Annotated in this window: 58 protein-coding genes, 2 tRNA genes and 1 pseudogene (1 of these 61 running past the window's edge); 15 read left to right on the top strand and 46 right to left on the bottom strand. The window is 39.5% G+C overall.

Features of this window, described 5'->3' with window-relative positions:
* From EKC99_RS05040 to EKC99_RS05060, 5 genes and pseudogenes are all read right to left on the bottom strand, one after another.
* Positions 1-154: pseudogene (locus EKC99_RS05040) on the bottom strand (ATP-binding protein); the annotation flags it as partial.
* Positions 151-1,353 carry an IS21-like element IS5376 family transposase gene (gene istA, locus EKC99_RS05045; protein WP_163150845.1) on the bottom strand — a complete coding sequence of 401 codons (1,203 nt, stop codon included), beginning with the start codon at positions 1,351-1,353 and terminating at the stop codon, positions 151-153. The pseudogene EKC99_RS05040 and the gene istA, both read right to left, overlap by 4 nt.
* A 60-nt stretch (positions 1,354-1,413) precedes the next feature.
* The gene (locus tag EKC99_RS05050; protein WP_240468799.1) at positions 1,414-1,728 is read right to left on the bottom strand and encodes an ATP-binding cassette domain-containing protein; all 315 of its coding nucleotides are present in this window, start codon (positions 1,726-1,728) and stop codon (positions 1,414-1,416) included.
* A 4-nt stretch (positions 1,729-1,732) separates the two neighbouring features.
* On the bottom strand, positions 1,733-3,031 hold the full coding sequence (locus EKC99_RS05055) for an ABC transporter permease (RefSeq protein WP_163150847.1): 1,299 nt from the start codon (positions 3,029-3,031) through the stop codon (positions 1,733-1,735).
* Between the two features lie 18 nt (positions 3,032-3,049).
* A complete protein-coding gene (locus EKC99_RS05060) occupies positions 3,050-3,619 on the bottom strand; it encodes an ABC transporter permease (RefSeq protein ID WP_240468800.1) in 570 nt (189 codons plus the stop codon).
* A gap of 127 nt (positions 3,620-3,746) precedes the next feature.
* On the opposite strand from EKC99_RS05060, the gene tnpC reads away from it, so the two are divergent.
* Positions 3,747-5,195, top strand: coding sequence for an IS66 family transposase (tnpC, locus tag EKC99_RS05065; protein ID WP_075039580.1), 1,449 nt, complete (start codon positions 3,747-3,749; stop codon positions 5,193-5,195).
* 69 nt (positions 5,196-5,264) lie between these two features.
* On the opposite strand, the gene EKC99_RS05070 is transcribed toward tnpC, so the two are convergent.
* The 7 genes from EKC99_RS05070 to EKC99_RS05100 form a co-directional block, all read right to left on the bottom strand.
* Positions 5,265-5,789 carry an ABC transporter permease gene (locus EKC99_RS05070; protein ID WP_240468801.1) on the bottom strand — a complete coding sequence of 175 codons (525 nt, stop codon included), beginning with the start codon at positions 5,787-5,789 and terminating at the stop codon, positions 5,265-5,267.
* A 324-nt stretch (positions 5,790-6,113) separates the two neighbouring features.
* On the bottom strand, positions 6,114-6,719 hold the full coding sequence (locus tag EKC99_RS05075) for a hypothetical protein (RefSeq protein ID WP_035064347.1): 606 nt from the start codon (positions 6,717-6,719) through the stop codon (positions 6,114-6,116).
* Positions 6,716-7,342, bottom strand: a complete 627-nt coding sequence (locus EKC99_RS05080; protein ID WP_035064345.1) for an ABC transporter ATP-binding protein — start codon at positions 7,340-7,342, stop codon at positions 6,716-6,718. The genes EKC99_RS05075 and EKC99_RS05080 overlap by 4 nt, the downstream gene beginning before the upstream one ends.
* Positions 7,343-7,357: 15 nt before the next feature.
* Positions 7,358-8,077 carry a DUF2705 family protein gene (locus tag EKC99_RS05085; RefSeq protein ID WP_035064343.1) on the bottom strand — a complete coding sequence of 240 codons (720 nt, stop codon included), beginning with the start codon at positions 8,075-8,077 and terminating at the stop codon, positions 7,358-7,360.
* Positions 8,074-8,811 (bottom strand): WxPxxD family membrane protein, encoded by a 738-nt coding sequence (locus EKC99_RS16045; RefSeq protein ID WP_156185735.1) that lies wholly within the window; start codon positions 8,809-8,811, stop codon positions 8,074-8,076. The genes EKC99_RS05085 and EKC99_RS16045 overlap by 4 nt, the downstream gene beginning before the upstream one ends.
* Positions 8,786-9,556 (bottom strand): DUF2705 family protein, encoded by a 771-nt coding sequence (locus tag EKC99_RS05095; RefSeq protein WP_297989711.1) that lies wholly within the window; start codon positions 9,554-9,556, stop codon positions 8,786-8,788. Before EKC99_RS05095 ends, EKC99_RS16045 begins: the two co-directional genes overlap by 26 nt.
* Before the next feature lie 91 nt (positions 9,557-9,647).
* Positions 9,648-10,073, bottom strand: coding sequence for a DUF2712 domain-containing protein (locus EKC99_RS05100; RefSeq protein ID WP_035064338.1), 426 nt, complete (start codon positions 10,071-10,073; stop codon positions 9,648-9,650).
* 186 nt (positions 10,074-10,259) lie between these two features.
* Here EKC99_RS05100 and EKC99_RS05105 point away from each other — a divergent pair, with 186 nt between their 5' ends.
* From EKC99_RS05105 to EKC99_RS05120, 4 genes are all read left to right on the top strand, one after another.
* On the top strand, positions 10,260-10,430 hold the full coding sequence (locus EKC99_RS05105) for a hypothetical protein (RefSeq protein WP_163150849.1): 171 nt from the start codon (positions 10,260-10,262) through the stop codon (positions 10,428-10,430).
* Positions 10,421-11,359 carry a polyprenyl synthetase family protein gene (locus EKC99_RS05110; RefSeq protein ID WP_012576277.1) on the top strand — a complete coding sequence of 313 codons (939 nt, stop codon included), beginning with the start codon at positions 10,421-10,423 and terminating at the stop codon, positions 11,357-11,359. The genes EKC99_RS05105 and EKC99_RS05110 overlap by 10 nt, the downstream gene beginning before the upstream one ends.
* Positions 11,360-11,444: 85 nt before the next feature.
* The gene (locus tag EKC99_RS05115) at positions 11,445-12,944 is read left to right on the top strand and encodes a sensor histidine kinase (RefSeq protein ID WP_240468802.1); all 1,500 of its coding nucleotides are present in this window, start codon (positions 11,445-11,447) and stop codon (positions 12,942-12,944) included.
* Positions 12,919-13,521 carry a response regulator transcription factor gene (locus EKC99_RS05120; RefSeq protein WP_075039581.1) on the top strand — a complete coding sequence of 201 codons (603 nt, stop codon included), beginning with the start codon at positions 12,919-12,921 and terminating at the stop codon, positions 13,519-13,521. Before EKC99_RS05115 ends, EKC99_RS05120 begins: the two co-directional genes overlap by 26 nt.
* A 42-nt stretch (positions 13,522-13,563) precedes the next feature.
* On the opposite strand, the gene EKC99_RS05125 is transcribed toward EKC99_RS05120, so the two are convergent.
* From EKC99_RS05125 to EKC99_RS05150, 6 genes are all read right to left on the bottom strand, one after another.
* Positions 13,564-14,202: an ATP-binding cassette domain-containing protein gene (locus EKC99_RS05125; protein ID WP_035064329.1), complete on the bottom strand. Its 639-nt coding sequence runs from the start codon at positions 14,200-14,202 to the stop codon at positions 13,564-13,566.
* Positions 14,203-15,663: 1,461 nt separating this feature from the next.
* Positions 15,664-16,068, bottom strand: coding sequence for a hypothetical protein (locus tag EKC99_RS15880; protein WP_240468803.1), 405 nt, complete (start codon positions 16,066-16,068; stop codon positions 15,664-15,666).
* Between the two features lie 423 nt (positions 16,069-16,491).
* Complete coding sequence (locus EKC99_RS05135) at positions 16,492-16,869, bottom strand: hypothetical protein (protein ID WP_012576285.1); 378 nt, start codon at positions 16,867-16,869, stop codon at positions 16,492-16,494.
* A 202-nt stretch (positions 16,870-17,071) separates the two neighbouring features.
* Positions 17,072-19,675 (bottom strand): bifunctional acetaldehyde-CoA/alcohol dehydrogenase, encoded by a 2,604-nt coding sequence (gene adhE, locus EKC99_RS05140; protein WP_009361036.1) that lies wholly within the window; start codon positions 19,673-19,675, stop codon positions 17,072-17,074.
* Between the two features lie 176 nt (positions 19,676-19,851).
* A complete protein-coding gene (locus EKC99_RS05145; RefSeq protein ID WP_009361037.1) occupies positions 19,852-20,079 on the bottom strand; it encodes a hypothetical protein in 228 nt (75 codons plus the stop codon).
* A 90-nt stretch (positions 20,080-20,169) separates the two neighbouring features.
* Positions 20,170-21,462 carry an ATP-binding protein gene (locus EKC99_RS05150; protein ID WP_136260330.1) on the bottom strand — a complete coding sequence of 431 codons (1,293 nt, stop codon included), beginning with the start codon at positions 21,460-21,462 and terminating at the stop codon, positions 20,170-20,172.
* A 140-nt stretch (positions 21,463-21,602) separates the two neighbouring features.
* Here EKC99_RS05150 and EKC99_RS05155 point away from each other — a divergent pair, with 140 nt between their 5' ends.
* The 9 genes from EKC99_RS05155 (at position 21,603) to EKC99_RS05195 (ending at position 32,220) form a co-directional block, all read left to right on the top strand.
* Entirely contained in the window at positions 21,603-23,117 is a 1,515-nt protein-coding gene (locus EKC99_RS05155; RefSeq protein ID WP_035064316.1) for an FAD-dependent oxidoreductase, read from the top strand.
* Positions 23,114-24,583 (top strand): spore germination protein, encoded by a 1,470-nt coding sequence (locus tag EKC99_RS05160; RefSeq protein WP_035064313.1) that lies wholly within the window; start codon positions 23,114-23,116, stop codon positions 24,581-24,583. Before EKC99_RS05155 ends, EKC99_RS05160 begins: the two co-directional genes overlap by 4 nt.
* Before the next feature lie 9 nt (positions 24,584-24,592).
* Complete coding sequence (locus EKC99_RS05165; protein WP_035064311.1) at positions 24,593-25,693, top strand: GerAB/ArcD/ProY family transporter; 1,101 nt, start codon at positions 24,593-24,595, stop codon at positions 25,691-25,693.
* 50 nt (positions 25,694-25,743) lie between these two features.
* Positions 25,744-26,784, top strand: coding sequence for a Ger(x)C family spore germination protein (locus EKC99_RS05170; protein ID WP_240468804.1), 1,041 nt, complete (start codon positions 25,744-25,746; stop codon positions 26,782-26,784).
* Between the two features lie 70 nt (positions 26,785-26,854).
* Positions 26,855-27,910 carry an ABC transporter ATP-binding protein gene (locus EKC99_RS05175; RefSeq protein ID WP_019416480.1) on the top strand — a complete coding sequence of 352 codons (1,056 nt, stop codon included), beginning with the start codon at positions 26,855-26,857 and terminating at the stop codon, positions 27,908-27,910.
* 1 nt (position 27,911) lies between these two features.
* Positions 27,912-28,709: an ABC transporter permease gene (locus tag EKC99_RS05180; protein WP_009361044.1), complete on the top strand. Its 798-nt coding sequence runs from the start codon at positions 27,912-27,914 to the stop codon at positions 28,707-28,709.
* Positions 28,706-29,485: an ABC transporter permease gene (locus EKC99_RS05185; protein WP_240468805.1), complete on the top strand. Its 780-nt coding sequence runs from the start codon at positions 28,706-28,708 to the stop codon at positions 29,483-29,485. The genes EKC99_RS05180 and EKC99_RS05185 overlap by 4 nt, the downstream gene beginning before the upstream one ends.
* The gene (locus tag EKC99_RS05190) at positions 29,482-30,555 is read left to right on the top strand and encodes an ABC transporter substrate-binding protein (RefSeq protein WP_163150854.1); all 1,074 of its coding nucleotides are present in this window, start codon (positions 29,482-29,484) and stop codon (positions 30,553-30,555) included. Before EKC99_RS05185 ends, EKC99_RS05190 begins: the two co-directional genes overlap by 4 nt.
* A 174-nt stretch (positions 30,556-30,729) precedes the next feature.
* Positions 30,730-32,220 carry a peptide MFS transporter gene (locus EKC99_RS05195; RefSeq protein WP_019416483.1) on the top strand — a complete coding sequence of 497 codons (1,491 nt, stop codon included), beginning with the start codon at positions 30,730-30,732 and terminating at the stop codon, positions 32,218-32,220.
* A 23-nt stretch (positions 32,221-32,243) separates the two neighbouring features.
* On the opposite strand, the gene rlmH is transcribed toward EKC99_RS05195, so the two are convergent.
* The 21 genes from rlmH to EKC99_RS05300 all read right to left on the bottom strand — a co-directional run bounded on the left by rlmH (position 32,244) and on the right by EKC99_RS05300 (position 49,921).
* Positions 32,244-32,723 carry a 23S rRNA (pseudouridine(1915)-N(3))-methyltransferase RlmH gene (rlmH, locus tag EKC99_RS05200; RefSeq protein ID WP_205597793.1) on the bottom strand — a complete coding sequence of 160 codons (480 nt, stop codon included), beginning with the start codon at positions 32,721-32,723 and terminating at the stop codon, positions 32,244-32,246.
* Between the two features lie 83 nt (positions 32,724-32,806).
* Positions 32,807-32,962 (bottom strand): CxxH/CxxC protein, encoded by a 156-nt coding sequence (locus tag EKC99_RS05205; protein ID WP_009361064.1) that lies wholly within the window; start codon positions 32,960-32,962, stop codon positions 32,807-32,809.
* A gap of 54 nt (positions 32,963-33,016) precedes the next feature.
* Positions 33,017-34,225, bottom strand: coding sequence for a S1C family serine protease (locus EKC99_RS05210; RefSeq protein WP_019416603.1), 1,209 nt, complete (start codon positions 34,223-34,225; stop codon positions 33,017-33,019).
* Between the two features lie 112 nt (positions 34,226-34,337).
* On the bottom strand, positions 34,338-35,126 hold the full coding sequence (locus tag EKC99_RS05215) for an MBL fold metallo-hydrolase (RefSeq protein ID WP_035067229.1): 789 nt from the start codon (positions 35,124-35,126) through the stop codon (positions 34,338-34,340).
* Positions 35,127-35,131: 5 nt separating this feature from the next.
* Complete coding sequence (locus EKC99_RS05220; protein ID WP_026011475.1) at positions 35,132-35,917, bottom strand: two-component system regulatory protein YycI; 786 nt, start codon at positions 35,915-35,917, stop codon at positions 35,132-35,134.
* Positions 35,904-37,232 carry a YycH family regulatory protein gene (locus EKC99_RS05225; RefSeq protein ID WP_009361068.1) on the bottom strand — a complete coding sequence of 443 codons (1,329 nt, stop codon included), beginning with the start codon at positions 37,230-37,232 and terminating at the stop codon, positions 35,904-35,906. The genes EKC99_RS05220 and EKC99_RS05225 overlap by 14 nt, the downstream gene beginning before the upstream one ends.
* Before the next feature lie 5 nt (positions 37,233-37,237).
* Positions 37,238-39,052, bottom strand: coding sequence for a cell wall metabolism sensor histidine kinase WalK (walK, locus tag EKC99_RS05230; protein ID WP_019416600.1), 1,815 nt, complete (start codon positions 39,050-39,052; stop codon positions 37,238-37,240).
* A 4-nt stretch (positions 39,053-39,056) separates the two neighbouring features.
* Complete coding sequence (gene yycF / locus EKC99_RS05235; protein ID WP_009361070.1) at positions 39,057-39,761, bottom strand: response regulator YycF; 705 nt, start codon at positions 39,759-39,761, stop codon at positions 39,057-39,059.
* Between the two features lie 101 nt (positions 39,762-39,862).
* Positions 39,863-39,935 (bottom strand) — tRNA-Phe (locus tag EKC99_RS05240).
* Between the two features lie 142 nt (positions 39,936-40,077).
* A tRNA-Asp gene (locus tag EKC99_RS05245) sits at positions 40,078-40,153 on the bottom strand.
* A gap of 97 nt (positions 40,154-40,250) precedes the next feature.
* Positions 40,251-41,537, bottom strand: a complete 1,287-nt coding sequence (locus EKC99_RS05250; protein WP_026011474.1) for an adenylosuccinate synthase — start codon at positions 41,535-41,537, stop codon at positions 40,251-40,253.
* Between the two features lie 116 nt (positions 41,538-41,653).
* The gene (dnaB, locus tag EKC99_RS05255; protein WP_009361072.1) at positions 41,654-43,018 is read right to left on the bottom strand and encodes a replicative DNA helicase; all 1,365 of its coding nucleotides are present in this window, start codon (positions 43,016-43,018) and stop codon (positions 41,654-41,656) included.
* Positions 43,019-43,094: 76 nt separating this feature from the next.
* Positions 43,095-43,544: a 50S ribosomal protein L9 gene (gene rplI, locus EKC99_RS05260; protein WP_009361073.1), complete on the bottom strand. Its 450-nt coding sequence runs from the start codon at positions 43,542-43,544 to the stop codon at positions 43,095-43,097.
* Entirely contained in the window at positions 43,541-45,514 is a 1,974-nt protein-coding gene (locus tag EKC99_RS05265) for a DHH family phosphoesterase (RefSeq protein WP_163150857.1), read from the bottom strand. Before EKC99_RS05265 ends, rplI begins: the two co-directional genes overlap by 4 nt.
* 21 nt (positions 45,515-45,535) lie before the next feature.
* Complete coding sequence (locus EKC99_RS05270; protein ID WP_163150859.1) at positions 45,536-46,468, bottom strand: YybS family protein; 933 nt, start codon at positions 46,466-46,468, stop codon at positions 45,536-45,538.
* A 61-nt stretch (positions 46,469-46,529) separates the two neighbouring features.
* Positions 46,530-46,766, bottom strand: coding sequence for a 30S ribosomal protein S18 (gene rpsR, locus EKC99_RS05275; protein ID WP_003397568.1), 237 nt, complete (start codon positions 46,764-46,766; stop codon positions 46,530-46,532).
* A 30-nt stretch (positions 46,767-46,796) separates the two neighbouring features.
* Positions 46,797-47,288 carry a single-stranded DNA-binding protein gene (gene ssb / locus EKC99_RS05280; RefSeq protein ID WP_009361076.1) on the bottom strand — a complete coding sequence of 164 codons (492 nt, stop codon included), beginning with the start codon at positions 47,286-47,288 and terminating at the stop codon, positions 46,797-46,799.
* 26 nt (positions 47,289-47,314) lie between these two features.
* Positions 47,315-47,602 (bottom strand): 30S ribosomal protein S6, encoded by a 288-nt coding sequence (gene rpsF, locus EKC99_RS05285; protein ID WP_009361077.1) that lies wholly within the window; start codon positions 47,600-47,602, stop codon positions 47,315-47,317.
* A gap of 104 nt (positions 47,603-47,706) precedes the next feature.
* Complete coding sequence (ychF, locus tag EKC99_RS05290) at positions 47,707-48,807, bottom strand: redox-regulated ATPase YchF (RefSeq protein WP_009361078.1); 1,101 nt, start codon at positions 48,805-48,807, stop codon at positions 47,707-47,709.
* A 20-nt stretch (positions 48,808-48,827) separates the two neighbouring features.
* Complete coding sequence (locus EKC99_RS05295) at positions 48,828-49,004, bottom strand: DUF951 domain-containing protein (protein ID WP_178378767.1); 177 nt, start codon at positions 49,002-49,004, stop codon at positions 48,828-48,830.
* A gap of 41 nt (positions 49,005-49,045) precedes the next feature.
* Positions 49,046-49,921, bottom strand: coding sequence for a mechanosensitive ion channel family protein (locus EKC99_RS05300; RefSeq protein ID WP_009361080.1), 876 nt, complete (start codon positions 49,919-49,921; stop codon positions 49,046-49,048).
* A 182-nt stretch (positions 49,922-50,103) separates the two neighbouring features.
* Here EKC99_RS05300 and yyaC point away from each other — a divergent pair, with 182 nt between their 5' ends.
* Positions 50,104-50,694, top strand: a complete 591-nt coding sequence (gene yyaC, locus EKC99_RS05305) for a spore protease YyaC (protein WP_163150860.1) — start codon at positions 50,104-50,106, stop codon at positions 50,692-50,694.
* Here the strand turns inward: yyaC and EKC99_RS05310 are convergent.
* From EKC99_RS05310 to mnmE, 7 genes are all read right to left on the bottom strand, one after another.
* The gene (locus EKC99_RS05310; protein WP_163150862.1) at positions 50,686-51,390 is read right to left on the bottom strand and encodes a DUF554 domain-containing protein; all 705 of its coding nucleotides are present in this window, start codon (positions 51,388-51,390) and stop codon (positions 50,686-50,688) included. The genes yyaC and EKC99_RS05310 overlap by 9 nt on opposite strands.
* 13 nt (positions 51,391-51,403) lie before the next feature.
* Positions 51,404-52,267: a ParB/RepB/Spo0J family partition protein gene (locus tag EKC99_RS05315; protein ID WP_163150864.1), complete on the bottom strand. Its 864-nt coding sequence runs from the start codon at positions 52,265-52,267 to the stop codon at positions 51,404-51,406.
* Complete coding sequence (locus tag EKC99_RS05320; protein WP_042534876.1) at positions 52,260-53,021, bottom strand: ParA family protein; 762 nt, start codon at positions 53,019-53,021, stop codon at positions 52,260-52,262. Before EKC99_RS05320 ends, EKC99_RS05315 begins: the two co-directional genes overlap by 8 nt.
* 101 nt (positions 53,022-53,122) lie before the next feature.
* Positions 53,123-53,974 (bottom strand): nucleoid occlusion protein, encoded by an 852-nt coding sequence (noc, locus tag EKC99_RS05325; protein ID WP_042534874.1) that lies wholly within the window; start codon positions 53,972-53,974, stop codon positions 53,123-53,125.
* A 35-nt stretch (positions 53,975-54,009) separates the two neighbouring features.
* Positions 54,010-54,723, bottom strand: coding sequence for a 16S rRNA (guanine(527)-N(7))-methyltransferase RsmG (gene rsmG, locus EKC99_RS05330; protein WP_163150866.1), 714 nt, complete (start codon positions 54,721-54,723; stop codon positions 54,010-54,012).
* A gap of 13 nt (positions 54,724-54,736) precedes the next feature.
* Complete coding sequence (gene mnmG, locus EKC99_RS05335; protein WP_035067251.1) at positions 54,737-56,626, bottom strand: tRNA uridine-5-carboxymethylaminomethyl(34) synthesis enzyme MnmG; 1,890 nt, start codon at positions 56,624-56,626, stop codon at positions 54,737-54,739.
* An 11-nt stretch (positions 56,627-56,637) separates the two neighbouring features.
* A protein-coding gene (gene mnmE, locus EKC99_RS05340) for a tRNA uridine-5-carboxymethylaminomethyl(34) synthesis GTPase MnmE (protein WP_163150868.1) crosses the window boundary here: on the bottom strand, positions 56,638-57,671 show its 3' portion. Its footprint extends 352 nt past the window's final position; 1,034 of the gene's 1,386 nt are visible here — the last part of the coding sequence; the start codon falls outside the window, past its right edge; it ends in the stop codon at positions 56,638-56,640.

The following is a 57,671-nucleotide window of genomic DNA, read 5'->3' on the forward strand; positions in this document are numbered from 1 at the left end:
CCTGTTTTTCGACGATTTCTGCCTCTAATAAGCGGAATAAAAACTCCGAATATGGTATATTATGAGTAGCTGCGTATTCTGCCATGGCGGACCATCGCTCCGCCATGACAGGCAAATGGAGTTGGTGGCAATACTCGTGTATTCGTTCTTTCATGAGCTTTCCCCTCGCAGGAATGCGTCATAAACGGACAATGGACGAGTATCCACTTCCACCGAAACAGGCGAAATGGTGGCGGCCATTTCCGTCTGTTTCTTTTTTATTTTTTCGGCGAATGAAATCACTTTTTTCTGTTGGTTCACGTGAGAAATCTCCTCCCCTCGAAAGTACAATCGAATATCTCCATTTAATCGCTCCTTCACCAGAATTTCTTTGCCCGCATACTCCGACGATAAGAGCCATTGTTCCCCTTTGTAAGAGAAACTGCCATCCCAATGCACCTTCCGATAGGAAAGATAGCTCGTATCGTAATCTTTCAACGGAAGAGGCTTGAGTGACTCCTCGGCCCAACGCTCTTGCGGAGGAATGCCGGTAGTGGCGTTTGGCTTCCGATTCGCCACTTGATCGAGCCAACGATGGAGAAGGAAATTTAATTCCTCGATGCTTTCAAACGCTGTCCCCACATAGAAGTGATCCATGATATACTGAATGGCTCGTTCGACTTTTCCCTTTGTCTGGGCCCGGTAAGGCCGGCATACTTTTGGAATAAATCCATAGTAACTCGCAAATTCGGAAAATCGTTGATTCCATTTCACCACTCCTTGTTCTCGCCCGTCTGTAACGGTCTTCATATTGTCAAATAACACCTTCTTCGGAACCCCGCCAAAGTACTTGAAGCTCTGAATCAGGCATTCCATTAAGTGTTCCTGATCCTGGCTGGTCGTAAATACCGCGTATTTCATCCGCGAATAGCCTAACGTGGCCACAAATAGCGATAACTTGACTTTTTTCCCTTCGATCACGACCTCCCCAACTTCTTTCCAATCGACTTGCATTTGTTCGCCAGGAAGCGTTTCATAACGAACGGTGTATTTCTTTTTCGCCGTCTCTCGGAAAGGTTTCATATAGTCTTTTAAAATCGTCTTTCCTCCCGTATAGCCCTGTTGTCGAATTTCAAAAAACAACTTTTCGCTATTAAACACCCCATCTTCTAACATTCGTTTTTGAAGATACGGCTTAAATGGATCTAACTTGCTTTTTCTTTGTTTTCGCTTGGATTTGGAAGGAGGATTGGGGGAGTGAATATATTTTCGGACGGTTTTCCGATCGATCCCCAATTCCCTCGCAATATCAGAAATACTCATTCCCCTTTCATACATCTCTTTGATCATAAAAAATTCCCCTCTCGTAATCATGAACCATAGCTCCTCTCATTGACACTATGGTTCTATTGTAAGTGGGGAATTTTATTCCGGCTATATTGGGGATTTTATCATCGGCTTTAACAATGCAAAGTGTTGAAAAATAAAACTGACTTTTTTATTGCGAATATCACTTAGCTGTCTGTCATTTAATCTCGTTACATCTTCCCCTTCAAGTCGATATACTCCTTCTGTCGGGACATCCATACATCCGATAATATGTAATAAAGTCGATTTTCCCGATCCAGAAGGTCCCATAATTGCAATAAACTCTCCATGTTCAATTTGTAGACTTACCTGACTTAGCGCCTTCGTCGCGTATTCATCCTTACCGTATATTTTTGTTACATTTTGTAATTCAATGAACATCTATTTATTCCCTCCCTTCCACCAAATTGCGCAATGCTAATTTATTTACGTTCCAAAGTGGAATAAATGAAGATAGCAAAACGATAAAACATGAAACAACCATAATTTTTACGTACAACGACCAAGTGAACGCTTGCAAACGAATGTTATATTCAAAAAATGTATCTTGCCATTCTGTCCAATAACTTAGCACAACACCGATAATGGCTGAAGTCATCACAAGTAAAAACAATTCCATCACAACTATTCGCCCGATATCACGTTTGCTTGCCCCAGTCACCATCATGACCCCAATATCGTATTTACGTGCTTGGATAGAAGATATCGTCACAGAAATTACCCCAATGAGTGTAACAGCAACGAAAAACAAGCCAACCATAAAAGTAAATCGGGCGCTTTGTTTTGTATTATTTTTATACTCTTCCATCTCATTGGAAATTGTTTTTAACGTCGGATAAATACCAAGCTCTTTCCCTTTCTGTTCGATAGTTTTTTCGACAGATGAAAACTCCCGCTTATCAGATAACTGCAAAAATAGGTTGTTTAGCCGCACTGCAACATCCATCGGTCTTCCATCTCTTTCCTCAGGAAAATATGGAGCGACAAAAAAACGATCTAGCTCATTCGCGTGATCAATAAGATAATCATTGGCGGATAACCATTTCGCCCCTTGTTCCAATATCCCAACGACTTCGTATGTAACAAAAAACGCATTCTCTCCTAATCCAGCTAGAGCTTGAAACCGATCTCCAATGTGAAATACATCGCGATAATCATATCCTATTAAAATAGGAATCACATCTTTGTTTGTTTTCTCAAAGTCCTCTTTGCTCAGTTCCCTTCCTTTCATTAATTGAAACTTTGAAAAAAGACGATATATGTCATAGTCGAAATATATCATTTTTGTACGATCTGTATACGATTCCATACGAGTATTTGCATACAATTGTTCATTTTTTCGCATGTATCGTGTTTTATTTGCGAAGTTTTGTGGACTAATCGTCGTTTCTTCAAAAGATCCGTATCCCTTTACATTTGGTATTGTTTTTATAAATTTTTCAAGCTTGCGAAATCTCTCTACAAACCATTGACTATCGTCACCATCTGGAATAAACAATCGAATGGTCGTTTCTTCTTTCATATGTGTAACAGAAAATAGTTGTTTTTGTTGATAACGAATTGTCTCGATTGTGATCAGCGCATGATTGATGACCCAAAACGATACAATGAGTTGAACGATCATTAATGCTATGATCCATTTTCTTTGCCACATGCTTTTCAAATTGAGTAGCATATACTTCATTTTTTATCTCCTCAATTTCTACTTTTTATGTATGACATGAATAGGTTGCACACAAAAAGCACGAAAAGCTGGAACGATAATTGCAGTTAGTGATGAGCAAAAAACAAATCCAATTGCTGCTGAAAAGTGCAACAAAGAAATATGTAATGGGAATCCTACCCATTTTTCAAATATATGCTGAAATAGCCATTGCACACCATACCCAAAAACGACTGCAATACTACATAATACAACCATCTCACTAAAAATCATAAAAACGATGTCGCGATTCGTATATCCGAACGCTTTCCTTATTCCAATTTCATATATTCTCTCTTGTACCCAATAAAACGATAAATTCACAACATTAACTAAAGAAAGTAAGTAAATAAGAACGATAAGCATGAGGCGATCACCAATATCAATTCGGAACGATAACTGTGCTTCGTATGGAAAAGAATCAATGCTTGCTTGTGGAAATAACTTCTCTGCTTGCATACGAATGGATGTTTCATCCTTGTATGTATCTTTTTTCGTATTATAGAGTGTCAGCGTGATTTGCTGCTGACTTAATAATTTACTAATAACACTCGGCGGTAATGACTTCATTGGGATAAGAACTTGTGAATCCAATAATCTCGAATTGTAACTATTCAGCCACATCATAAAGTGAGCTGAATATTTTTTGCTTTTCCTGTCTATGATGTGAATATTGATAGACAAGGAGGTGAATCACATGTTGACGGTACAACAAGCTGTATTTACAGTTGAGGGCTTAATCGGCAAAGTCCAACAACAAAAACAGCTCATTCATCAACTCATTCAAGAAAATGAACATTTGCGTCAAGAAAACAAACAGCTACGCAAAGAAAATGAACAACTCAAGCATCGCGTTCAAGAGCTGGAAGCACGCACGAAAAAAAACAGCTTCAATAGCCATTTGCCCCCATCTTCTGACCGTTTTGAGAAAAAGCGTTCCTCCCGCGAGCCGTCTGGCAAAAAGCCTGGTGGGCAAGAGGGACATGAGGGGACGACGCTCCGTCAAGTGGAACATCCACATCATCGTGTCGTCCATCGCGTACATACGTGTCAAGGATGTGGGGCTTCTTTGCGTGACGTCAAACCGTTCAAAGTCGATGTCCGTCAAGTGTTTGATCTGCCTCCCGTGTCGATTGAAGTGACACAACATGAGCGTGAAGTGAAATCATGTCCGCATTGTCGATGCGTGCAACAAGCGGAGTTTCCACCACATGTCACGAATCATGTGCAATACGGTCCACGTCTTACTGCGCTCGTTGTTTATTTGCATCATATCCAATTGATCCCTTACAAGCGTTTAAGTGATACAATCGAAGCGTTATATCAACACTCGGTTAGTACAGGAACCCTTGCCAATATGGTGAAACGAGGACGCGAAGCGCTGGAATCCAATATGGACATGATCGAAGACGCCTTACTTGACTCTAACATCTTGCATGTCGATGAAACGAGTTTGCGCATCAATGGTAAACTCGCATGGGTGCATGTCGCATGTACGTCGACATATACGTACTTGGCTTTTCACGCTTCTCGTGGAAAGAAAGCAACGGATGAGATCGGGATTCTTCCACAATACAAAGGGACGATGATGCATGATGCATTCGGTACGTATCCGAGATACACGAAAGCCACACATGCTCTTTGCCATGCCCATCATTTACGTGAGCTAAAAGGCTTCATCGAACAAGGCCATACATGGGCATCGCGCATGACCACGTTTCTGTTAGCCGCCAAACAGGCAGTCGAAGCGCATCACGGTGCACTTTCCGAAGAAGAAGCGAAACGATGGGAACGAGTGTATGATCGTATCCTAGCGAAAGCACAGCACCGATTGGAAACGATGACACCTCTTCCGAAAAAAGCACTCGCTTTTATTCGACGGCTTCAAAAACGAAAGGAAGAAGCGCTGCGTTTCTTATGTGAAGTGCATGTTCCCTTTGACAATAACCAAGCCGAGCGAGATCTTCGCATGGTCAAAGTCAAAGAGAACATCTCGGGTACATTTCGTGACGAAACGTTCGCGCAGTCGTTTTGCATCGCAAGAAGCATCGTTTCCACACTTACGAAACACGAAAAAAACGTGTGGGACTCGTTGTGTCTTCTGTTGGCAGGCGAAACGATCGATCGAGTTCTTTCCGCTACCTAGGGCATTTTCTATGACCGAAATGCCCTATTTGTGCTGGGCTTTTTTATACACTAGCACTGGGGTGAATAGTTACCTCGAATTTTCCCCCATTATCCCAATGATCCCAATACACTTGTATCGCTCACCAGATAAGACAATATAGCGCTCATTCCCAATGATCGTTGTATCTTTTTCCCATTCGGATCCTATAAGGGCTACTTTTTCTCCACTTTTCATTTCTTTCTCGGTAAAATAGCGTCCTTCTTTTATAGGTAGACGAGGTTCAACAGACTCCTTTACATGTTCCGGAGCTACCATGATAGGCATGCCATCATGTAAAAGAGTCACCCCTTCCAATATAATCCCTGTTTCCTGATCTATGTTGTCAAACAACCGAAAAAGATCATTCCATGTTGGCTCATGTGGAAATGTCACCATTAATTTTGTTGCATGTGGCGGAACATACTGTTCAAGCTGTCTTTGAAGTAAATGGGAATAATTTATACTAGAAATACCGATTGAAATCATCAATAGCGATATGACCAATCCTAAAACTGCAAAGGCAGTTGTAAATGGATGAGCACGCCACTGACTCTTAAAAGATTGAAAGGACATATAAACCACCTTCCACAAACACGATAAGAACGAATACTCCCGATGTATTCCGCTAACTCACCGCCTATTGCAAAAATAGGGAGAAATTTAAGTCATAGCTGCTTGTGCAGCACAGAATGCTTTTGTCACTCCATCTTCTCGTTTAAAAAGGAAGCTTAAACCCTTCGGTCTGTAATAAAATGAAAATTCACTTGCATAGAAATTCCCCTTTCGAATATTGGATCGAACATTCATTCTACAGAAATTCTACAGAAGTTCCTCAGGAAAGAGCTATTTTCTACTTACTCGATTTTATCTAACATCATCATCGCTAGCACATGCTATCTATTCATTTTTCTTAAGAATGACAACCACATGTTTCGACTCTGCAAATAAATTTTTGTGTACTTCAAGAATCTGTCCTTTTTCACAAACTACTTTATAATACTTATCCCTACTATTTTGAAAATCGTACGTATGAATCACATCGCGATTTGACGATAAAAGCTGAACGAACGGTTTGCCCTTTATATCGTGACTCGTATAAGTAATGATATATGTTCCTTCTGGAATTTGCTTTCCTACAAGATAAAAACCGGAATGGTTAATTTGATAAATATCATTTCTTCCTCTCTCTATTTTTTCAAAGCGTGAAGGCTTAAGACGAACTTTTCCCTTCCCTTCTACATATACGTGCTCTCCTCGTCGCAGCTGAACTGCCAACCAGCGATCTCCCTCTCTCATTTTCATCTGCATAAATTTTACCTCTCCATGTAAAACAATCACATCATATGTTCCCTCACGAATGTTTTTTCCAACCACATAATCTCCCGATTGTATAACAATGTTCTTTGGTTGACGATTGTCGAAAATATTTGTATATCGTAAGGCAAAAACAGCGATACAAATGAAAATAATGCTAAAAAATATTGCAAGTTTTCCCTTATTCATAAAAGAAGCTTCCCCTCGCTCATTTTTACCGAAACATCACATAAATGCTGTAAATCTTCTTTTATATGGCTTGCAAAAATAATAGTCGCTCCTCTTTTTTTCTCTTCTAAGAGAATTTGCTGAACGAGTTCCACCCCTTCTTCATCAATTGCATTTGTGGGCTCGTCCAACAAAATAATATCAGGTCTTTCAAAGATAGCTTGGGCAATATTTAAGCGTTGCTTCATTCCTAATGAATATTTTTTTACTTTCGTTTTTAGAAACGGATCTAACCCCACTCGATGAAGAGCTTTTCTAATCTCTCCTTCTGAAGCAATTTTTTTAACTTTCGACAAAATATAAAGATTTGTATATGCATCGTATTGAGGTAGGAGCTCCATATTTTCTATAATGATTCCTATACTAGGTGGGAACGACATGTCCCGATGTAGCACTTTCCCATCTATCACGACATCCCCCTCAGTCGGAACAATTAAGCCTGCCAAAGCACGCAATAACATCGTCTTCCCAGAGCCATTTTTACCGAACAACCCGTAAATTTTTCCTTCTTCAAATTGATAACAAATATCTTTTAATACGTACGTACTTTTTATTTTTTTACTCAAATGACGAACTTCTATCATTTCCATCTCCTCACTTTATAGCCAGTCCATTTGTTTTGTTCTTTGAACAGAAAAATAAACGAGTAAACATTGGATAAATAACAAGATCAAACACCCTATCGAAAAATGGATAACGTACGGTTCAAAAATAGGTGAATGACTTACTCCATTGCGAAAACCCATCCCGTAATTCGGAATAAAAAGATAATGAATCCAATTCAATTCATGTGGCAACTCATTCGACAATAAAATAGAAAAGACAATATATAAATTGACAAGTAAATAAGAAAACCTAGCTCCGATATACAATTCCAAAAACGATTGCACACAAATAAGTGTATATATGGTACATAAATACATACACAAACCTTTTATGCCATTTGCTGTCCATATATTTTCACTATACGCATGAAACACAAACATAATAAATGCTTGAACGAAGATAAAAATTACAGTGACAACAAATGCATGCACATATTGATTCAACATCCATTTCATTCTATTATAGCTACGTACAAAAAGAGCAATTGCGTACTTTTTCATATCTTCTAAATGCCCTGAAAAATAGAGACTCATACTAGCAATCGGCAAATACCAAATCAGCAAATATTTATATACTAGATTATGTGAAGATGTGAATGGAACACCGTCAATAAACGAACTGTAAGAAAAAAACAGTTGAAAACGATTTAAAAAAATAGCCTGAACGATAAATGAACTGATAACAAAAAGGAAAAAAGAGAACTGACGAATCATGAAACGAAATCCTTTCTTTCATATAAAAATGAATGCATAAAGAAAAGAAAGAAAACAAGAAGAGCATGTCTTATATAAGCAAATAAAAATTCTTTCATCGTCCAGTGTTCTTCAAACCATTGTGTATATATGGTCAAATCTTTCATAGGTCCCCACGAAGTAACTATAAACAGTTTTTCTATAAAGAACCATCCTCCAACAAGAAGCAATGTTAGGAAAAAGGCTACATGTGACTGGTGCGTCAAGTGTTTCAAACACTGATATATAAGCCCAACAGACGTATAAAATAGTACAAGTAAAACGCTATTGCATAAAGCAATACGAAAAAAACTTACTTCTTGCAGCTTTTCAAAAGAAAAGAAATAACTCGTACATAATACATTAACAAGCGAATGCATAAAGGAAAAAATGATTGACACAACAACAATTTCAGTAAAGACTCTTACATACAAATGCCTACGTTTCGAGAACCGTACAATATAACAAACGGACTTTGGAAAAAAGAAATGATCGACACAAATAATAAATGGAATCGTGTAAAACAAAGCATAAGCCTGTATCGAACTATATCCAACCGCACTACTATTCATGAGCAACAATACTTCAGTAAATGAAAGTTGCAAATGACTTTGAAATATGAAATGTTTATTTTGCAGAAACCAAACGAACGAAAAAAATCCCCATAAGACGATAATAAGTATCGATCTTTTAACTTTCATTGTACTTAACCTCATACACAAACACGAAAGTAGAAATTACTAAAAATATAAACCAAGCCAACAAAATAGTTGGAATAAGCACGTCTAGTCCATACTCAGTAAATGGTTGAAAAAGGTATACAATAGAGTTTCTTTTCAAAATCATTAAAAACCAAATAAAAAACGATGCAGCATAGGCATATTTCCGATCAAGAAAAAACAAACTCATACTACTCCCAAGGAGACCTGCTAAACCGGCCATAAAGCAACTCACAAATGAAAAAATGAATATAGCTGCATATGGATGATTTACACTAAACTGAAACAATGCATTGCCTTCAATGTTTAATTCCATAACCCCTTTTGTAAACGTACCTCCCGAAAAAATAATTGAAACGAATATAAAGTTTACCACTAATGCAATACACATAGTAAAAAATGATAGTATAAATGATATAAACATTTTATGAAAAATATATTTTTTCTTCCCTATTTTACTTATAAGCACATAACGATATCCCGTTTGATAATCTTGAATGGGATCATCTGCCACTAACATGAGAAAATAAATCGGCAAAAACCAAATCAGCATAATTTGCGGCGCGTGTCCAATGCTTGAACCTGTCAGAAAAAACGCAAAAGCAGGATGAAAAACTTCATTCGAATTTCTTTGATACATAATCAACTGTGCAATTTCAAAAAATGGTATACATAAAACAATGCAAAAAGAAAGCCAAGACCGTTTATTTTTTAGGATTCTATACATATGACTAAATATCATTTTTATCACTCAACTTTTTTCATGTTTTATGAAGAGGAGAACCGAAGATGATCATAAATGCTCATCTTCGGTAAACAAATATTCAATTCATTTAATTTGTTTCTTCATCCCAGTAACCACTTATTACGTAGCTATCTGGACTATAGTTATTGTTTTCAGCCCCTAAACGCACATTTGATTGATTTGCCGTGCTAAAAGCTGGATAATAATGGGCACCGCTACCTTGCTTTACATCATGTGTATCAGATACTCTAGACCCAGATTTATCCAACCAGAAAGTAGCGATAGAACCGACCCCTTCAGAAGAGTAAGTTAAATTCACCTTCCATTTGTTATTCGGATCAGTAGTCTGTCTATACCGAGATTCAGAATAACTATTTCCATAGTTAGGCTTTAGCTCGAAACTAAAACCAATATTATCATCGCTAGCATAAGTGAAGTCTGAAAAAGTCAAAACCCCAATTCCCATAGCTAGAGAGAGTCCTAGATTATAGTATTTCTTAAGCCTCTTCCTCATTTTCTTCCCTACCTTAATTTAGAATTTTCTCGAGCCGGCTCGCTTTCAGTCTAGCACAAACTTCCATCCTATCATATCCGTATTTTCCGCAATTTTCATTGCGGAAAATACCTATTTTTCAAAAAACAAATGACAATTGTTTAATTATAAAGTAAAATTTTGTTTAAAAAGGAAAGGGGAAAAAACATGGAAAAGAACTTATGGACGGTTATTCAACAACTCAACACGAAACAAGTTATTACACAAGAAGACTGGAATCATGTAAAAATGCAACTTTCTCCCGATGCGTTCCACTCTCTTATCGATTATTTCCAAAATAAGGATTTAACTAGAGAAAAGGGAGATCAGTGGCTTTGACTTATATAGCGAGAAAAGAAATTCAGTCGTTTATCGTATACCACTTGGACAACGGCTCACTTATTCAAGAAGAAATACGTGAACATATTCAAATACTACTCCGTTGTCCAGGAAAGGTATGTAACGAACATACCCATTTTTCTTGGTCAGAGTTTTATACTTATATCGTACGATTTCATCATTGTCTACAACCGAACATAATTATTCCGTATGCTGCAGCCATTGAGTTTTTAATTTTAGCAACCGATCTGTTTGACGATATCGCAGATGAAGAAACAAAAAATATAATGAGGGAAAATGTTACTATAGGGGAAATCGTTACAATTGCTAATGCATTATTCGTCGAAGCGATCCATTTGATAGCTTTGCATACACCCCGAAACTTAAAAACGGAGATATGCCGTATGATGAAAGAACTGAAAGAAGCATGTAATGGGCAGTGGCGAGATTTGCATTTCACTATTAGTTCATCCATTCCGACAGAAAAGCAATATTTTCAACTAATCTCGCAAAAATCATCATCGCTCACAAGGCTTGTTTGTCAATTAGGAGCTGGTTCCTTGGCATATAAATGGTACGACATCGCAACATACATCGGGATAAGTGGTCAACTGCGCAATGATGCCAAAGATATTTTATGCGACAAAAAAAGTGACTTAATACGTAAAAAGGCAACTTTACCCCTTATTAAAGCTTTAGAATACAGTTTTACACATGATAACGGATGGCTATTGGAAACATTGCATTCTACTGACTTTCCAGAGCACATTTCTATCATAAAAAACTACATACAAAAAACTGGGGCATTAGATTATTGTTTCATTCTTTCTGATATATTTATGAAACGTGCAATGAAACAAATAGAGGATTGTTTTCCAACAAAAAGAGAAGCAATTCATGCACTAAAAACATACTTAGAAAGCTTGTGATAAAATGAATAAATATTTTACATCGGCTTGGATTCTTTCCTTTCTTCTCATTACATACATTTTGATCGAATCACATGAACAATATATGAAGTATCCTTATTATATCGTTTTACTTATCGGTATTTCTTTCTTATTAATCGGTAAATATACGTATATCCAAAAAACAAATTCCATCGTTGTGCAACGATTTTTTATTTTAATGTGTATCAGTGCAATCGCCATTATATGTGCCATTCCTTCAAGCCAAGGAATACAAGCAGCACAAACGATCGAAGCCTTCGCTGTTTGTTCAGCACCTTACGCACTTCTTAATTTTTTTAAATATTTTCCAATTTCAACAAGACCAAAATTCTTCCATGCTGTTTCCTCTATTGCAAAGTGGGCAGGCATCGTTTGTTTCGTCACTTATACATGGGGAAATATAGCAGCAAATGAGCCATCTATAAAAATCATCGCTCGATTATTTATTGTGCTTAACATCATTATGGCTGTTTGTACATGTTGTGTGTTAATTGCGTCCCACCTCGGTTCGAACTCAAAAAAAGTAAAAAATGATTTATATGTGCTTATTTTGGGCCTATGTTTATCGTTCGCTCCGATGATTCTTTTTAGTTTCGTTCCAAGTATTTTATTTGGCTTTTCATTTCTTTCCTTTTATTATACGATGGTAAGTATCATTTTCTTCCCTCTCACTCTATCATATTTATTAACTAAACAAGGAATCGCAGATTGGCGCGTCGTTGCGAAGCAAATTGGGAGAAAAATCGTCATTTTATGTATAAGTTTATTGATATGTAATATTGTATTGTTCACAATAAACTATAATTTACCTTTATTACCCATAAATATACTCATTATTTTTTCCATTACTATATATCAAATGGTTCAATGGTATTTCACATACCAAACAAAACAAATAACAAATAGCTTAACTAATAAACATGCATACTCTATTCAAGAATATGAAAAGTGGAAGCTGGCTATGTTTTTACATGATGAAATATTACAAGAGCTTATTGTTATCTTCCAAAGATTTCAACTGAGACAAAATGAAAACGACGACAAACAAATTTATGAGATGCTACGAGATAAAATTCACAAAGTACGCGATATGTGCGAAAACGTATACCCTATGTTTGTTGAACATCTAGGTTTAGAAAATAGCTTATATGGACTGCGAAACAAAATCAGAATCGAACACCGTCTTGATGTTGAAGTTTACTATGATTTAGGGATGAGAATTATTCCATCATCTTTACAAGTTACTCTATATCGAATCATCCGTGAACTTGCTTATAACGCTGTTAAACATGCAGAAGCTACATTGATTATTGTTTCACTATGGGAAGAAGATGAGATGCTTCATATTTCTGTTGAAGATGATGGAAATGGATTTTCCGTCCCTACACACATATCTCAAATAATCGAAAAACATCGCTTCGGATTAGCTTCCATCGAAAAACAACTATATATGTTAGGCGGAAGATGGGACATATATTCCGACCAGCAACTCGGAACACGAATTTTTATAATGATTCCATTTGAAGAGGTGGAAAAGCATGAAGATAAAAGTATTACTAGTTGATGATCATGCGCTTATGATTGAAGGAGTAAAAGAATTGCTTGGAAGAGAAGAAGATATGCATGTTGTGGGAACAGTTTTACATTTATCTCAACTACAAGAATCCATCGAAACATTGAATCCTCATGTGATCGTAATGGATATTCGTTTAAAAGATGGAAATGGATTAGAGTGGACAAAGAAGATGAAAATGTTATATCCAGATTGCAAAGTTGTCATTTTATCTGGATATAACTATAGCGAATACATAAGAGCTGCGAAACATGCTGGGGCATCTGCATTTGTAGTAAAAGAGGAGTCTATCCTTCAGTTAGCGAATGCAATACGCGGAGCATATGAAGGGTTCGCATTTTTTCCGAATGATGTAGATGAAGAAGAAAACATTTCTCTAACGAAAATGGAACTTGTCATTCTAAAATTAATTGCTCAAGATAAAACAAACGAGAATATTAGTCATTCATTAAATATAAGCCGCCGAACAGTAGAACATCATGTTTCTACCATCATAAAGAAACTGCGAGTTGATTCTCGAGTTGGAGCGGTAGTGAAAGCAATAAAAGAAGGAATCATTGAACCTTAAATGTAAAACATAAAAAGCATGGGCAAGCATTTCCCATGCTTTTCATTTGATCTGCTGTAGCGTATATTGATTAATTTCAAACACATGGTCACAGAGAATATCTATATCTTCTTGATTATGGCTTGTTATAAGCATCGTTTTCCCTTCCGTCTTAAATGAAAGAAGCATCTGACGTATATTGTCCACACTCGTACGATCTAATGCGTTAAATGGCTCATCTAAAATTAACGTTTGTTGATCTTCCATGATTGCTTGTGCTAACGCTAATTTTTGTTTCATTCCTAATGAATAGTGTTTCACTTTTTGCTTTGCATCTGGATCAAGCCCAACCCGTTCCATTGTTTTCCGGATTTTTTGGTCATCGATTTGATTTTTAATTAAGGCTAGTTCTTTTAAATTTTGGAACCCTGTTTTATTTGATATATATCCTGGGCGTTCAATAATAATTCCAAAGTGATCTGGAAAGCGGTTGTTTAAACCAATTTCTTTTCCATCTACACGAACAATTCCAGTATCAGGTTTTAAAAAACCACATATGAGTTTAAAAAACACTGACTTCCCTGAACCATTTGGACCCATAATTCCATATGTTTTTCCTTTTTCAATCATAACGTTCACATGTTGAAAGACAGGAACTCCTTTAAAAGATTTGCATACATCTTGCAGTTCAATATGCACCATGTTGATCACCTTCTCTAAAACATTTTTCTTCGCAAAAGAAGGGAAATACTCATTACTATTCCCGTCAACCATAAAATCAAAACAAGGCTAATCAAATAAACGGATCTTCCTTCAAAAACATATATTAAGCTATTTAGCTTAAATGGAATGAACGGTGAAGTGGAACATCCCGTTATGATAACGAGCAACGCTATACCATAAAACCGATTTCGGGTCAAAAAATTAAAAAGCATGACGAACAACACATACACAACTATTTGTAAATAACCATTAATAAAAAAGTGGTACAACAAAGAAAATAATGAAATGTCTTGTTGAAATGAAGTGAAAAAACGAAACGACAGCCCCTTTAATAGCGAAATCGCAAGTGATACAAAAAAAAGAAACACGAGATAAAGCAAAGCAAGCCATGTCACCATTAAAGTCTCTTTCTTTAACCACTTAAGAACGGAGCTATACCGTATGAGCTCGTAATAAATCATGTTCTTTTTTTCTCTTTCCCAACATACATTGACAATATAAACAAATCCTACGTAAATAATCATATATGTTAAAAGAGGCAAGAGGCGTAAATGTTTTGTTGTGCCTAAAAAAACAACTCCAAAAAAGTCCATTGACGTTTTCATATTTTTCGATTGTTGTACCCACATCACTACAAAAACTGTCAACAAGAACAACACCATGTGTTTGTATTGGCTGAAAAACTCCATGATCCTTCTCCTGTTCCACAATACAACCAATACACATGCAATAAAAAAGAATACAAAAAACGGAAATGCCTGATGACGAAATGTTTCTAAAGTTTGTGTAAGAGAAAAATAACTAGGTATCTTGAATTCTCCAAGGTGATTTGGAAAACGCTTAAAAGACACAATGGTGTACACCCATATGGAAAATACAAAGACAATAAGCACTCGAACTCGTTGAATAAGTAAATAGAAAAAACAAAAAATAATATGCAAACAAATAAAAAAGAAAAAGAGCAATAAAATTTGCCACAAAAACGCGACGAACGGATCGTGAATAAACTTCTGTATTGTCTGGGTTTCAGTAAGAAGCATATAATCTTTACTCAAAGTGCTCCAAGAACTAGAGAATGAAACCCCTTTTAATAAGATCAGACTGACACACGACCATATGAAAATAGTTGTTATAAGTATTTCTAAAAAGCGAATCGTTGTTTGATAAACCCATCTATTTAAAGAGCCTAGTCTTATGAGTACAACATATTCATAGTAAGAAACAATATAAAAAACAGAGTAGAAGCAAAGAAATGGAAAGATGAAATATGTAACGAGATACGGATTCCCGAAATAAGATATGATGAAATCCCATATATTCACTTCTTTCTTACCCGTATAACTTAGGAAAAAAATGTATTCCTTACTTCTTAAACTATAAAGATAAATGATGCACGCTACGACACTCCACTTGAAGTAATCCAGCTTGCTATGAAAAATCCTAAACATACATTTCATCCACTCTTCCCTTTACACGTGCAAATAAAGCAGAAACAATAAACGTTAATAAGAAAAATGGAACGAGCACCGTCCACATCGGTTGTTGAAAAATCCGAAAAGGAAAAATAGATACATCTGGAGCAAATTGATCTAATCCTACAATTTGAGCAAAAAAGGTGCCTAGCAAATAATAGATAAATGGAGTAAAAAACGCAACGAGCATTTTATCCATAAGCATCATTAAAACTAATCCGAAAGTGGCATACAACATTCCATTCAACCCAACCCATGTTGCATAAATTAAACCATAAGACAAAGTGCCAAGCGATAGAAGTTGTTCAAATGTCGTATATGGAATCGGATTGTTTAAATGTTCATATAAACTGACTAATTCAAGCTTTGGCACAATATACATACAAAAAATGAAGGGAATAAACATCATTAGAAAAGATATTACAAATGAAGCAATTGCATTTGCTATTATTTTACTAAAAAAATAATGTGAAAGAGATACCCTTGCTTGTGCATAAAGCAGAAATCGATTTTTCTTTTCATCCAAAAAATGTACAGCATAGAGCAAAACCATTAAAATTGGAAAGAAAAGAGAAATACCTCCAGAATATAAACGTAAAAATATCTCAATATATCTGTAAAAAACATATTGATCTTTAATCACGAAAAAATACGCGATAGGAAAAAGTACAACCGAAGTCCATATGATCACATTTCGTTTATTTAACATTCGTTTCAACTCAACACGTACTTGTTCTTGCAAAACAATCCTCCTCCCTCTCTTCGATGGAAAGCAGGGAAACGATCTTCCCTGCTTTTAGTTGCTGCGCCATTCACCTTTCACTCGTACATCAACAACCTCATTGAAATCTGTACTAAACTCCACTCTCGTACTTGCACCTTTTTTGATCGAATTAGGTAGTTTAAACGGTCCACCAACAGTAGCTACCCGCACCCAACTACCTGTTCCACCATCATATGAATGAGCTCTTGCATCAATCGCTTTTCCTAAGGTAGACACTTTCAAATCTACCGATTCTCCGCTTTTAGATTTTTCTTGTTGTGGAGTAAATGCATTTCCATTAAATTTCGGAACAATAACGTCATACCCCTCGTAGTTTGTTCCAGCATGAGCTACGACTCCAATAGAAACTAACGCCATCGAAAAGACAATAGCAAACATTTTCTTCTTCAATTTTATCGCTCCTTCTTCCCCTAATTTTGTACGTCACCGATCGGTTCACTGCTAATTATAAAAAAAAAAAGAAAACATGTATATCCGTATTTTCCGCAATATTCCTTATGAAAGGTTATAAATTCAAGATATGAAAAAGGAGCGTTCCAAAAGTAACGGAACGCTCCCCCCTGTTATTCATAATGGAAAAACTTTTTAGTTCTTACACTCCCTTATACGCTTGGCGATAAATGTCGGCAAGGTCGCTGACTAATGGCAATTTTGGATTAGCTGTTGTACATTGATCTTCGAAAGCTAATTCAGCGAGTTGGTCAACTTTGCTTTCGAATGCTTCTTTGCTGACGCCTGTTGCCGCGATGCTTAATGGCATATCAAGTTCTTTTGCAAGCTTAATGATCGCTTGAACGAGGCTTTCTACTCCTTCTTCTGTCGTTCTTGCTGGCAAGCCGAGCAAGCGCGCAATTTGAGCATAACGTTCGTCAGCTACGAAATGTTCGTACTTCGGAAACGCTGTAAATTTCTTCGGTTTTTGCGCGTTGTAACGAATGACATGCGGCATTAAAATCGTATTTGCACGTCCGTGCGGAATATGGAATTCTGCCCCAAGTTTATGCGCTAAACTATGGTTAATGCCTAAGAATGCGTTCGCAAATGCCATACCAGCAATGGTTGATGCGTTGTGCATTTTTTCGCGCGCTACTTCATCGTTGCCGTTTTTGTATGCGCGTGGCAAGTATTCAAAAACGAGCTGAATTGCTTTTAGCGCTAATCCGTCTGTATAGTCGTTCGCCATGTTCGATACGTACGCCTCAATGGCATGTGTTAATACGTCCATACCTGTATCCGCTGTAATATGTTTTGGCATCGTCATAACAAATTGCGGGTCAACGATGGCGACATCTGGTGTTAACTCATAATCAGCAAGCGGATATTTGACGTTATTTTTCTTATCTGTAATGACCGCAAACGATGTCACTTCTGAACCTGTACCAGACGTTGTTGGAATCGCGACAAATTGCGCTTTTTGACCGAGTTTTGGATATTTAAATACACGCTTACGAATATCTAAAAACTTCTGTTTTAACCCATTGAAGTCTGTATTCGGATGTTCATAGAACAACCACATCGCTTTCGCCGCATCCATCGCCGAACCACCGCCAAGAGCAATGATGACGTCTGGTTGGAACGCATGCATCATATCGGCACCTTTCATGACGGTTTCAATCGATGGATCTGGCTCAACTTCTGAGAAAATTTCGCAATGCACATAATCTGGGCGTTTGCGTAAATAGTACAACACTTTATCAACATAGCCGAGCTTCACCATGCCTGGGTCTGTAACGATAAAGGCACGTGAGATGTTTGGCATTTTCGCTAAATATTGTGTCGCATGTTTTTCAAAATAAATTTTTGGCGGAACTTTAAACCATTGCATGTTTACATTCCTTCTCGCTAATTTTTTAATGTTAATTAAATGTGTCGCCCCAACGTTTGTCGAAACAGAGTTGCCACCGAATGTGCCGCAACCGAGCGTCAATGACGGAATGTATGCGTTGTAAATATCACCGATCGCTCCTTGTGAAGATGGGGCATTCGAAATGATCCGTCCTGCTTTCATTCGCTTACCGAATTCAAGAATGACTTCTTGATTTTCTGAATGAATGACAGCCGAGTGGCCAAGTCCACCGAATTCAAGCATTTCTTCTGCTCGTTTTAAACCTTCTTCTGTACTATTCACCTTATAGCACGCCAATACCGGGCTTAATTTTTCACGAGAAAGCGGCTCTTGCGGACCAACGCTTTTTAGTTCTGCTACAAGAATTTTCGTATCAACAGGTACATCAACGCCTGCCATTTTCGCAATTTCATATGCTGGTTTACCGACGATATTCGGATTGACTGCGCACGTATTCTCATTAATGACAAGCTTTTCAACTTTTTTCTTTTCTTCTTCATTTAAGAAGTAACATTTGTTTGCGATCATCTCATTTTTCACGGCATCATAAATTTCTTTATCAATAATAACCGCTTGTTCAGACGCACAAATCATACCGTTGTCAAACGTTTTTGATAGAATGAGATCGTTCACGGCACGTTTTATATTTGCAGTTTTCTCAATATAGCAAGGCACGTTACCAGGTCCAACCCCTAATGCTGGCTTTCCTGAGCTATATGCCGCTTTAACCATGCCTGCTCCACCTGTCGCAAGAATAAGCGAAACGCCAGGATGATGCATTAATTGTTGAGTCGCTTCAACAGAAGGCGTTTCGATCCATTGAATACAATGTTCTGGCGCGCCAGCTGCAATGGCTGCATCGCGTAAAATACGTGCTGCTTCACTGCTACATTTTTGCGCAGATGGGTGGAACGCAAAAATGATTGGGTTGCGCGTTTTGATTGAAATAAGCGCCTTAAACATCGTTGTTGATGTTGGGTTTGTTACCGGTGTAACCCCAGCGATCACCCCAACAGGCTCGGCAATTTCAATGATGCCTTCTTGTTCATTTTCGCGGATGACGCCAACCGTTTTATCGTATTTAATGTTATGGTAAATGTATTCTGTCGCAAAAATGTTTTTAATAATTTTATCTTCATACACGCCACGTTTTGTTTCTTCAATCGCTAATTTTGCTAAATACATATGTTTATCAAGCCCAGCTAACGCCATTTGTTTGACGATATGATCGATCGTTTCTTGATCGTAATCGCGAAACGCTTTTAACGCCTTTTGCGCATTAGCCACAAGCGTATCAATCATTTTTGTAACTTCTTTCTTTTGGTCTAATACTTTTTCATCAATAGCCATATAAGACCCTCCTATATTGTTCTTGTGAAACTTTTCACAAGATAATTAAAAAAAATAAAATGTGATTGTTTTCACATTTACATTATAACGAAAGGAATCACTTTCGTGTGTGTCAACTTTGTGAAATGTTGAGCAATTATTTTTAGAAGAGAACCGTCTTTTGTTAAAAAAGACGGTTACTCACACACTGGATTGCGTGGGATTTTCGTAAACGAAATATCGTTGTACATGCGCGTATTTCGTTTCACAATGACAACATAGTTTACTGTCCATATATAAGAAGGAATTTCTTGATCATCTTCAAACATCATCGCTTCAAATTCATCGCCAATCATTTCTTCAAATATCTCTAGTGTATATGTTTCCGCATCTGTTGAAAAGTTTCTCCATTCGCATACAAGCATCTTCTGTCACCTCAACTTTTCTTTTGTTACCATCATTGTAACATTCTTTTGTCGATTATAGTTTGTGAAATATTGAACAAATCATGAATATTATTTATTCGTCATATATGCTTGTTTTGGGTGATTTGGTTGTTCTGGATACTTTAAGCGCATTTTTCCTTCTGCTAATAACTTTCCTAAATAGTTGTTTCGTAAACCGTCTGGCGTCCGATCTAGTAAATACGCTAATTGTTTTAACATTAACGGTCGATGAGCGCATAGTTGCAAAATGATTTCTTCCATTTTGGTCGGTGCAAGCCTTTTTTTCTTACGTGCAATTTCAGCAATGTTCCATAACTCCTGATCGACATTTATTTCTTCTTCCTCATCCACTTTATTTACGGAGTCGGATGGGATATTTACGGAGTTTTCTTCTTTATTTATGGAGTTGTCCTCGTTATTTATGAAGTTAAGCCCTTTATTTAAGGAGTAAACTTCACTATTTAAGGAGTCTGGTTCGTTATTTACGGACTTAATCTCGTTATTAACGGAGTTTTGCTCGATATTATAGGAGTTTTCTTCTTTATTTACGGAGTCCGACAATGGCACATCGTCCGTCCAATCACTTACTGCCTCGATCTCCTCTATATGTTCATGTCTTTCTGAGAAGGACACAATAGGCAATGTAACGACCGTTCGTTTTTGAAAATCATATTGCTCGACAGCGAGTTGTTGTGAGCAAATCGTCTCTATTGTTTTTAAACCGACTCCAGCACGTTTACAAAACTGAATGTAAATAAACATTTTAAACATATTCGGATTGCGCAAATGGCTAATCCCGCCGCTATATGCTTGTTCTAAAGGAATGCCGAAAAGCCCTGGATTAGAAAATTGTATATATGATTGCTGCCGTTCAACAATAATGCCTCCATCGCCATTATAATCGGCATGGACAATCGCGTTGATAAGCGCTTCATGCACCGCTTCTTTTTCAAATGTAGATACATCTTTGAGCTCGTTCATCACTTTAAAATAAAAATCATAAATATTTCCCGACCACGTTCCGTCTTGTGAAGTAAAGCGGTTTGTCCAATGCACCGCATGATCATCATATTCGCGATATTCTAAAAAGTATTGTGGTAAAACTTCTGTAATCATTCGCTCTTCACTAAACATAAGGAGCCCTGCTAATGTGAGCCCTTCTTTGTTTGTATCTCGTATTTTTCCCCATGCCCCAATTTTATATAAAAAATCTTTCGTTTCTAACCCGTTCCACGGATGGTTTGGCTTTGCTTTTGCAAATTGCTCGCGATAATGACGAACAGATTCTAAATGCAACTCATTAAGCCCATAATGTTCTAACACCACGTTATCTTGTAAACGAATGTTTGCATCTTTATTCACTTTCAATCTCCCTCTTACGTTATGTTATAAAAACGTTTCTATACTCGTCTATTTCCATTTTATCATCTTTGCAAATGTTCATCATAAACTTTTCGATTTGGGGAAAATTAAGAAAAACATGGGTATGGAGGAACAAAAACATGTCTTTACCAAAGTTATCTCAATCGTATTGGCTACAAACAACAACGCTTCCGTCTTTTCCATCTTTGACGCAACCGATTGAAACGGATGTAGCGATTATTGGTGGAGGAATAACAGGCATTACAACGGCTTATTTGCTCGCTAAACAAGGAGTGCGTGTCGCCGTCATCGAAGCAGACCGGCTATGTCACGGCACAACAGGGCATACGACCGCAAAAATAACTGCCCAGCATGATCTCATTTATCATGAACTGATTGCCCACTTCGGTGAAGATAGCGCTCGGCAATATTACGAAGCAAACAAAGAAGCGTTGCAATCGATTTTGCATATCGTAAAAGAACACAATATTCATTGCGACGTATCGCTAGAAGATGCATACGTATATACAACCGAAGAAACGCAATTACATAAGCTTGAGGCGGAATGGAAAGCGTATGAAACGCTCGGCATCGATGGGGCATATGTCGATCAACTGTCGCTTCCTTTCTCTATCCAAGGTGCAGTCATGATGCGAAACCAAGCGCAATTTCATCCGCTCCATTATATAAAAACATTAGTCGAGCTTGCTGTAAAATACGGGGCATCTTTTTACGAACAAACTGTTGCACAACATATTGAGACAACGACGCAGCCGATTGTACAAACGAAAAATGGAGCAACGATCACTTGTGACACTGTTGTCATTTGTACCCACTTTCCGTTTTTTGACCCTGCTTTTTACTTTGCACGCTTGCATGCAGAGCGATCTTACGTCATTGCAGTCGAAGCTCACGAACGATTGCAAGGCATGTATTTAAGCGCAAATGAACCAAAGCGGTCGCTGCGCTGTACAACAATGGATGGAAAAACACTTCTTTTCGTTGGCGGCGAGTCGCATAAAGTCGGACAAGGGATCAACATGATTCACCACTATGAAGCGTTACAATCGTTTTGTGAACATACGTTCGAGCTATCACATGTGCTATATCGTTGGTCGGCGCAAGATCTCGTCACGTTAGACAATCTTCCATACATCGGTCCGATTCGCAAAAGTCTTCCGCACATTCTTGTCGCGACAGGATATCGAAAATGGGGGATGACGACAAGTATGGTTGCAGCTCGTCTTTTGACACATTTAGCGTTACAAAAAGAACATCGTTACGCGCATTTATTTACTCCGTCACGATTTATCGCTGACCCGTCACTAAACAATTTGTTCACTGAGGGCATTGATGTCGCTAAACATTTTTTAACTGGAAAACTGGAATATGCCCTTCGTACCCCGCGCGACATATCGAAAGGGGAAGGAGCCGTTGTCAATGTAGACGGAAAACGGGCAGGTGCCTACCGCGACGAACAAGGCACGCTGTATGTCGTCGATACAACGTGTACGCATATGGGTTGCGAACTGGAATGGAACAATAGTGAACGGTCATGGGACTGCCCATGTCACGGTTCACGCTTCTGTTTTACTGGAAAAGTGCTAGAAGGACCAGCTATCGAACCACTTCAACAGCTTAAAGGGGATGAATGATGAACGGAATACAACAAACCGTCACGCACTCGCTCGATATGAACGAACAAACGTTGCGTGATTATTTTTCAAAAACGCCTGATCTCATATATTGTCATCTATTTATTGGGGAACCAAAAAGACGAGCGTTGCTTATTTATCTCAACACGCTCGTTGATAAAAACTCGATTAACAATAACATTATTAATCCGCTTTTATTTGAAACGAAACAAATTCACACGATTGCTGATATTCAATTGCCAATCGGCTCAAAATCATATACGACAAAATGGGAACATGTCTTTCAACGGGTGTTTCAAGGGGAAACCGCACTATTCTTAGACGGCGACGACCATGTATTGTTGTTGGATACGCAAGGATGGCCGCAACGCGCGATCGCAGAGCCGCAAATTGAATCATCGCTTAAAGGGTCGCACCAAGGTTTTATTGAAACGTGTGAAAAAAATATCGCGTTAATTCGCCGCTATTTGCCACACCAACAATTAAAAATTGAAGAAACGACCGTCGGCAGACGCGGACATACCCCTGTCGTATTATTGTACTTAGAAGACATCGCTCATCCAGAAGTGCTGCAAGAGTTGAAAGATCGGATTGAACAAATTGATGTCGATACGATCGTCAATACCGGGGAGTTAATGCAACATATTGAAGATAATCCGTTTTCACCGTTTCCGCAATTTTTGTTGACGGAACGACCAGATGCTGCGGTCAGCAACTTATTACAAGGGCGCATCGTTATCGTTGTTGACCGCTCGCCTAGCGTCATGATTGGTCCGATGACGTTTATTACGTTTTTCCAAACCGTTGATGATTACAGTACACGTTGGATGATCGCCTCGTTTTTGCGACTGTTGCGCTTGCTTGCCTTTTTTATGGCGATCTTTTTACCGTCTGCTTACATCGCAGCACTTTCGTTTCATTACGAAATTATTCCGCTCAATTTATTGTTAACCGTTGGCGAATCGCGCGAACGCGTCCCGCTTCCACCGCTTTTAGAAGCCGTTTTAATGGAACTTGCGATTGAAATGTTACGTGAAGCGGGGTTGCGTTTACCTGCACCGATCGGACAAACGGTCGGCATCGTTGGCGGTGTCGTCATTGGACAAGCAGCCGTTGAAGCCGGCATCGTCAGCAACATTATGGTCGTCATCGTCTCGTTGACAGCCATTGCATCGTTTATTATTCCGAACCCAGATATGTCCGAGTCGATTCGTTTATTGCGTTTTCCAATGATGATTGCCGCTTCTTTATTTGGTTTAGTCGGTATGGTTATCGGGTTCATGCTTATTATCGGCCATTTGATTTCATTAGAGTCGCTCGGCACACCTGCAGGAAGTCCGTTTGCTCCTGCGCGGTTGCGCGATTGGAAAGATACACTTTTGCGCTTCCCGCTTTGGATGATGCGCACGCGCCCATTATCCGCCCGTCCAACGCAACTGACGAGACAAAAAAAATTTCGTAAATAAGTGGTGGGTATGAAACGATATCAATTTAACGAAATAACAACGATGCAATATATTTTTCTCATTTCAGGCACACAAATCGGCATTGGCATTTTATCGCTTCCAGCCCAACTTGCCGATATCGCCAATACAGATGGATGGATCGCCATTGTCATCGGCTGGATCATTTCGATCATCGCAAGTACGATCATTATAAAAACGATGAAAAAGCATGAACAAGACACGATTTTTGATCTTTCTCGTCGCTACTTCGGCCGTATATTTGGGACGTTTCTTCATCTTGCTTTTGTCGCTTACGCTTTATTAGCGTCAATCACCGTCGTTTTTACCTCTATTCATATTACACAAGTATGGGTTTTACCAAACACACCAAACTATCTCATTATGATGTTATTTATGCTCCCTGGCTTTTTAATTACACGAAATGGTGTGCGTGTACTTGGGCGTTATGCTGAAGTTGTCTTTTATTTAACGCTTTGGATGCCTATTCTTATTGCTGTGCCGTTACAAAAAGGGACAATTTTGCATATGCTCCCTATGCTCAAGGAAGGATGGGCTCCAATTATTCAAGCGGTGAAAACGACAGTTTTATCTTTTTTAGGATTTGAATTAGCGTTCGTGTTTTACCCATTTTTAAAAGAAAAAAAGCATGCGGTAAAAGCGATGGTCATCGCCAACAGCATCTCGGCTTTTACATTTTTGCTCATTACGATCACATGTTTTATTTTTTTTAGCCCAGACGAAACACCTTCGCTTATTTGGCCGACGTTGTCGCTGCTTAAAACGATCGAATTTTCGTTTATCGAACGGTTTGAAGTGATTTTTTTATCGTTTTATTTGTTCGTGATGTCAACGACAGGCATCCCCTATATTTTCACAACTGTTTTTGGCATTAGTCAACTCATTGGAAAAAAGGATCATACGATCGTATTACTCGTTGCTGTTTGTATATTTATTTTCACGTCGTTTTTATACAATCCATCGTTTTCTCATATTCAAACGATGGGTTCGTGGTGGGAAAGATACGGTTTATGGGGAGCGTACTTTTTCCCTATCGGTTTATTTATTTACACCTCCATTGCACGATGGTTTCAAGGAGGGAAAAACAAATGAAAAAGTGTATATATGCCATACTTTGCTTTTTTATAGCTAGTGGATGTGGAATGAAAACTCAACTTGACGAATTAACACTCGCATTGACGGTCGGTTTAGATGAGGGGAAAGATGGAAAGTTACTCGTTTACTCGATTAGCCCTGTGTTTAATAAAGAGTCTAAAAACATTTACGAAGTCATTCGTACAATTGGAATGACGCCGCGCGACGGACGGTCAAAAGCAAACGCGTTTGCGTCTGGAAAAATTGTTGGTGGAAAAGCGCAAAACATTATCGTCAGTAAAACGTTCACGAAAAAACACGACATGTTTTCCTACTTGGATGTGTTTTATCGCGATCCGAAAAATTCAACAACAGCGAATTTTATCGTTTTTGATGGTCCGTTAAAAGATTTAATGTACGTTCGTCTTGAAGATAAACCGCGTTTATCTGTCGCTATTCGCGATGTCATATTAACGGCCCATGTAAGTAAACAAACAACAAAAATTAATATGCTTGATTTTCGGCGTTCATCGCTCGATCGTGCCCAAACTCCATTTGCCCCCATTTTAAAAGTGCATAAAGGGGATTTAGTAGCAGGTGGCATTGCTTTATTTAATCGACAACGAAAATATGTCGGTAGCCTTTCCCAAAAAGAGAGCCCGTATTTTGCGATATTGAAAAAAAATGTTAAACCTGCTACATCGCTTACGTTTCAAACGAAAGAATTGACTAAACAAAAAGAATACGTAAGCATTTCGATTGAACATGGTGATTTTTCATATAAACCGTCATTTCGAAATGGGGTGTTCCATTTTGACGTTCGTATGAAGCTCGGCGTAATCGTCACGGAGTCAACGACATACATCGATATGAAAAAAGAAAAGAAAAAAGTCGAGAAATGGCTTGCAAAGGAAATACAAAAACAGCTGGAGAGCATCGTCAAAAAAATGCAAAAGTACGAAGTCGATCCAGTCGGATTTGGTTTGTATGCCCGCGCTTACGAATACAAACCGTTTCAAAAACAAAAAAGCTGGCCGAAAGCTTTTGCGAAAGCAAAGATCGATATTCATCCAACCGTTGAAATCATTAGCTATGGTGTCCTTCAATAAAAAGTTGCCCAATATAAACCGATCGTTCATAATGAATTTAAAAATAGCTAAATGAGGTGGGAAAAACAATATGGACGATCGCGTCATTATTCGCTTTGACCATGTGACAAAACAATACGATGATGATCTTCCTGTGCTCGATGATGTTAGTTTTGAAATCGAGCGAGGCAAATTTTATACGCTTCTCGGTCCGTCCGGTTGCGGAAAAACAACCATTCTTCGCTTAATCGCTGGTTTTATCGAACCGACGAAAGGCGATATTTATTTCCATGGAAAACGAATAAACAACGTTCCAGCAAATAAACGGCAAGTGAATACGGTGTTCCAAGATTACGCTCTTTTTCCTCACTTAAACGTGTTTGAAAACGTCGCGTTTGGCTTGCGCATTAAAAAAATGCCCATGGCAAATATCGAACGAAAAGTAAAGGAAGCGCTTCGTTTCGTCAACTTAGAAGGGTACGAACAACGCGCGATTCATGAAATGTCAGGTGGACAACGACAACGTGTCGCCATCGCCCGCGCGATCGTCAACGAGCCGGAAGTTTTGTTGTTAGATGAACCGCTTTCTGCACTTGATTTAAAATTGAGAACAGAAATGCAATATGAGTTGCGCGAACTGCAACGAAGACTTGGCATTACATTTATTTTCGTCACTCACGATCAAGAAGAAGCACTTGCGATGTCAGATGAAATTTTTGTATTGAATAAAGGAAAAATTGAGCAACGCGGTACACCAAAAGATATTTATGATGAGCCTGTCAACCGCTTCGTCGCTGATTTTATCGGGGAGTCAAACATCATTGCTGGCACGATGATTGACGATTTTGTTGTGGAATTTGCAAATCAACAATTTACGTGCGTCGATCACGGTTTTGCAAAAAATGAACGGGTAGATATTGTCATTCGTCCTGAAGATTTAGAATTAACAACTGTTGAACGAGGCAAATTGCGCGTGCGCGTCGATTCTGTTTTATTCCGTGGTGTTCATTACGAGCTTTGTTGTTATGATGCATATGGGAACGAGTGGCTCGTTCACTCAACAAAAAAGGCGGAAATCGGAGAAGAAATTGGCCTTCATTTTGAACCGGAAGCGATCCATGTCATGAAGCAGAGCGGAGGGGAGTAACATGCGCCGTTACGCTTATGCTATCCCATATTGGCTATGGATCGGATTGTTCGTCATTGCACCGATCATTCTTATCGTTTATTATTCGTTTTTCGATATGGAAGGCCATTTCTCGCTCGTTAACTATGAAACTTTTTTCACACCTGTTTATTTACGAATGACGTTTAATTCGTTTTGGTATGCATTTTTAATTACAGCCATTTCGCTTCTTATCGCTTATCCAACCGCCTATTTGTTGACGAAAACGAAGCATAAGCAGCTATGGTTGTTGCTTATTATTTTGCCGACATGGGTCAATTTATTGTTGAAAGCGTATGCTTTCCTCGGATTGTTCGGCACGTATGGCGCAATCAATGCGCTATTTGAAGCCATCGGAATCGGAACGAAGCAGTTATTGTTTACGGATTTTAGTTTTGTTTTCGTATCTGTTTATATTTTTATTCCGTTTATGATTTTGCCGATTTTTAATGCGCTTGAAAAATTGAATCCTTCTCTCATGGATGCGGCACGCGATTTAGGAGCGAGCGAATGGACGACATTTCGTCGCGTTATTTTTCCACTTACGCTTGATGGCGTAAAAGCAGGCTGTCAGGCGGTGTTCATTCCGTCGCTTTCGCTCTTTATGTTGACGAGGTTGATCGCTGGAAACCGCGTCATTACGCTTGGCACCGCTGTTGAGCAACATTTTCTCGTGACGCAAAACTGGGGAATGGGTGCGACAATCGCTGTCTTTTTAATGATTGCCATGGCTAGTATCATGGCGTTGACAGGGAATAAAAAATGGGGGGTGAGACAATGAAGTTTTCTCGCCTCTATTTAGCGCTTGTGTTTTTTATACTATACATGCCTATTTTTTATTTAATCTACTATTCGTTTAATAGTGGCGGAACGATGCATCATTTCGAATCGTTTACGCTCGATTGGTATAAAGAAGTGTTTGATGATACGCGCTTGCTCATCATTGTATTGCATACGATGATCATTGCATTATTATCGTCATCGCTTGCGACAATCATTGGCGTTTTCGGGGCGATCACCATTTATTATGCGAAACATCGCTGGAAACAAACGTTGCTTACGTTAAATAATATTTTAATTGTCAGCCCTGACGTCATTATCGGGGCATCGTTTCTCATTTTATTTACAATCGCCGGCATTCAGCTCGGCTTTACGTCCGTTCTTCTGTCTCATATCGCTTTCAGCATTCCAATTGTCGTGTTAATGGTGCTGCCAAAGCTACAAGAAATGAGCCCAACATTCATTGACGCGGCACGCGACTTAGGGGCAAACGAATGGGACGTATTGACGAAAGTCGTCCTCCCATACATTACCCCCGGCATTTTCGCTGGGTTTTTCATGGCGCTGACATACTCACTTGATGATTTTGCAGTTACGTTTTTCGTGACGGGCAACGGCTTTTCGACGTTGTCTGTTGAAATTTATTCGCGGGCACGACAAGGGATTTCGTTATCCGTGAACGCTTTATCTACCCTTCTTTTCTTATTTACGCTCTCTCTCGTCGTCGTGTATTACGTTATGACAAAACGAGCTAGCGTGAAGGGGGGACAAAAATGAAAAAAATATTGTCGCTTTTTTTGCTTGTTTGGCTCGTTGCTTTTAGTTTGCTTTATGTTACAAAAACGATCGAATCATCTGAAGGGTATGGAGGAGACAATACTGTCACGATTTATAACTGGGGCGACTACATTGACCCCGCACTCATTAAAAAATTTGAAAAAGAAACAGGCTTGAAAGTGATTTACCAAACGTTTGATTCAAACGAAGCGATGATGACGAAAATTGCTCAAGGTGGCACGACATTTGACGTCGCTGTCCCTTCAGAATACGCCATCAGCAAAATGAAAGAAGAAGGGTTGTTACTTCCGATCGATCATGCAAAAATCCCAAACTTACGCTATATTGATGAACGCTTCCTTAACTTATCGTTTGATCCAGGGAATCAATATTCCATTCCTTACTTTTGGGGAACGGTCGGCATCGTCTATAACCGTGCCCTACTTGGCGGAAAGGAAATCACGAGTTGGAACGATTTATGGGATCCGTCGTTTAAAAATGAAATTTTGCTTGTCGATGGCGCGCGCGAAATTATAGGAATGGCATTAAATAGTTTACATTACTCGCTCAACGATACGAACAAAACACATTTACAACAAGCAAAGCAAAAACTAGATGCCCTCACACCAAACGTCAAAGCGATCGTCGGTGACGAAATTAAAATGCTTCTTGCGAACGAAGAAGCAGCAATTGGCATCGTCTGGTCAGGGGATGCGGCAGAAATAATGTGGGAAAATGAACGGCTCGATTATGTCATCCCAAAAGAAGGAACAAACTTATGGTTTGATAATATGGTTATCCCAAAGACGGCAAAAAACATTGAAGGTGCCCATCAATTCATTAATTTTATGCTTGATCCGAAAAATGCAGCCCAAAACGCCGAATACGTCGGCTACTCAACGCCAAATAAAAAGGCGCTCGAATATTTGCCGAAGGAAATTGTTGAAGATGAACGTTTTTACCCGAGCGAACAACTGGCTAATAAACTTGAAGTGTATGAAAATCTCGGAAAAAGCATGCTTGCATATTACAATGAATTGTTTTTACAGTTTAAAATGCATCGCAAATAAGAGGATGGCGAAAAGCTATCCTATTATATTATTTTAGAAAATTTTTTATTTACTTAATCTGTCTATTCGTTTAAAATTATGATTTGTGAAACCTTTTTATTAATATGGATCGGTTTCATACAGAAAATACTGAAAATAAAAATTATTATTTTCGAAAATGGAAGGTGTTTTATTATGTCACAAAGTAAACAACAAATTGTGGACAGCGTCCCTCAACGTGGTTTTTTCGGCCATCCGAAAGGACTGTTTACGTTATTTTTTACTGAGTTTTGGGAACGTTTCTCTTACTATGGCATGCGTGCCATTCTCGTATTTTACATGTATTACGAAGTATCAAAAGGTGGGCTAGGGCTAGATGAAACAACTGCTTTAGCGATCATGTCCATTTACGGCTCACTCGTTTATATGTCTGGTATTATTGGTGGATGGTTTGCTGACCGATTGTTCGGAACGGCGAAAGCCGTTTTTTACGGCGGAATTTTAATTATGCTCGGTCATATGGCTTTAGCGATTCCAGGAAGTGTCACAATGTTTTTCGTTTCAATGGTTCTCATCGTTCTTGGGACAGGATTGCTTAAGCCAAACGTTTCGAGCGTCGTTGGCGATTTATATGCTGAAGGGGATCACCGTCGCGATGCAGGATTTAGCATTTTTTATATGGGGATTAACCTTGGTGCATTTTTAGCTCCGCTCGTTGTTGGAACAGTTGGGATGAAATATAACTTCCATCTCGGTTTTGGGATTGCGGCGATCGGTATGTTTTTTGGACTTCTCGTATTTATCGGAACGAAAAAAAGAAATCTTGGTCTTGCCGGAACGCATGTCCCAAATCCATTATCCGCAGATGAAAAGAAAAAAGTGTTTACATGGGGGGCAATTGGCGCAGCGGTCATCGCCTTGCTCGTTCTCATTGGCTCATGGACAAACGTATTAACAATTGATCTGTTTGTATCACTCGTCGGCATTTTCGGTATTGTCATTCCAACTATTTATTTCGTAGTGATGTATCGTAGTCCAAAAACGACAGATGTTGAGCGCTCGCGCATCATCGCCTATATTCCATTATTCATTGCATCAGCCATGTTTTGGTCTATCCAAGAACAAGGTTCGACCATTTTAGCAACATATGCGGATAAACGAACACAGTTGCATTTTGCTGGTATTGATCTTTCGCCAGCTTGGTTCCAATCGTTGAACCCGTTATTTGTCATTACATTTGCACCGATTTTTGCTTGGCTATGGGTGAAGTTAGGGGATAAACAGCCGTCCATTCCAAAGAAATTTTCTTTAGCGCTACTGTTTGCTGGTTTATCGTTTGTCGTCATTTTATTACCAGCTTATCTCGGCGGAAACGACTCATTAGTGAGCCCTCTTTGGCTCGTGCTAAGCTACTTAATCGTTGTGTTTGGGGAACTATGTTTATCGCCAGTCGGTTTATCGGCAACAACAAAGCTTGCTCCTGCGGCGTTTTCAGCACAAACGATGAGCTTATGGTTTTTATCAAGCGCAGCTGCCCAAGCCATTAACGCGCAAATTGTGAAGTTTTATACGCCTGAAACCGAAATGGCTTATTTCGGAACAATCGGCGGAATCGCCATCGTCTTTAGTATCATTCTTTTCATCATCTCACCAAAAATTGAAAGCTTTATGAAAGGGGTAAAATAAGCGGCTTCATTTCGCCGCTTATTTTATTTATGATACGGTTCCCCTCGGTTAATGCGAAAAGCGCGGTAAATTTGCTCAGTTAAAATGAGGCGCATGAGTTGATGCGGAAACGTCATTTTTGAAAATGAAAGCGATTCGTTTGCTCGTTTCATGACGTCATCGCTTAAGCCGAGAGACCCTCCGATGACAAAGGCGACTTTACTTTTTCCGTATGTCGCTAATCGATCGAGCGTTTGAGCAAATTGTTCAGAAGACATCATTTTTCCTTCAATGGCTAAAGCAATGACGTGCATATCGTCTGTTACTTTACCTAAAATGCGTTCGCCTTCTTTCTTTTTTACGAGCTCCGTTTGTTGTTTACTTAACTGCTCTGGCGCTTTTTCATCCGCTACTTCAATGATGTCGATTTTTGCATAGGATGACAGTCGTTTCATATATTCTTCGATTCCTTGTTTTAAATATTTTTCTTTCAACTTACCCACAGCAATAATATATATATTCACAAGTGATCCCCACTTTACAAACATAATATCCACAGGTTTTATCCACATATCCACAATATAAATCCACATATTGTGTAGAAACGTTAGTTCCCTACTATATATACCGCACGCTGTTCACAAAAATCGCACATTTCTTCTTTTTTATCCACAGAAACTGTTGATATCTCAGGCGCTTGTTGTTTTTCATCCACATACATATCAATCGCAAGTTCGACATGTTGTTCACAACATTTCCACAAAACATACCACTCCTCGTTTATGAATGAAACGACAGGGAATGCCCTGCCGTTTCACTATAATGATTGTTTGGCCAATTTTAATGTCACTGTTTGTTTTTTGCCATCGCGATAAAACGTTACTTTCATCGTATCGCCAATTTGTTTCCGATTATATAAATGCTTTCTTAAGGCGATGACATCCGGAATGTTTTCGTCATCTAACGCGACAATGACATCAAATTCACGTAAACCCGCTTGGGCAGCTGGTGATCCCGGTACGACTTGTAAAATAGCAACCCCTTCTTTCACGTTTGCCGGCAAATGAAGCGTCTGTTGCCAATGATATGCTGGAATATCGCTTAATGAACGTAACTCTACGCCCATATATGGTCGACGAACTTGTCCAAACTTCTCTAAATCCGCAATGATCGGTTTTGCATAGTTAATCGGAATGGATAATCCGATTCCTTCCACGGCTTCTTGCGCAATTTTCATCGAGTTAATTCCAATGACTTGACCTTCGATATTTACGAGTGCTCCTCCGCTGTTTCCTGGGTTAATCGCAGCGTCTGTTTGTAATACTTCTGCATGCCAATCTGGGATGCCATCTTGATCAATATCAATTGGAATCGTACGGTTTACCCCAGAAATAATTCCTTGCGTCACAGAACCTGCAAATTGCAAGCCGAGTGGGTTCCCAACTGCAATCACTGGTTCCCCGACCTTCACGACATCTGAGTTACCGAATTCAGCTACGTTTGTGACATGTTTCGCATCGATTTCTAATACTGCTAAATCGGTCCATACATCACTTCCAAGAAGACGAGCTGGCACTTTTGTTCCGTCGCTTAAGCTCACTTCGACACGGCTCGCACCTTCAACGACGTGATGGTTAGTGACGATATATGCCTTATTCCCTTCTTTTTTATAAATAACACCGGAACCTGTTCCAGCTTCCCCGCCTTCTGACCAAAAACTTGCTTCTTGAATATTTACAATGCCGACAACCGCATTAGATACTTTGTTTACAGCTTTCGTTACTTGAGTGACGACATCTACTGCTACACTTTTATCTACTTTTGGCTGCTCTGTTACCGTCGTCTGTTTTTCTTCCGTTTGTTCAAGTGAATAAGGTAACACGTCCCATTTTACTAGCGAAGGAATAGCGACGATGACAAGCATTCCCCCTAAAATCGCCCCGACTAATCCCGCCAAAAACGTGCCTCCGCGGTTCCCTTTTTGTTTTTGACGAACATGTTCATAATGATCATCATAATAGCCCATTTTTCACCCGTCCTTTCTATCTCAAATATTGACCCATTTTCCATTATAACCTGTTTTTTCGCTCATCATCTAACAATATACATACGTCATGTTGGTGAAAAAACGGTGAAATTTATACGGAAACGAGCGCTGTCGGACGAACCGGATCCGTATCATATAGTTGAAAAGATTCTCCGACGATCATCCCTTTTTTCTCAAGCGTCTGAGCAACTGTCATTCGCGCTAATTCTTTCATATTGTTATCTTGGCTTAAATGAGCTAAATAAATGCGCCTTGTTTTATCACCGATCACGTCCGCTAAGGCGAGACCTGCATCTTCGTTAGATACGTGTCCGACATCACTTAAAATACGTCGCTTAATGTTCCATGGGTATTTTCCCATACGTAACATTTCTACATCATGGTTGCTTTCAAATACAAATACATCCGCATGACAAATGACACCTTTCATGCGCTCGCTAACATACCCTGTATCTGTAATAAGCGCTAACTTTTTTCCCTCGTAATGAAACACATAAAACATAGGCTCGGCGGCATCGTGCGACACGCCAAATGACTCAACATCCATATCTCCAAACGTGCGAACAGCACCCGTTGGGAAAATAAATTTTTGTTCAGATGGAATGTCACCAATGAGTCCATCCATCGCTTTCCACGTTTTTTCATTCGCATAAATCGGAAGGCGGTACTTCCGAGCAATGACGCCTAAACCTTTAATATGATCGCTATGTTCATGCGTCACTAAAACACCTGTTACATCTTGAAGACGGCGATCAATATGAGCAAATAGTTGCTCTAATTGTTTACCGCTTAATCCTGCATCAACAAGTAACCGTTCACGTTCCGTTTCTACGTAAAAGGCGTTACCTGTACTGCCACTTGCCAAAACGCTAAACCTCATCTCATTCACTCCAACACTTTATTTTCATCGCTAATCACTTGTCCTTCAAATGCATTGACATAATAATCTGTTTTTCCATTCACAACAACATGCCATGTCGGTGTTAACACTTGCGAAGTCGTAAACTGGACAAGTGCATAATAACCTAAATCGATTTTCGTTACGCGATCACCAGGCTTTAAGTGATTTCGTTTATACAACGTCTCTAATGCTTTAATCGCTGGCAAAATTTCTTGTTTTTTCTCGTTCTTTTCTAAATCAACAAGCAACGTTTGTTCGTAACCGACCATTTCATTTTGATCGTTCACATAAATAAGCAACATACTGCTCACGTTTTTATAAATCGTTTTTCCTTCATATTGTTGAAAATAAATGAGCGCTTGTAAATCTTCGTCATACTTCCAAAACGTATATTGATCACCCGCAATGATATTTTGCCTTAAAAACTCTGTTAAACGATAACCGTCTTTCGGGTCTTGCAATGGAACAGGTTTAATAAAATGAGCTTGCAAAACCGTTTCATTTGCTGCTTCTACTTGTTGGTTTGGCAAATTTTTAACTTCTTCTTCCGTAAACGTTTTACTTTTCCCACTGACATATGTCGCTTTCGTGATCTCTTTTGGCAAATCGACATATGTAATACCATCTGCTTCAAGTTGTTCTTCAATTGTCGCTTCTAAAATGACATCAAGCTGGCTACTATTTTTTTTCTGAATAAATTGGTACCCTAAAAATATATCGAGAATGAGAAATGTAATAATAAAAATCGTTTTCGTTTTACTCCAATCCAATGATATCCCCTCTTCGTTCATCTGTCGTCATCACAATTTTCCGCCATGTTCCGTTATATAAACAGTACCAAGCTGGTTCTAACATGACGATATTTTCCCGCTCCGAATCACGAATGAGCTCATAACCGATGGCAATATCATCAATTAACTCATGTTGAATATTTTTTTGTTGTTTCAACTGATCAATGACTTCATATCCAGACGAAAGTGTAATTGGCAAGCTCACCCGATCGGGAATAGCTAATGTAAATAGTGGGCGTTGGTAATTGATAATCTCATTTTCTCCCCATATTTGTATAATTTCTGCCATACCGTAACGATTAAATACAGGATAACCATTGGCAAACAAACGAAAAGTTACTTTTCTACCGTTTTCGTCTAAGCGATCAAAATAATACGTATCCGTCCAACCGCCGTGATCGTTGACAAAGTCGATGCTTTTTTGCAAGATCGTTGGATCAAACGTTTGTGTTTCGCCACGAGCCGCTGGATTGACATACAATAGTAACTTTTTAGATAAATCGACATCCATTAACCGCGAACCATCTGTATATTCTTCTCCGAAGTTGAGCACATCTTTTTTCACAAAACTCGGATCTGTAAATAGCGCATCTTTAAAACGATCTGCGCTTAATTCGTCCATATAGTATTGCAATCGGTTTAATACGAGTGGACGAGCTGGTAAAAATAGCGATTTTGTTTCACTGATGTCGTACGATAAAAATGGTGTATAACGCTCTGCGCGCGCATAATATGTTTGTTTCAAATTCTCTATCGACACATCTTGAGCGACCGCTTTATATATACGCTTTTCATTGACAGATACGAAATATACGTGAATTTCTTCTTCGTTTTCATTCATTGGAATAATGATGCGATCAAAGCGAACTTTTTCAACATCTGTATCATCTATTTGAAAAATCGTATGATACATTTCAATCGGTATGTCGTCTGGATAAATAATTTCTATTTTTCCTTTCCCATGGATAAACGAAAGAAATTGTTCTTTTTTTACTGTGTCTGATATATTTTCAAAATGATCGAACGTCCAATTTTTCATTTCCTTCATAAATTTATAAATGTCTGAATGATGCGTCATCCCGTAATGTTGTGCATCTTTATGAATAAAAATATAACGCGGCTGAACGACTGTACCATAATCGACCGCAACATTGCTGACAGGGACGTTTTGAATGTATTTTGCGTTTTCAATGAAGTCATATTTCGGCTGATACGTCCATAAGCTCCACGTTAAAAAAACGCTCGTACATACAAGAATCGTCAATACAATCGATTTCATCGTTTCGTATTTCATCGTTTTCATCCTTTTTTCTGTTGTTCAATCGGCAAAGTAAAGTAAATCGTTGTCCCTTTCCGTTCTTGACTTTCAGCCCAAATACGCCCACCATGTGCGACGACAACTTCTTTTGCAATCGCAAGACCTAGCCCTGTTCCACCGAGCTTCCGTGAGCGCGCCTTGTCGACACGGTAAAAACGCTCAAAAATTTTCGATAAATCCGATTTAGGAATACCGACTCCTTCATCTTTCACACTTACTTCGATATGATCCTCTTTTTTCTTCACACGAAACGTAATTTTTCCTCCTTGCGGAGAGTATTTTAAGGCGTTAGAAATAATGTTATCAAGCACTTGTGTAATTTTATCTTCATCCATATGAACAAAGATTTTTTCATCAGGAAAGTCTCGAACGAACGAAACGTTTTCTTTTTTCGTTAGTTCAAATCGATCGATCACTTTATGAAAATATGGAATAAAATGAACGCGCGTCTTTTTCAATTTGTAGTCTTTGCTGTCAAGCTTAGAAAGCTGCAACAAATCGTTGACGAGACGAATCATTCGCTCTGTTTCATTTTGTGTCACTTCAATAAATCGCGGAGCAATTTCCTCATCGCGCCATGCTCCGTCCGCAAGCGCTTCTAAATAACTGCGCATGGTCGTTAACGGCGTCCGTAGCTCGTGCGAAACATTAGCGACAAACTCGCGACGATCGCGATCAATTTTTTCATGTTCTGTAATATCGTGCAACACAACGATTAACCCGTTTACAAACCCTTTTTCTTTTTGAATAACAGATAAAGAAGCGCGTAAAATGTACATTTCTTCTTCTGTACTAAAATCTAAAATTAACGTTTCACGCTCTTCCAGCAGCGTTTCAAATGTGTATTGTTCGTCTAATCCTAATACGCTCACAATAGGGGCAGACAACACTGTTTCACGTGAAACATTTAAAATGTTTAGCGCCGCATCATTAATTAAAATAATTCTCCCTTTTCTATCTGTGGCGATCACACCATCTGTCATATGCGTCAATACCGATTCTAACTTACGACGCTCTCCTTCGGTCGTCGCTTGCGCTTCTTGCAATTTTTTCGTTAAGTTGTTAAAACTGAGCGCAAGCTGTCCAATTTCATCATACCCGTATACTTTTACTTTTCGTGAAAAATTACCTTTTGCCATCGCTAATGCTTGTTTACGCATATCTGAAATGGGACGAGTAATCGTTTGCGCTAGTAAAATGCCTAACAACGCTGTAATGACTAAAGCGATTCCTGTTCCAGTCGCTAAAATGTTATTAATTTGCCTCATTTGTGCAAAAACATTTTCCATCGAGGCGATAACATAAATAGCCCCTTTCATTTCGTTCTTTACTTTAATTGGGGTCGAGGAAATATACATGCGGTGCCCTGTTTTCGGATCAACAAGCATTTTTTCCGTCATTTCGCCTGCAACTAACGTTCGTTTAATTAGTAAATCTGTCGTCCGTTTTCCGACAATATTTTGATTGTATGGATTCGATGTTCCTAATACTTTACTTTTATTATCAATAACGCGCACTTCAGAAATATCTTGTGACACGAAATCTTGTAAAATTGCGCGAATCTCTTCTTCGATTGTAGGACTTTTTTTATCGCGTTCTTTATTCATTTCTTGTTCAATATTGTAAGCGAGCAAAATCACGCGCTCATTTAACGAGTTTTTAAAGTTTTCAACGAGTTGTGCCTCTAATTGACGCACGAAATAAGCCCCGATAATTTGCATTGCGATTAAAATAAGCAAAATATAAATCAAGGCAAATTTCACGTGAATCGATTGGAATATACTTACTTTTTTCATGCGGTTACTCCTGTTCCGGATTTCGTAAATAATATCCTACCCCTCGTCTTGTCACAATCCACGTTGGATGCGAAGGGTTGTCCTCGATTTTTTCACGCAAACGTCGAACGGTTACATCAACGGTACGCACATCGCCAAAATAATCGTATCCCCATACCGTTTGAAGTAAATGTTCACGTGTCATCACTTGACCGATATGTTTCGCTAAATAGTGAAGAAGTTCAAACTCGCGATGAGTTAATTCAATTTCCTCTCCCCGTTTAGATACAATATAAGCGTCTGGATGAATGGTAAGCGAACCAATTTTTATTTCGCTCATTTCTTTTACATCTTGTTCTTGGCTTTGTTGATGGCGACGCAAATTAGCTTTCACGCGTGCCAACAACTCGCGCGTGCTAAATGGCTTCGTTACATAATCGTCCGCACCGAGCTCTAGTCCAAGCACTTTATCAATTTCAGAATCTTTTGCTGTCAACATAATGATCGGCATATCGTATTTTTTACGAATTTCGCGGCATACTTCCATACCATCTTTTTGCGGAAGCATAATATCTAATAAAATTAAATCCGGTTGAATATCTTCTACTTTTTGTAACGCCTCCACACCGTCGTACGCACAATATACGTCATATCCTTCTTTTCTTAAATTAAATTGCAAAATGTCAGCAATCGGCTTTTCATCATCAACAACTAAAATTTTTTTCTCCATTTATGTTCACTCCCCCAAAAAGGCGTATTTACATATAGTGTACCATGTCACTATTATAAAATAAAAAAGCATAGACACATATATGTATCTATGCTTACAAGTGGCTCGGGACGGAATCGAACCGCCGACACAAGGATTTTCAGTCCTTTGCTCTACCGACTGAGCTACCGAGCCATATTGATTATAGCTTCACCCTTTATTTATTCGAAAACAAAACGTCCTTCGTCCCGCTCTCCATTTGCTTACTCAAGATGCGACTCGAGCGGTACGCTGGTGCCTGATCAATGAAGTCCATTCGAGCGTGCTAATAAAAAAATGGCGGTTCCGACGGGATTCGAACCCGCGATCTCCTGCGTGACAGGCAGGCATGTTAACCACTACACCACGGAACCGTATTCTAACAGACATCTATTATTCTATTATATAATTAGTAAAAAGACAATAGTTTTTTTAAAAAAACGTCGACGAACGAGTCATCGACGTTTTTTCTTATGCATATACGTTACGGACAACATTCGTTTGAGAACGGTCTGGTCCGACAGAGAAAATAGAAAGCGGAATACCTGTCAATTGCGAAATGCGCTCAACGTAACGGCGGGCATTAGTTGGAAGTTCGTCTAAGCTTTTTACGCCAGTAATATCTTCTGTCCACCCTGGCAATTCTTCATATACAGGTTCGCATTCCGCTAGCACTTTTAAGCTTGCCGGAAACTCTTCTATGATCTGTCCTTTATATCGATAAGCGACGCAAATTTTTAACGTCTCAATACCTGTTAATACGTCGATTGAGTTTAAAGATAAATCTGTAATCCCGCTAACTCGGCGGGCATGGCGAACAACAACGCTATCGAACCAACCGACGCGACGTGGGCGCCCTGTCGTCGTTCCATACTCGCGGCCTACTTCGCGAATGCGGTCACCAATTTCATTGTTTAACTCAGTTGGAAACGGACCGTCACCGACACGTGTTGTATATGCTTTAGCTACACCAACAACATGTTTAATTTTTGTTGGACCAACACCTGCACCAATCGTTACCCCACCAGCCACAGGGTTAGATGACGTAACAAACGGATACGTTCCTTGGTCAATATCTAACATGACGCCTTGGGCGCCTTCAAATAAAACACGACGTCCTTCATCAAGCGCATCGTTTAATACGACAGACGTATCGCAAACATACTTCGCAATTTGTTGTCCATATTCATAATATTCATCAAGAATGTGTTCTAATTTAAATCCTTCAACACCGTACACTTTTTCAAAAAGTACGTTTTTCTCCGCTAAATTACGGGCTAATTTTTCTTCAAATACTTCACGGTCGAGCAAATCTGCGATGCGGATGCCGACACGTGCCGCTTTATCCATATAAGCAGGGCCAATTCCTTTTTTCGTCGTTCCGATTTTATTAGCCCCTTTTCGTTCTTCTTCTACTTCATCCAGCTTTAAATGATAAGGCAAGATCACATGTGCGCGGTTGCTAATGCGTAAATTTTCCGTGCTTACACCACGCTCATGTAAATACGCTAATTCTTGCACAAGCGCTTTCGGATCAACAACCATTCCGTTTCCAATGACACAAATTTTATCTTTATAAAAAATGCCAGAAGGAATTAAATGTAATTTATACTTTTCGCCGTTAAATACAATCGTATGTCCGGCGTTATTTCCACCCTGATATCGTGCAATCACTTCTGCATGTTGTGATAAAAAGTCTGTAATTTTACCCTTTCCTTCATCGCCCCATTGTGTTCCAACAACAACAACTGAAGACATGGCGAGCACCTCCGCTTCATCAATTCCAAACAAAGTAAGTGTACCAAATCAACTACGAAAAATCAATAAAAAACCGAACATTTATATATGTTTTTATCATTTTTATTCGTATTCAATTAAGCCCCAGGCGGAACGTTTGCATCATCGAAGCGGCGCTCTAAGTTGACAAACTTGTTATACTCTTTAACAAAAGCAAGCTGTACAGTACCAACCGGACCGTTCCGTTGTTTTGCAATAATAATTTCAATGATATTTTTGTTTTCCGATTCTTTATCGTAATAATCATCACGATATAAAAAAGCGACAATATCGGCATCTTGCTCAATACTTCCCGATTCACGCAAGTCAGACATCATCGGGCGTTTATCTTGGCGCTGCTCTACGCTTCGAGAAAGCTGAGATAAAGCGATGACAGGAACATCTAATTCACGAGCTAACGCTTTTAGCGAGCGAGAAATTTCCGATACTTCTTGTTGACGATTTTCGCGGTTTCGTCCACTTCCTTGAATAAGCTGTAAGTAATCGATTAATACCATTCCAAGTCCTTGTTCTTGTTTTAAGCGGCGACACTTGGCACGAATTTCACTTACGCGAATGTTCGGCGTATCGTCAATAAAAATCCCGGCATTTGACAGGCTTCCCATCGCCATCGTTAACTTTCCCCAGTCTTCCGGTGTGAGTTTGCCCGTCCGCAAATTTTGAGCGTTAATGTTTCCTTCTGCACAAAGCATACGCATCACAAGCTGTTGCGCACCCATTTCTAAGCTGAAAATGGCCACATTCTCACCCGTACGCGTCGCCACATTTTGCGCAATATTTAATGCAAATGCAGTTTTTCCGACAGATGGACGAGCAGCAACAATAATAAAATCGCTTCGTTGAAACCCGGCCGTCATCCGATCTAGTTCAATAAATCCAGTCGGAATTCCGGTGATTTCCCCCTTGCGATTATGGAGCATTTCAATGTTGTCGTATGCTTGAACGAGCACATCTTTTATATTTTGAAATCCGCTCGTATTTTTTCGTTGCGATACTTCTAAGATTTTGCGCTCCGCTTCATTTAACACATCTTCTACTTCATCTTCCCGCGTGTAGCCGTCTTGGGCAATTGATGTAGCTGTACGAATTAAACGGCGTAAAATGGACTTTTCTTCTACAATTTTCGCATAATATTGTACGTTTGCCGCCGTTGGAACAGCATTCGCTAGCTCGGTTAAATATGAAACGCCCCCTATTTCTTCAAGGGCATTCGCATCTGCTAGTTCTGATGTAACGGTCACTAAATCGACTGGTTCACCACGATCAGATAGTTGCAACATCGTCCGGAAAATTTTTTGATGGGCAGCTCGATAAAAATCTTCGGGAATTAATATTTCTGAAGCGGTTGTGAGCGCCGATGGCTCCAATAAAATTGCTCCGAGCACAGCTTGCTCAGCTTCAATATTTTGTGGGGGGAGTCGATCAGCAAATACGTCGTTCATATACGCTCACCATCCTTTCTCATAAGAAAAATGTGATTATATGCACGGAAAAAATCCGGCATAAAATCACATTTCATTACTTTTGCTCTTGCACATGTACTTTTAATGTCGCAGTCACTTCTGGATGAAGCTTAACCGGTACATTCGTATATCCAAGCGCCCGAATCGCATCATCTAATTCAATTTTACGTTTATCAATCTTAATGTCATGTTGTTGCTGGAGCGCTTCAGCAATTTGTTTGCTTGTGATCGAACCGAATAAACGACCTCCCTCACCAGCTTTCGCAAACAATTCCACAGTTAATGTATCGATTTTTTCTTTCAATTGTTTTGCGCGGGCTAATTCTTCTTCCGCTTCTTTCTTTTGTTTATTTTTTTGCGCTTCTAACGCTTTTAAGTTCGCCGGCGTTGCTTCAATCGCAAGACCTTGTTTAAATAAAAAGTTTTGCGCATAACCATCTGCAACGTTTTTTACTTCTCCTTTTTTTCCTTTTCCTTTCACGTCTTTTAAAAAGATCACTTTCATGTTTCTTTACCTCCTTCAATATATTCTCGAATAGCTACTCGCAATCGTTTTTCGGCTTCGTCAATCGTTACATTGGTAAGCTGAGTCGCCGCATTCGTTAAATGGCCTCCGCCATCAAGTTTTTCCATAATTAACTGAACGTTGACATCTCCCAATGAACGAGCGCTAATTCCAATCGTTTGATCGTTTCGCTTCGAGATGACAAACGAAGCGACAACACCATGCAAAGATAATAACGTATCGGCTGCTTGAGCGATTAAAACAGGATCATACGCTTCGTTCACATTTCCTTTCGCAATCGCAAAACCGTGCTCATCAATGATAGCGTTCTCAATTATTTTAGCACGTTTAATGTAATGCTCAATATTTTCTTTTAACAATTTTTGGACAAGTGTTGTATCCGCCCCTTGCGCCCGTAAATATGAAGCGGCATCAAACGTTCGTGATCCTGTGCGCAACGTAAAACTTTTCGTATCAACGACAATCCCAGCTAATAAAGCTGTCGCCTCAAGCATAGAAAGCTTCGAACGTTTCGGTTGATATTCTAGCAATTCCGTCACTAACTCTGACGTTGATGACGCATACGGTTCCATATAAACGAGAATCGGATCTTGAATGAATTCTTCACCGCGACGATGATGATCAATGACTACAACCCGATCTAGTCGCAACAATAGCCGTTCTTCAATCACAAGAGAAGGTTTATGTGTATCGACGACAACGAGCAACGTATCTTCTGTCGCTAACTCTAATGCTTGTTCAGGGGAAATAAAGCGAGACCAAAGTTCCGTCTGCTTTTTGACCGCCTCAAGCAACCGTTGTACCCCAGAATCAATGCGGCTCGAATCAATAATAATAAACGCTTCTTTTTGATTCATTTGAGCCACTTTTAAAATACCGATGGCAGCACCAATGGCGTCCATATCGGGATATTTATGTCCCATAATAAACACTTGTTCACTTTCTAAAATGAGCTCTTTTAGCGCATGTGATATGACGCGGGCCCGAACCCTTGTCCGTTTTTCCATTGGATTTGTTTTCCCGCCGTAAAATTTCACTTTGCCATTCGGTTGTTTAATCGCTACTTGATCGCCACCACGTCCAAGCGCTAAATCTAAACTAGACTGAGCCAATGTCCCTAATTCCGGCAAAGAAGGAGAATTTGTTCCAATACCGATACTTAACGTTAACGGCACATGATTTTTCGCTGTTTGCTCACGCACTTCATCTAAAACAGAAAATTTATTTTTCTCTAGCTGTTGTAAAATATGTTCATTTAACACAGCGACAAATCGATCAGACGACGTACGTTTTAAAAATAACCCGTATTCGCCCGCCCATCTGTTTAAAATGGACGTCACTTGACTATTGAGCTGGCTTTTCGTTTGATCGTCCATTCCTTGCGTTACATCATCGTAATTGTCGAGAAAGATGACTCCTAATACGATTTTTTCTTGCTCGTATTTTTTCTCTAGTTCTGCTTGTTCAGTAATATCAAAAAAGTACAGTAACCGCTCTTCTCGCCGAATGATTACTTTAAACGTTCGATCATGTAACGTAATGACTTCTTCGGTTGCCTCTTTTTTCATTAACGGAACAAGTTGCTCAGCAACATCATATAACGATTGGCCAACTAACGTATCCACTCCAAAACAAGAAGATAGAAAAGTGTTTGTCCACTCAATTTCCAGCTCATCGTTAATGAGCATGATGCCAATCGGCATACCCATTAACGCTTCTTCTCCAACTTTTTTAATGCGGTAAGAAAGGGTAGAAATATAATCTTCAATTTCCTCTTGAGCGACTTTATACGATCGAAATACGTGAAATAACGTCGGTCCAAGGAGCACAGCAGCAACTATCCCAATTACCCATTCAAAGTACGTCACGATAACAAGCAATATGAACGTAATACCAATTAAAACATACAAGGGATAGCGATGCCTCTGCTTTTCATACAAACTGGACATGAACGTCAGCTCCTTGCGTCATTAATCTTTCAACCTCTTTCGCAAATCAAATCCTAAATCAATTATACCTAATATTCGCACGAGGTGAAGTAAAAAAGGGAAAAATAGCGATAGAACAACAATGGCAATGGCCCCTTTACGTCCCATATGTTTATGATGAGTCCAATAAAAAATGAACGAGAACCCTTGGATCATCATAAGCAACTGCAAAATTTGAAATAAGTTGATGAGTATAATGTAAAGAAATGAATCGTGCCCGATCGGAAAAAATAATAAAAGCATTGTCGCTAAATAGTACCACAATAAGCTTTTTGGTAAAACGAGTTCCCGAAACGGTTGCCAGTTGCCAATCGGCATATTTAATCGCTTTAAAATAGGCAAGGCAGCTTGTTGAGTAATCCAAGCAAAACATGCGGCAGCAAAAACGAACGCCGTCGGCAACAAATCGATAACAACATCCATCGTTTGTTTCATCGTTTTTTCAAATTGGTCGTTCGCTTGTTGCCCGATTTTTTCTAATATGTTTTGTGCACTTTGAAACGATTGTTGCATGATTTCTTCAATTTGTTTACCAATGTGAATGTCAAAAAATAAAACAGAACCCGCATAAATGATGATCATGCTGACTAAAAAAGAGAGCGTACCAACGAGCAAAACGGCGTATTTTCCACCGTGTTTTCGCCATACATGCCCCATGGCCACTCCACTACTTGCAAACATAAACGTCATCGGAACAGAGAAAAGTGAACCGAACCAAATGGATGGAATAAATGATGCAGCAAGTAAAAACAAGCCATTTTTATATGTATGGCGCATCGTAAATAAAAGAAATGGAATTGCTAAAAAAAACGTAGCAACCATCCCGAATACAGGCATATATAAACTAAGTAAAAGAAGCACTGTAAAAATGGCGAGTTGCACAGCTCCTTCTGTTAATACACGCGCGTTTTTCACTTTTTTCCCTCCTTGAAAACAAAAAGCAGTAAGGCTCCGTCCCCCTTACTGCTTTTTCTTTTTATTCGCCCGCAACGTATGGTAATAAAGCCATTTGACGAGCACGCTTGATCGCAATTGTTAATTTACGTTGATATTTTGCGCTCGTACCTGTTACGCGACGAGGTAAAATTTTACCGCGCTCAGAAATGAATTTCTTTAATGTGTCGACATCTTTGTAGTCGATGTGTGTAATTCCGTTTGCTGTAAAGTAGCAAACTTTACGACGTTTTGTGCGTCCACCTTTACGTCCTGCCATCGTGTATCCTCCTTTCGTTGATCATGTATATTAAAACGGCAAATCATCATCCGATATGTCGATTGGTTGTCCATCGTTCGCAAATGGATCATCATCAATTCGACTAAATCCACTGCTACGTCCTTGGTTCGGGTTCTGATTTGATCCAAATGGAAACGGCTCGCCATAGCTGCCTGATGCCATGCCACGTTGCTCACCGCCACCTCGCGGCTCTAAAAACTGCACGCTATCGGCGACAACCTCTGTCACATACACTTTTTTTCCTTCTTGGTTTTCATATGATCTCGTTTGAATTCGACCTTCTACTCCAGCTAAACTACCTTTTTTCAAATAGTTCGCCACATTTTCAGCTTGCCGGCGCCAAACGATACAGTTAATAAAATCTGTCTCACGTTCACCTTGTTGGTTTGTATATGTTCGGTTTACCGCTAGCGTAAACGTGGCAACAGCAACTCCATTTGGAGTATAGCGTAATTCTGGATCTTTCGTCAGTCTTCCGACGAGAATTACGCGATTAATCATCAGAACCACTCCTATTCATGAGGAAATTATTCTTCTTCCTTCACGACGATATGACGAATGATATCTTCGCTGATGCGTGCTAAACGGTCAAATTCTTGAACCGCTGCTGGTTTCGCAACAACGTTTAAAATCATGTAGTAACCGTCACGGAATTTTTCAATTTCATAAGCGAGACGACGCTTACCCCATTCTTTTACATTTGTAATTTCTGCGCCATTTTCAGTTAATACGTTATTAAAACGCTCAACAACTGCTTTTCTCGCTTCTTCTTCCATGTTTGGACGGATAATGTACATAATTTCGTACTTTCTCATCACAGTCACCTCCTTTTGGTCTACACGGCTCTATATAGAGCAAGGAGCAATATATCATTACTCACATTTGTTGATTATATCATGAACAACTTTCGTGTGCAAGATTAGACATTAAAACGGAAATGGATAATATCGCCATCTTGCACTTCGTAATCTTTGCCTTCCAAGCGTACTTTTCCAGCTTCACGAGCAGCCGCCATCGATCCTGCCGCCACTAAATCTTCGTATGATACCGTTTCCGCTCGAATAAATCCTCGTTCAAAATCAGAATGAATAATGCCTGCACATTGTGGTGCCTTCATTCCTTTACGGAACGTCCATGCGCGCACTTCTTGTTCACCCGCTGTAAAGTACGTTGCTAACCCAAGCAAGCTATATGAGGCGCGAATGAGTTGGTCTAAACCAGATTGTTCGATACCGAGTTCTTGTAAAAACATCTCTTTTTCTTCATCGTCCAATTCTGCCATCTCCGCCTCGACTTTAGCGCAAACGACGATCACTTCTGCGTTGTCCTCTTTTGCGAACGCTTTTACTTGTTGGACGTATTCATTGCTGTTCGGATCAGCTAAATCTTCTTCACCAACGTTCGCAACGTACAACATCGGTTTAATCGTTAATAAATGCAATTGCTTTACGACTTTCATTTCTTCTTCTGTAAACGAAAGTGTTCTAGCTGGTTTTCCTGCTTCAAACGTTTCCTTTAAACGACTTAAAATGTCGTATTCGAATACCGCTTCTTTATCTTTTTGTTTAGCCATTTTTCCAACGCGGTCTATTCGCTTATCTACGGTTTCTAAGTCAGCAAAAATAAGCTCTAAATTAATCGTTTCAATATCGGCAATCGGATCGACTTTTCCAGCCACATGCGTAATATTTTCATCAGCAAAACAGCGCACAACTTGGCAAATCGCATCAACTTGACGAATATGCGACAAAAACTTATTTCCTAATCCCTCACCTTTACTAGCACCTTTAACAATCCCGGCAATATCTGTAAATTCGAATACTGTTGGAACTGTACGTTTTGGATTAAATAGTTTTGTCAACGTTTTTAGTCGCTCATCTGGCACTTCAACGATCCCCACGTTTGGTTCGATCGTACAAAACGGATAGTTGGCAGATTCGGCACCTGCTTTTGTAATCGCATTAAACAACGTTGATTTTCCGACGTTCGGAAGACCAACAATCCCTGCTGTTAAACCCATCATCATACTCCTCTCTTCATCTATTCCTCATGTTTGACAAGCACTTTTTTCATTTTTCTTTCGAATTCTTTCCGTGGTAACAAAACGCTATGACCGCATCCTTCGCATTTGATGCGAATATCCATGCCCATTCGAATAATCTTCCAACGATTTGTCCCACAAGGATGCGCCTTTTTCATTTCGACGATATCATGCATGCCATACTCTTTATTCAATATAGCACACTCCTTTCCGTTGTTTAAGCACGTTCCGCTTGTTGTTCACGATTGTAAAGAACTAAACGAGGAAACGGAATTTCAATGCCACGCTCGTCCAAACGAAGCTTAATTTCTTTTCGCAAGGCGCGCGCGATATGCCAATGACGCATCGGCTTCGTTTCACACGTAATGCGCATGACGACTTCAGACGGTCCTAAATTTTGCACGCCTAATAATTCTGGCGGGCTCACAATATCTTCATATTTGTTTGGCATTTCTTGTAACACTTCGCGAATCACAGCTTCCGCCTTTTCTAAATCACCTTCATAAGCAATACTTACATCAACAACCGCCACGCTATTATTTAAAGAAAAGTTTGTCACTTGCGTAATCGTCCCATTCGGCAAAATATGCACTTCACCTGTAAAACTTTTCAGCTTCGTCGTACGTAAACCAATTTCTTCTACATGTCCTTCAAATGTCCCGATACGTACATAGTCTCCAACCGCAAACTGATCTTCAAGGATAATAAAAAAGCCGGTAATAATATCGCGAACAAGGTTTTGTGCTCCGAAACCAACAGCAAGTCCAACGATGCCAGCGCCAGCTAAAATAGCACGAATATCGACACCAAAGGCGTCTAAAATCATCATAAACGTAATAAAGTAAATGCTATACGTAGCCATATTGTTTAATAAGCGCATCAATGTTGCTTCTCTTCGTTCAGATAATCGAATCGGTGCTTTTTGCCGAACAGCAAAAAACTTTGCGATCGTTAATTTGACAACCTTCAGCAAAATTGATGCTAAGAGAATGATCACTATCATTTTAAACAAACTGACACCAACTGTAACAAGCCATTCACCTTCGATAATTTTTTCAACGACACGACCGTATATTTTTTGCACTTGCTCCATTCATCGCACCTCCATCGTAGCAAAATGACCTATACAAGCTTATTTGTTTGCGCATAAGTTATTGTAACAGTATTTCACTTATATTTGTAGCGCGCGAACTTTCTACGATGCCCAATGTATATATATTCACATTTTTCCGTATACTGTTACCACGTCATTTCATTGAAGGAGGGAACGAACGTATGCAAAACAAATTTTTTTACGATGAACCGGATGCAGTATCCCAACTTGCATCGGCCATTTTATATTTGCTTCCAACTTCTACACATACGCCTGTTGTCATCGTTTGCATCGGCACCGATCGCTCGACTGGCGATTCGCTTGGCCCACTTGTCGGCACGATGCTTGAACAAAAAGGATCGTTGCCGTTTTATGTGTATGGAACGTTAAAAGATCCAATTCATGCCGTTAATTTAGAAGAAAAGCTAAAAGACATTCAACAACAACATAAACAGGCATTCATTATCGCTGTTGATGCTTGTCTCGGGCGCGTGAAAAACATCGGGATGGTTACAATTGAAAAAGGTCCATTAAAACCAGGAGCGGCTGTCAATAAAAATCTCCCTTCTGTCGGTGATGCCCACATTACCGGAATTGTCAATGTGAGCGGATTTATGGAATTTTTCGTGCTACAAAACACCCGACTTCATTTAGTAATGAATATGGCAGAAACAATTGCAACAGGCATTTATGAAGCTGGAATGCAACTGAAAAAACAACAACGATTTGCGTCGTTGAAAGTGAACGAACTGAAATATAAACTATCAGAATAACATATGCATGAAAGCAACGATTAACGCATTGATTAAAATACTTGGTAATAAGTTTGCGACACGAACAGATGTAAGATTTAACATGTTTAACCCAATCGCAATAATTAAAATTCCGCCTGTTGCGGTCGATTCAGCAATAAATGCTTCAAGGGCGCTTGATGGAATGAACTGATTAATTTGCGTAGCCAGTAAGGCAATCGATCCTTGATAAACGACAACGGGAATGGCTGAGAAAATAACGCCGATGCCAAACGTAGCGGTTAAGATGATGCTCGCAAAGCCGTCTAAAATCGATTTTGTATATAGTACAAGATGATCGCCTCTTAACCCGCTATGTAGCGCACCGACGATAGCCATCGAACCAACGACAAACAGAAGCGTGGCACTAACAAATCCTTTTGCAATTGCCCCTTCTGCTCCATATCCTATTCTTTTTTCTACCCAAACTCCTAATCTCTCAAGCTTTTCTTCAATATCCCATATTTCTCCTAGCACTCCACCGAAAACTAAACTAATAATAACAATTAAAAATTGGTCGCTTTCTAATCCCATTTTTACACCAAGGACGACAACGGAAAGCCCAATTCCATTCATCACCGTAGATTTTATCCGCTCTGGTATATTTTTGAACATAGCACCTAACAGAGATCCAATAATAATACATATTCCGTTAACAAGCGTACCGAGTAAAGCCAACTAATTTCACATCCTATTCGTCCATTTGTTCATCGTACGCATTTAACAGTTGCAAAATACGCGTCAAATCTTCTTCAGAGAAAAATTCAATTTCAATTTTCCCTTTTTTCCGATGTTTTTTAATAGATACCGCTGTTCCTAAACGCTCGCGCAATAACGCTTCACTTTGCGCTAAAAATATGCTTTTTTCCTCTTTCTTTTTCGATGTTTCACGTGGAACATTTTTGTTTAGCTGTTGAATAAGCGCCTCAAGTTGTCGAACATTAAGCGATTCTTGGATGACTCGTTGAGTAACAGCTGCAAGCTTTTGTTTGTTTTTTAATGCTAGTAACGCCCGACCGTGTCCCATCGATAGTGTACCTTCTTCAATCATTTGCTGAACATCACTTGGAAGTGAAAGAAGTCGAAGGTGGTTCGCAATATGCGGCCGGCTCTTTCCTAAACGTTTCGCTAGCTCTTCTTGCGTTAATTTGCATCGCGTAAGCAATAATTGATAGGCTGTTGCTTCTTCAATTGGATTTAAATCTTCGCGCTGTAAATTTTCCAGCAACGCAATCTCCATCATTTTATCGTCCGAGAGTTCACGCACAACCGCTGGAACAGTTTTCATTCCTGCTAATTGCGCCGCTCGAAAACGCCGCTCACCTACGACAATTTCATACCCTTTGATCGTCTGGCGAACGATGAGCGGTTGGACGATTCCGTGTTCCATAATCGATTGCTTTAATTCTTCTAGCGCTTGTTCATCAAACGTTTTGCGCGGTTGATATGGATTCGGGCGAAGTTGTTGAATATCGATTTCTTGAACCGTTTCCCCTTTCTCCGCTTCTAAATTAGTAAAAAGAGCATGAATGCCTTTTCCGAGCCCTTTAGCCATTTGCGATCACCTCTTTCGCAAAGTCTGCGTATACTTCCGCTCCCCGCGATTTCGCATCATACAAAATAATTGGCTTCCCATGGCTTGGTGCCTCACTTAGTCGTACATTGCGCGGTATAATCGTTTCATACACTTTTTCACGGAAATACTTCTTAACTTCTTGAATCACTTGAATACCAAGGTTTGTGCGCGCATCAAACATCGTGAGCAATACACCCTCGATGCGTAAATTCGAATTTAAATGTTTTTGCACGAGACGAATCGTATTTAATAGTTGACTCAATCCTTCCAATGCGTAATATTCACATTGCACAGGAATTAATACTGTATCTGCTGAAGTTAACGCATTAATCGTCAACAATCCGAGGGAAGGTGGACAGTCGATAATAATAAAATCATACATATCTTTCACCGGACTTAATGCTTTTTGTAAGCGCACTTCCCTTGAAACGATTGGAACGAGCTCAATCTCAGCTCCTGCTAATTGAATGGTGGCAGGAATAATATGCAATCGCTCAATATTTGTCGGGCGAATGACTTGACGTACATCCACTTCCTCAACTAACAAGTCATATGCACATTGTTCAATTTCATGTTTTTCCACACCAATGCCACTTGTCGCATTTCCTTGCGGATCAATATCGACAAGTAACGTTTTCTTCCCCATATGAGCTAAACACGCCGATAAATTTACCGCCGTTGTCGTTTTGCCAACACCGCCTTTTTGATTGGCAATCGCAATAATTTTCCCCACAACGCTCCCCATCCTTTACCTATAATACTTTTATTGTATCATGAATTTTTCAATATTTTCATATACAAAAAGAAAACCTCATCGTCGTTTTTGATGAGGTGTTATTTTTGTCTTTTCGGGATGCGGATTGTAATTTGGTAATAGTCTTCAAACTCTTCTTCTTCTGAATCAATAGCTACACCACTATCAGCGACCATCGTTAACGACTGACGAATCGTATTGACAGCGATACGCATATCTTTACTCAACGATTTTCGCTTCGGTTTCGGGCGTTTTTCATTTGCATCTCCTTCTAGCATTTTTGCGACTCGATCTTCTGTTTGTTTCACGTTTAGTTGCTTTTCGATAATTTCTTCAAGCAACTTTAACTGTTTATCGTAATCTTTTAACGCAATTAAAGCGCGAGCATGTCGCTCTGTAATTTGACGTTGCAATAATGCATCTTGTACTTCTTGAGGCAGCTTTAATAAGCGAAGTTTGTTGGCAATCGTCGATTGTCCTTTCCCGAGCCGTTGCGCTAACGCTTCTTGCGTTAAATGATGCAATTCTAGCAAGCGAGCGTAAGCCATCGCTTCTTCAATGGGCGTCAATTCTTCCCGCTGTAAGTTTTCAATTAAAGCAACAGAAGCGGTTTCCGTATCGTTTAAATTTTTAATAATGGCAGGGATATCCGTCCAGCCAAGTTTTTGCGCTGCCCGCCATCTTCGTTCCCCGGCAATAATTTCGAACTTCCCATCCTCACATTCTCGAACGACAATTGGCTGAATCATTCCATGTGTTCGAATCGTTTGAGCAAGTTCGTCAATTTTATCTTCAACAAAAATGGTCCGTGGCTGAAAACGGTTTGGAACAATTTGTGAAATAGCGATTCGTTTTATTTCTTCATTTGGTACAACGATTTCTTCTTGCTCTTTCTCACCAAAGCTAAAAAAGCGTGAAAAAGGATGCTTCATTTCCCCCTGACACCACCTTTGAGAACTCAAAACATTCATTCAATTGGAAGTTTGTTTGGTACCCCTGGTTTGCGTGGATATTTCTTCGGTGTTTTTCGTCTCTTTTCAACAAAAATAATCGCTCGTTCGCTTTCCTCAATTGGCAATAAAAATTGTTCTACTTTTGTCACTTCACCGCCTAGCACGCGGATCGCTGTATTCCCTTGCTCAAGCTCTTCATGTGCGGATGCTCCTTTCATCGCAATAAACGTCCCCCCTACTTTTACAAGCGGCAAACAAAGTTCACTTAGCACAGACAACCGCGCGACAGCACGAGCCATGACGACATCAAACGACTCACGGACCGTTTTTTGTCCAAACGTTTCAGCACGATCATGATAAAAAGCTACTCCTTCAAGCTGAAGTTGCGCAGCTAAATGATTGAGAAACGTAATTCGTTTTTGCAATGAATCGACAATTGATACATGTAGGTGAGGAAAGCAAATTTTTAACGGTATGCTCGGAAACCCTGCCCCCGCCCCAACATCGCAAATAGATAACGGCCGCGAGAAGTCGTAATAAAAAGCAGGTGTAATGGAATCAAAAAAATGTTTTAAATATACGCCTTCTTTGTCTGTAATAGCCGTTAAATTCATTTTTTCATTCCATTCGACAAGCAGTTGATAATATGTTTCAAACTGAGCGAGTTGTTGAGGAGAAAGCAAAATCCCTTTCTCCTCTAACATTTGTTTAAATGTATTTACATCCATCGTTCATCCCTCTTTATTCATTTGACACGCGTGCGATTTTTCCCTGCTCTAAATAAACTAATAAAATTGAAATATCCGCTGGATTGACTCCTGAAATGCGCGATGCTTGCGCAATAGAAAGCGGGCGAACTTGTTTTAATTTTTGTCGCGCCTCTGTCGCCAACCCTGTAATCGCATCGTAATCAATGTCTTCTGGAATTTTTTTATTCTCCATTTTCTTTAATTTTTCAACTTGTTGTAGCGATTTTTCAATATACCCTTCGTACTTAATTTGAATTTCTACTTGTTCCGCTACTTCAGGATCAATCGGTTGTTCCGCCGGTGCAATCATTTGAATATGCTCATACGTCATTTCTGGACGCTTTAACAAGTCGGCTGCTCGAATGCCGTCTTTTAATTCGCTTCCCCCGACGTTGCGAATCATTTCTTGCACTTGCGGCGTCGGTTTAATAATGTACGATTTTAAACGTTTCTTTTCTGCTTCGATCGCTTCTTTTTTCGCTATAAACTTTTCATATCGCTCTTGTGAAATTAAACCGAGTCTGTAACCAATTTCTGTTAAACGTAAATCTGCATTGTCATGACGCAATAAAAGGCGATATTCTGCACGAGATGTTAACAAGCGGTACGGCTCGTTCGTTCCCTTTGTAACAAGATCGTCAATTAAAACGCCAATATATGCTTCTGAGCGACTTAAAATTAACTCCTCTTTTCCGAGCGCTTTGCATGCCGCATTAATGCCGGCAATAAGCCCTTGACCAGCCGCCTCTTCATATCCTGATGTTCCATTAATTTGCCCTGCTGTATATAACCGTTGAACGACCTTTGTTTCTAACGTTGGCCATAGTTGCGTTGGAACGATGGCATCATATTCAATTGCATAGCCAGCTCGCATGAGTTGCGCTTTTTCTAACCCTGGTATTGTCGCTAACATTTGGCGTTGAATATGCTCCGGCAAGCTTGTAGACAAACCTTGCACATACACTTCTTGCGTATGTCTTCCTTCTGGTTCAAGGAAAATTTGGTGACGTGGCTTGTCATGGAAACGAACGATTTTATCTTCAATCGATGGACAGTAACGCGGACCTGTCCCTTTAATCATCCCTGAATACATCGGCGACAAATGTAAATTTTCATCGATAATTCGGTGCGTCTCCTCTGTCGTATAAGTGAGCCAACAAGGGAGTTGATCGGTAATGTATTGTTTCGTCTCATATGAAAAGGCGCGCGGCACTTCATCGCCTGGCTGAATTTCTGTTTTGCTGTAATCAATCGTATGGCTATTAACCCGCGGTGGTGTCCCTGTTTTAAAACGAACAAGTTCAAAACCAAGTTCCTCTAAATGTTCTGAAAGCTTAATCGATGGCTGTTGATTGTTTGGCCCACTTGAATATTTAATGTCTCCGATAATAATTTCACCGCGTAAAAACGTTCCTGTCGTAATGACGACAGCCTTGGCATAATAACGGGCACCTGTATGCGTAATTACTCCTTTACATACACCGTCTTCTACGATTAATTTTTCTACTTTTCCTTGCAATAATGTTAAATTCTCTTGATTTTCGAGCGTTTTTTTCATTTCTTGTTGATATAAAAATTTATCTGCTTGTGCACGTAACGCTCGCACAGCAGGTCCTTTTCCTGTATTCAACATACGCATTTGAATATGCGTTTTGTCGATATTTTTCCCCATTTCCCCGCCTAGCGCATCAATTTCGCGAACGACGATGCCTTTTGCAGGACCGCCGATAGATGGGTTACATGGCATAAAAGCAATCATATCAAGATTCAGTGTGATCACTAACGTACTCGCTCCCATGCGCGCAGCAGCAAGCGCTGCTTCACATCCCGCATGACCGGCACCTACGACGATGACATCATAAGATCCTGCCTCGTAATGCATAAATACCCTCCTTATTTTCCTAAACAAAATTGTGCAAACAATTGATCAATTAAGCTTTCGTGCACCGTATCTCCAATAATTTCACCTAACAATTCCCACGCTCTCGTTAAATCAATTTGCACGATATCAATTGGCATACTTGCTTCAATGCCGTCAATCGCTTCTTCGATCGCTTTTTTCGCTTGCGTCAATAACGCAATATGGCGCGAGTTTGATACATACGTTAAATCGCGCGCCTCCACATCTCCGCTGAAAAATAATGAGGCAATCGCCTCTTCAAGTTGGTCAATTCCTCTTTCTTCTAACAACGATGTGGTAATGATCGGTGCGCCTTGCGCCAATTGTTGCACTCGCTCCATATCGATTCGTTTCGGCAAATCCGTTTTATTCACAATTACAATCGCGTCCATTCCTTTGACCGCTTCGAACAATCGTTCATCTTCTTCCGTTAACGGTTCGTTGTAGTTGAGGACGAGTAAAATTAAGTCTGCCTCTTTTAACACTTTCCGTGACCGCTCAACGCCAATTCGCTCAACAATATCTTCTGTTTCACGAATACCTGCCGTATCTAATAGACGGAGCGGCACACCTCGAACGTTGACGTACTCCTCAATGACATCTCTCGTTGTACCGGGGATGTCAGTGACAATCGCGCGGTTTTCGTGGGCTAAGCTGTTTAATAGCGATGATTTTCCAACGTTCGGTCGCCCGACAATGACTGTTGCTAATCCGTCTCGTAACACTTTTCCTTGCTGTGCCGTTTGTAACAGTCGCTCAATTTCATTTTTCACTTCTGTTGCCTTTTCAAGCAACAACCGATGCGTCATTTCTTCGACATCATCATATTCAGGGTAATCAATATTTACTTCGACATGCGCTAACGTCTCTAAAATCGTTTGACGTAATCGACGAATGAGTTTCGACAAACGTCCTTCCATCTGGTTCAATGCGACAGCCATCGCCCGATCTGTTTTTGCACGAATTAAATCCATTACCGCTTCTGCTTGTGATAAATCGATACGCCCGTTTAAAAAAGCTCTTTTTG

This window comes from Anoxybacillus sp. MB8, assembly GCF_011006755.1.
GTDB lineage: Bacteria > Bacillota > Bacilli > Bacillales > Anoxybacillaceae > Anoxybacillus > Anoxybacillus gonensis.

Excerpts from the sequence above, each read along its gene's own strand:
- istA (WP_163150845.1), bottom strand. The coding sequence starts at position 1,353 with ATGATTACGAGAGGGGAATTTTTTATGATCAAAGAGATGTATGAAAGG.
- EKC99_RS05050 (WP_240468799.1), bottom strand. The coding sequence starts at position 1,728 with ATGTTCATTGAATTACAAAATGTAACAAAAATATACGGTAAGGATGAA.
- EKC99_RS05055 (WP_163150847.1), bottom strand. The coding sequence starts at position 3,031 with ATGAAGTATATGCTACTCAATTTGAAAAGCATGTGGCAAAGAAAATGG.
- EKC99_RS05060 (WP_240468800.1), bottom strand. The coding sequence starts at position 3,619 with ATGAAGTCATTACCGCCGAGTGTTATTAGTAAATTATTAAGTCAGCAG.
- tnpC (WP_075039580.1), top strand. The coding sequence starts at position 3,747 with ATGTTGACGGTACAACAAGCTGTATTTACAGTTGAGGGCTTAATCGGC.
- EKC99_RS05070 (WP_240468801.1), bottom strand. The coding sequence starts at position 5,789 with ATGTCCTTTCAATCTTTTAAGAGTCAGTGGCGTGCTCATCCATTTACA.
- EKC99_RS05075 (WP_035064347.1), bottom strand. The coding sequence starts at position 6,719 with ATGAATAAGGGAAAACTTGCAATATTTTTTAGCATTATTTTCATTTGT.
- EKC99_RS05080 (WP_035064345.1), bottom strand. The coding sequence starts at position 7,342 with ATGATAGAAGTTCGTCATTTGAGTAAAAAAATAAAAAGTACGTACGTA.
- EKC99_RS05085 (WP_035064343.1), bottom strand. The coding sequence starts at position 8,077 with ATGATTCGTCAGTTCTCTTTTTTCCTTTTTGTTATCAGTTCATTTATC.
- EKC99_RS16045 (WP_156185735.1), bottom strand. The coding sequence starts at position 8,811 with ATGAGGTTAAGTACAATGAAAGTTAAAAGATCGATACTTATTATCGTC.
- EKC99_RS05095 (WP_297989711.1), bottom strand. The coding sequence starts at position 9,556 with ATGATATTTAGTCATATGTATAGAATCCTAAAAAATAAACGGTCTTGG.
- EKC99_RS05100 (WP_035064338.1), bottom strand. The coding sequence starts at position 10,073 with ATGAGGAAGAGGCTTAAGAAATACTATAATCTAGGACTCTCTCTAGCT.
- EKC99_RS05105 (WP_163150849.1), top strand. The coding sequence starts at position 10,260 with ATGGAAAAGAACTTATGGACGGTTATTCAACAACTCAACACGAAACAA.
- EKC99_RS05115 (WP_240468802.1), top strand. The coding sequence starts at position 11,445 with ATGAAGTATCCTTATTATATCGTTTTACTTATCGGTATTTCTTTCTTA.
- EKC99_RS05120 (WP_075039581.1), top strand. The coding sequence starts at position 12,919 with ATGAAGATAAAAGTATTACTAGTTGATGATCATGCGCTTATGATTGAA.
- EKC99_RS05125 (WP_035064329.1), bottom strand. The coding sequence starts at position 14,202 with ATGGTGCATATTGAACTGCAAGATGTATGCAAATCTTTTAAAGGAGTT.
- adhE (WP_009361036.1), bottom strand. The coding sequence starts at position 19,675 with ATGGCTATTGATGAAAAAGTATTAGACCAAAAGAAAGAAGTTACAAAA.
- EKC99_RS05145 (WP_009361037.1), bottom strand. The coding sequence starts at position 20,079 with ATGCTTGTATGCGAATGGAGAAACTTTTCAACAGATGCGGAAACATAT.
- EKC99_RS05155 (WP_035064316.1), top strand. The coding sequence starts at position 21,603 with ATGTCTTTACCAAAGTTATCTCAATCGTATTGGCTACAAACAACAACG.
- EKC99_RS05160 (WP_035064313.1), top strand. The coding sequence starts at position 23,114 with ATGATGAACGGAATACAACAAACCGTCACGCACTCGCTCGATATGAAC.
- EKC99_RS05165 (WP_035064311.1), top strand. The coding sequence starts at position 24,593 with ATGAAACGATATCAATTTAACGAAATAACAACGATGCAATATATTTTT.
- EKC99_RS05170 (WP_240468804.1), top strand. The coding sequence starts at position 25,744 with ATGAAAACTCAACTTGACGAATTAACACTCGCATTGACGGTCGGTTTA.
- EKC99_RS05175 (WP_019416480.1), top strand. The coding sequence starts at position 26,855 with ATGGACGATCGCGTCATTATTCGCTTTGACCATGTGACAAAACAATAC.
- EKC99_RS05180 (WP_009361044.1), top strand. The coding sequence starts at position 27,912 with ATGCGCCGTTACGCTTATGCTATCCCATATTGGCTATGGATCGGATTG.
- EKC99_RS05185 (WP_240468805.1), top strand. The coding sequence starts at position 28,706 with ATGAAGTTTTCTCGCCTCTATTTAGCGCTTGTGTTTTTTATACTATAC.
- EKC99_RS05190 (WP_163150854.1), top strand. The coding sequence starts at position 29,482 with ATGAAAAAAATATTGTCGCTTTTTTTGCTTGTTTGGCTCGTTGCTTTT.
- EKC99_RS05195 (WP_019416483.1), top strand. The coding sequence starts at position 30,730 with ATGTCACAAAGTAAACAACAAATTGTGGACAGCGTCCCTCAACGTGGT.
- EKC99_RS05210 (WP_019416603.1), bottom strand. The coding sequence starts at position 34,225 with ATGGGCTATTATGATGATCATTATGAACATGTTCGTCAAAAACAAAAA.
- EKC99_RS05215 (WP_035067229.1), bottom strand. The coding sequence starts at position 35,126 with ATGAGGTTTAGCGTTTTGGCAAGTGGCAGTACAGGTAACGCCTTTTAC.
- EKC99_RS05225 (WP_009361068.1), bottom strand. The coding sequence starts at position 37,232 with ATGAAATACGAAACGATGAAATCGATTGTATTGACGATTCTTGTATGT.
- walK (WP_019416600.1), bottom strand. The coding sequence starts at position 39,052 with ATGAAAAAAGTAAGTATATTCCAATCGATTCACGTGAAATTTGCCTTG.
- yycF (WP_009361070.1), bottom strand. The coding sequence starts at position 39,761 with ATGGAGAAAAAAATTTTAGTTGTTGATGATGAAAAGCCGATTGCTGAC.
- EKC99_RS05250 (WP_026011474.1), bottom strand. The coding sequence starts at position 41,537 with ATGTCTTCAGTTGTTGTTGTTGGAACACAATGGGGCGATGAAGGAAAG.
- dnaB (WP_009361072.1), bottom strand. The coding sequence starts at position 43,018 with ATGAACGACGTATTTGCTGATCGACTCCCCCCACAAAATATTGAAGCT.
- rplI (WP_009361073.1), bottom strand. The coding sequence starts at position 43,544 with ATGAAAGTGATCTTTTTAAAAGACGTGAAAGGAAAAGGAAAAAAAGGA.
- EKC99_RS05265 (WP_163150857.1), bottom strand. The coding sequence starts at position 45,514 with ATGTCCAGTTTGTATGAAAAGCAGAGGCATCGCTATCCCTTGTATGTT.
- rpsR (WP_003397568.1), bottom strand. The coding sequence starts at position 46,766 with ATGGCAGGACGTAAAGGTGGACGCACAAAACGTCGTAAAGTTTGCTAC.
- ssb (WP_009361076.1), bottom strand. The coding sequence starts at position 47,288 with ATGATTAATCGCGTAATTCTCGTCGGAAGACTGACGAAAGATCCAGAA.
- rpsF (WP_009361077.1), bottom strand. The coding sequence starts at position 47,602 with ATGAGAAAGTACGAAATTATGTACATTATCCGTCCAAACATGGAAGAA.
- ychF (WP_009361078.1), bottom strand. The coding sequence starts at position 48,807 with ATGGGTTTAACAGCAGGGATTGTTGGTCTTCCGAACGTCGGAAAATCA.
- EKC99_RS05295 (WP_178378767.1), bottom strand. The coding sequence starts at position 49,004 with ATGCATGATATCGTCGAAATGAAAAAGGCGCATCCTTGTGGGACAAAT.
- EKC99_RS05300 (WP_009361080.1), bottom strand. The coding sequence starts at position 49,921 with ATGGAGCAAGTGCAAAAAATATACGGTCGTGTCGTTGAAAAAATTATC.
- yyaC (WP_163150860.1), top strand. The coding sequence starts at position 50,104 with ATGCAAAACAAATTTTTTTACGATGAACCGGATGCAGTATCCCAACTT.
- EKC99_RS05315 (WP_163150864.1), bottom strand. The coding sequence starts at position 52,267 with ATGGCTAAAGGGCTCGGAAAAGGCATTCATGCTCTTTTTACTAATTTA.
- noc (WP_042534874.1), bottom strand. The coding sequence starts at position 53,974 with ATGAAGCATCCTTTTTCACGCTTTTTTAGCTTTGGTGAGAAAGAGCAA.
- rsmG (WP_163150866.1), bottom strand. The coding sequence starts at position 54,723 with ATGGATGTAAATACATTTAAACAAATGTTAGAGGAGAAAGGGATTTTG.
- mnmG (WP_035067251.1), bottom strand. The coding sequence starts at position 56,626 with ATGCATTACGAGGCAGGATCTTATGATGTCATCGTCGTAGGTGCCGGT.